Below are 57,671 nucleotides of genomic sequence, written 5' to 3' on the forward strand. Positions count from 1 at the left end.
GCGGCGTCTCGCCCGCCATGTCCAGCAGGCCGGCCGGGATCTCCCAGTCGCGGTGGCGGATCGGGTGCCGGTACTGCTGGATCAGCAGCACCCGGCCCTCATCGTCCACCGCCACGACCGCGGCCGCGCCGGGATGATCCACGTACTGGCGCACGATCCGCCCGTCGCCGTAGGCGACGGTGTCACTGCGCACATCCCACACCCGGCCCTGGTAGACCAGGTCGCTGTCGAGGACCGTGGCGTCGACGGGCTCGTCGGCGAGGAGCGCTTTCGCGGGCACGCCGCGGGGCGGCATCCGTCCCTCCGCCACGTCAGTCGTTCTCGACGTCGAAGAGCTCGCTCGCGCGGTGCCGCTCGAGCGCGGCGCCGACGAGACCGCGGAACAGCGGGTTGGCGTCCGTCGGACGCGAGCGCAGCTCGGGGTGCGCCTGCGTCGCGATGTAGTAGGGGTGCACATCGCGCGGCAGCTCGACGTACTCCACGAGGTTGAGATCGGGGTTGATGCCCGAGAACATCAGGCCCGCCTCCGCGATCTGGTCGCGGTAGCGGTTGTTCACCTCGTAGCGGTGGCGGTGGCGCTCCGACGCGCGGTCCGCGCCGTACACCTCGGCCGCGATGGAGCCCTCCGCGAGGTCCGCGGGGTACAGGCCCAGACGCATCGTGCCGCCCAGGTCGCCGTGGTCGAGGATGTCGACCTGCTCCTCCATGGTGGCGATGACCGGATGCTGCGTGTCGGGGTCGAACTCGCTCGACGAGGCGTCCTCGATCCCGGCGACGTGACGGGCGTACTCGATCACGATGCACTGCAGGCCGAGGCAGATGCCGAGCGTCGGGATGCCCTGCTCGCGCGCGAACTTCAACGCGCCGATCTTGCCCTCGATGCCGCGGATGCCGAAGCCGCCGGGGATCACGATGCCGTCGAGCGGACCCAGCGCCTTCGCGGCCCCCTCCGGCGTCTCGCACTCGTCGGAGGGGATCCAGCGGATGTTGACGTGCGTCTCCTGCGCGAAGCCGCCCGCCTTGAGGGCCTCCGTGACGGAGAGGTACGCGTCGGGCAGATCGATGTACTTGCCGACCAGGCCGATCGTCACCTCGTGCTTCGGGTTGTGCACGGCGTTCAGCACGCGCTGCCAGCGCGACCAGTCGACGTCGGCCGCCTTCGACAGGCCGAGCGCGCGGACGATGTACGCGTCGAGACCCTGCTCGTTGAGCAACGACGGGATGTCGTAGATGCTCGGCACATCGACGGCGTTCACGACCGCGCCCTCGTCGACGTCGCACATGAGCGCGATCTTGCGCTTGTTGGATTCGGTGACGGGGCGGTCGCTGCGCAGCACCAGCGCATCAGGCTGGATGCCGATGGAGCGGAGCGTGGCGACGGAGTGCTGCGTCGGCTTGGTCTTCTGCTCCCCCGAGGCCCCCATGAAGGGCACCAGCGAGACGTGCACGAAGAAGACGTTGTTGCGGCCCAGCTCGTGGCGGATCTGGCGGGCCGACTCGATGAACGGCTGCGACTCGATGTCGCCGACGGTGCCGCCGATCTCGGTGATGATCACGTCGGGCTTCGGCGTCTCGTCCGCCTGCAGGCGCATGCGGCGCTTGATCTCGTCGGTGATGTGCGGGATGACCTGCACCGTGTCGCCGAGGTACTCGCCGCGGCGCTCCTTCGCGATGACCTGCGAATAGATCTGGCCGGTGGTCACGTTCGCGGCCTGGCTGAGCTCGATGTCGAGGAAACGCTCGTAGTGGCCGATGTCGAGATCGGTCTCGGCGCCGTCATCGGTGACGAAGACCTCGCCGTGCTGGAAGGGGTTCATCGTGCCCGGGTCGACGTTCAGATACGGGTCGAGCTTCTGCATGACGACGCGCAGACCGCGGGCGGTGAGGAGGTTTCCGAGGCTGGCCGCGGTGAGACCCTTGCCCAACGAGGAAACGACACCACCGGTCACGAAGATGTGCTTGGTGGTGTCGTTCGAAGTGTCTCCGCGGAAAGAATCAGAAGTCTGCATCACGGGCTTTTATCCTATCAGGCGGTGTTTCGATGAGCTTCGCAGAAGCTGAGGACACGCGGAGGGCCGCGCGGGTGACTCAGTCGACTTCGGTGCGAAGGCTGAGCAACTCGCGTGCGTGCGTGAGCGCCGCATCGGAATCGGGCATGCCCGACAGCAGGCGCGCCATCTCGGCCTCGCGATCGGCACCGTCCAGGCGACGGACGTCGGATGCCGTGACCGAGCCGTCGTTCGCCTTCACCACGGTCAGGTGGTTGGCCGCGAAGGCCGCCACCTGCGCGAGGTGGGTGACGGCGATGACCTGCGACGACTCCGAGAGGCGCGCGAGACGCCGGCCGACCTCGATCGCGGCGGCGCCGCCGATCCCGGCGTCCACCTCGTCGAACACGAACGTCGGCACGGGGTCGACGGCCGCGATCACGACCTCGATCGCGAGCATGACGCGGCTGAGCTCGCCGCCGCTCGCGCCGCGCGACACGGCTCGCGGCTCGGCGCCGGGGTGCGGGGCGAGCAGGATGGCGACGTCGTCGCGTCCCGACGCGGACTCGGTGCCCGCCGTGACGGCGACCTCGAGGCGCGCATCGGGCATCGCGAGCGCCCGCAGCTCGGTGGTCACCGCCGCGCCCAGCCGCGCGGCTGCGTCTGTGCGCGCCGCGGTGAGCGTTCCGGCGGTCTCGTCGAGGACGGATGCTGCGGCATCCCGCTCCGCCGTCAGCCGGTCGATGCGATCGGAGTCGTCGTCGAGTTCGGCGAGCCGAGAGGAACCGGTGTCGAGCAGCTCGATGGCGGCGTCCAGGGTGCCGTGCGCGCGGACCAGGCCTGCGAGCACGGCGCGGCGCTCCTCGACGGCGGCGAGTTCGTGCGGACCGGATTCGTCGAGGTCGGCGAGGTAGCCCGCGAGCGCCGCGGCGATGTCGGCGACGCGGTAACCGACATCGGCGAGCTGACCGGAGAGTTCCGCGAGCACCGGGTCGTGGACCCGCTCGAGGGCGCGACGCGCCTCCGCGAGCAGGGCCCCGGCGTCGGGTTCGTCACCGTCGCCGGACAGTCCATCATGGGCGGTCGCCGCCGCGACGCGGAGCTCCTCGGCGTTCGCCAGGCGCTCGGCGCGAGTCGCGAGCTCGGCGTCCTCGCCGGACTCGGGTGCCGCCTGCTCGATCTCGGCGAGCTGCGCACGCAGGTCGTCGGCCTCGCGCGCCCGCGCGTCGCGATCGTCGGTGAGCTGCGACAGTTCGCGGTCGATCGCACGCCAGTGCTCGAAGGCGCGGCGGTAGGCGTCGCGCGCGGAGTGGACGGTCTCGCCGCCGAAGCGGTCGAGCGCGTCCCGCTGGGCGGCTGCGGAGCGCAACCGGAGCTGGTCGGACTGTCCGTGAACCACGACGAGTTCGTCAGCGAGGTCGGCGAGCACGCCGGCCGGCGCGGCTCGCCCGCCGACCGAGGCGCGCCCGCGGCCCTCACTGGAGATCGAGCGCCCGATGTACAGCTCCGCGCGGCCGCCGCCGATCGGCTCGACGTCGCCACCCGCCTCGCGCACGCGCGCGGCGACGGGTCCGTCCTCGGGAACGATCCACACACCGTCGACGGTCGCCTGAGCGGCGCCGGCGCGCACGGCGCCGGAATCGGCGCGCTGGCCGAGCAGCAGCCCGAGTCCCGTCACGACCATCGTCTTGCCGGCGCCGGTCTCACCGGTGATCGCCGTGAATCCCGCTCCGATCGGCAGCGTCGCCTCGGCGATCACGCCGAGATCCCGCAGGCGCATCTCCTCGATCACGTGGCGACCTCGATACCGACGGCGCTGGACTCGCGATCGGCGGAGGTGGCAGCATCCGTTGCCCGCTTCGCGTGCGTGGGCATGACGCCGGTGATCGCAGCCGGACCGCGCCACCCCTCGACCGGCAGGCGGAACTTGCGCACGAGGCGGTCGGTGAACTGGGCGGGGTGCAGGCGCGCGAGGCGCACCGGGCGGTCGGACCGCCGCACCACCACGCGCGCACCCGGCGGCAGGTCGTGCGAGCGGCGCCCGTCGCACCACAGGATGCCGGTGCCGTTGGTGCGCTCGAGCACCTCGATCGCCACCGAGTGCTCCGGCCCGACGACGAGAGGTTTGGCGAACAGCGCGTGCGCTGACAGCGGCACGACGGCGATCGCCTCGACGGTCGGCCAGATGACGGGTCCGCCGGCGGAGAAGTTGTAAGCGGTCGAGCCTGTGGGCGTCGAGACGACCATGCCGTCGCAGCCGAAGCTCGACAGCGGACGTCCGTCGATCTCGATGACGACCTCGAGGAGACGCTCGCGGCTGGCCTTCTCGACCGTCGCCTCGTTGAGCGCCCACGTCTCGTAGATGACGGAGTCGCCGGTGTCCTTGACCCGCACCTGGAGCGCCATGCGCTCCTCGACCTCGTACTCGCGCGCGATCACGCGACGGACGGCTTCGTCCATGTCGTCGCGCTCGATCTCGGCGAGGAACCCGACGTGGCCCATGTTGATGCCGAGCACCGGGGCGCTGCCGTCACGCACCAGCTCCGCCGCCCGCAGGATCGTCCCGTCGCCGCCGAGGACGATGGCGAGCTCGATGTCGGCCACCGGCACGTCCATGCCGAGCACCGCGACATCGGCCAGCGAAGGACCCGCCTGCACCAGGTCCTCGCCGTCGTCGAGGGCGAGCACGGGGCGCGCGCCGGCGGCGCGCAGCGCGGCGACGACCCGCTCGGCCGCAGCGACGGTCTCGGCGCGATGGGCGTGCGCCACCACCAGGATGCTGCGCTCGGCCTGTGTGTCGACGTCGTTCATCGGCTCCCCGCCAGTCGGTTCACGGTGCTCAACCATTCTGTCGGATTGCTCCCCCGCCCCGGTGCGAGGTGCGCGATGAACTCGGAATTGCCGTGCGTTCCCGCGATCGGGGAGCACACGACACCGCAGGTGCCGAGCCCGGCGTCCCACGCCGACCACAGCACACGCGCAACGGCGTCCGCGCGCAGCACGGGGTTGGTCACGAGGCCGCCCTTCACGGCGGTGCGCCCGACTTCGAACTGCGGCTTGATCAGCAGCACGAGATCGGCATCGGATGCCGCGACCCCGCGCGCCGCGGGCAGCACATGCGTGAGCGAGATGAAGGACAGATCGCCCGTGATCACCGAGGGCGCCTCGGAGACGCCGCTCGCCGCGGCGAGGGTGTCCGGCGTCATGTAGCGGACGTTGAACCCCTCGACGGCGACGACCCCACGATCTTCGGCGACCGATGCTGCGAGCTGCCCGTGACCGACATCCACCGCGATCACCGGCTCGGCGCCGCGCTCGCGCAGCACCTGGGTGAAGCCACCGGTGGACGCGCCCATGTCGAGCGCCGCACGGCCGCGCACGTCGACCTCGAACGCGTCGAGGCCCGCGATGAGCTTGTGCGCAGCACGGCTGACGTAGTGATCGGACGCCGCCACTTCGATCAGGGAATCGTCGCCGACGGGCGTCGAGGCCTTGACCACCGCACGCCCGTCGACCATGACCAGTCCTTCGGCGATGAGAGTCGCGGCGTGGGTGCGCGAGCGCGCGAGGCCCCGGGCGGCGAGAGCGGCGTCGAGGCGGCTCGTCATGACGGGGCGCCGGGGGTCGCCTCGAGGCGACGGGCCAGCGCATCGTGCAGAGTGTCGTACGCCTCGGCGCGCGTCGCCAGCGGCTGCGCCTCGATCACTTCGAGGGTCGACAGCAGGTCGCCGTGCTCGTCCTCATGTCCGCGGGCTCCATCCATGCCCCCAGACTACGGGGGCCGCACGGCGCGCCAGGGTCGCCGCGGCGAGGATCACGGACGGTGGAACGGATCCGCGTACAGCCGCTCGGGCACGCGGAAGCCGAAGATCGCCCGCCCGGTCGACCAGATCGCCGCCGCACCCGCACGCACGAGATCAACCGGATCATCGCCCTCGCTGAGGATGCGGACGTCGGGACCGTCGATCGCGACGCGGGCGCCGCGCACCGTCGCCACGCCGTCCTTCACGTGCACCTCGGGGTACGGCTCGTGGAGTTCACGAAGGTCGCCGAGGATGTACGTCGGCCGCGAGTTCTCGGGCGCGGCCAGCACGTGCTTGGGCCGGTCCACGCCCGTGAGGACGAGCGCGGAGCGGATTCCGGCACGGTTGGCGCCGAGGATGTCGGTATCGAGACGGTCGCCCAGGAACAGCGGATGCCGCGCCTCGAACCGCGCGACGGCCTCCTGGAAGATCGGCACCTCGGGCTTGCCGGCGACGGTCGCGAGCCGACCGACGGCCGTGTGCACCGCGGAGACCAGGGTGCCGTTGCCGGGGGCGATGCCGCGCGACTGCGGGATCGTCCAGTCGGTGTTCGTCGCCACCCACGGGATGCCGCCGTCCTCTTCGGGCGTCTTGAGCGCGAACGCCGCCTCCGCGAGCTGGGTCCAGCCCACCTCCGGCGCGAACCCCTGCACGACCGCCGACGGCGCGTCGTCGGCGCTGCGCGTCACGACGAAGCCGGCCTTCTCCACCTCGACGACGAGACCGTCGCCACCGACGACGAGCACCGTCGATCCGGGCGTGATCCTGTCCGCGAGCAGCCGCATCGCGGCCTGCGGGCTGGTCACGACGTCACGCGGAGTCGTCGCGAGCCCGAGCTCGCTCAGATGCGCCGCGACCGAGGCATCCGTGCGCGCCGCATTGTTCGTGATGTAGGCGAGGGCACGGCCGTCGCGGGCGCGGTTGAGGCTCTCGACCGCGTGCGGCAGAGCGCCGGCACCCGCGTAGACGACCCCGTCGAGGTCGGCCAGCACCACGTCGACACCGTCGAGCGGGGCGGGCGTCGTAGCCCGCCGCCCGAACAGCGCCATCAGCGGTCGGCCTCGTCGTCGCCGGACTCGTCGACTCCCGCCTCCACGAGGATCTCGGAGACCTCGTCGGCGACGGAGATCTCTTCCGGCTCGGTCGCGGCCGGCTCGGGCTCGTCGAGCTCCTCGGGTGCCTCCGTCTCGTCGAGGGTGGCCTCCGCGCCGTCTTCGTCATCGAGGTCCATCTCGACGACCTCCTCGACGAAGACCGTCTCGAGATCGTCAAGACCGGAGGCCGCGTCGATCGCCTCGGCGGCGACCACCGCGCGACGCTGCCACTGCGCGGCCTCGTCGGTACGGCCGAGCTCCTCGAGTACGGCGGCACGGGCGGCGAACAGCGCCGGGCTCCATTCGAACGCACGATCGGGATCGAGCTCGGGGATGTCGAGCTCCTGGAGCGCGCGCTCCGGGTCGCCGAGATCGAGACGGGCGCCCGACATCGCGATCGCCAGTTCGACGCGCACGGGGGTCTCGAGCGTGGAGCGGTCGACGGCACGGCCGACTTCGAGTGCCCGATCGGCTCGCCCGACGCCGCGCTCGCTGTCGACCATCAGCGCGATCTGGTCGTCGCGCCCCGAGATGCGACGGTAGGTGCGCAGCTCCCGCAACGCGAGCGCGAAGTCACCGGTCGCGTACGCGGTGATCGCAAGCGTCTCGCGGACGACGGCGATACGCCCGGCACGACGGGACGCCGACAGCGCGTGCTGGTGCGCGAGCGCCGGGTCCTCGTCGATCAGCTCCGACGCCATCACGAGGTGACGCGCGACCTCCTCGGCGTTCTCCTTGCTCAGGGTCTTCAGCTCGTTGCGCGCAGCCGGAGGCAGATCGCGCCCGGTGACGTCCTCGGGAATGACCGGATCGTCGTGCCGAACACGGACAGCCCGGATCTCGCCCTCGCGGACCGCGCGGTCGGGGCGGTCTGCTCCCCCACGCGTCGGACGTGCAGCGCGCTCGGATGGTCGGCGGTCGCCGTCTCGCTTCGCGTAGGGACGGTCGCCGTCGCGCTTCGCGTAGGGACGGTCGCCGTCACGCTTCGCGTAGGGACGGTCGCCGTCACGCTTCGCATAGGGACGGTCGCCGTCACGCTTCGCATAGGGACGGTCGCCGTCACGCTTCGCATAGGGACGGTCGCCGTCACGCTTCGCATAGGGACGGTCGCCGTCACGCTTCGCATAGGGACGGTCGCCGTCACGCTTCGCATAGGGACGGTCGCCGTCACGCTTCGCATAGGGACGGTCGCCGTCACGCTTCGCATAGGGACGGTCGCCGTCACCCTTGGCATAGGGACGGTCGCCGTCACGCTTCGCATAGGGACGGTCGCCGTCGCGCTTGACGTACGGGCGGTCGCCGTCACGCTTGGCATAGGGACGGTCGCCGTCGCGCTTGACGTACGGCTTGTGGTCGCCGTCGCGCTTGACGTACGGCTTGTGGTCGCCGTCGCGCTTGACGTACGGCTTGTGGTCGCCGTCGCGCTTGACGTACGGCTTGTGGTCGCCGTCGCGCTTGACGTACGGCTTGTGGTCGCCGTCGCGCTTGACGTACGGCTTGTGGTCGCCGTCGCGCTTCGCGTACGGCTTGTGGTCGCCGTCGCGCTTCGCGTACGGCTTGTGGTCGCCGTCGCGCTTCGCGTACGGCTTGTGGTCGCCGTCGCGCTTCGCGTACGGCTTGTGGTCGCCGTCGCGCTTCGCGTACGGCTTGTGGTCGCCGTCGCGCTTCGCGTACGGCTTGTGGTCGCCGTCGCGCTTCGCGTACGGCTTGTGGTCGCCGTCGCGCTTGGCGTACGGCTTGCGGTCGGCACCGGACGACGAGGGCTTTCCGCTGGATCGTTCGCGCGGCGCGCGTCGATCGTCGCGCGGCTCCTGCTCTGACATTCTTCGATCCTCCTGGATGCGGTCCACGTCGGCAATCGACCGTGTTAACGCGGAATGGCCACCCCGTGTGGGGTGGCCATTCCGTGAATGGGTGTCCGGCGGTGTCCTACTCTCCCACAGGGTCCCCCCTGCAGTACCATCGGCGCTGAGAGGCTTAGCTTCCGGGTTCGGAATGGGACCGGGCGTTTCCCTCTCGCTATGGCCGCCGAAACTCTTTCGATGTTTCAGGTCTTCACAACGTGAAAAGTTCTGTGTTTTGTTGTGTTCCCGACCGTACATCGGGAACCACTCAGTGGACGCGAGCACCAGAAGTTGGTGTTATCAAGTCATCGGCTTATTAGTACCAGTCAGCTGCACACGTTGCCGTGCTTCCACATCTGGCCTATCAACCCAGTAGTCTGGCTGGGAGCCTCTCACCCGAAGGTATGGAAGTCTCATCTTGAGGCCGGCTTCCCGCTTAGATGCTTTCAGCGGTTATCCATCCCGAACGTAGCTAACCAGCGGTGCACTTGGCAGTACAACTGGCACACCAGAGGTTCGTCCAACCCGGTCCTCTCGTACTAGGGTCAGATCCTCTCAAACTTCCTACGCGCGCAGCGGATAGGGACCGAACTGTCTCACGACGTTCTAAACCCAGCTCGCGTACCGCTTTAATGGGCGAACAGCCCAACCCTTGGGACCTACTCCAGCCCCAGGATGCGACGAGCCGACATCGAGGTGCCAAACCATGCCGTCGATATGGACTCTTGGGCAAGATCAGCCTGTTATCCCCGAGGTACCTTTTATCCGTTGAGCGACAGCGCTTCCACAAGCCACTGCCGGATCACTAGTCCCGACTTTCGTCCCTGCTCGACCTGTCAGTCTCACAGTCAAGCTCCCTTGTGCACTTACACTCGCCACCTGATTGCCAACCAGGTTGAGGGAACCTTTGGGCGCCTCCGTTACTTTTTGGGAGGCAACCGCCCCAGTTAAACTACCCACCAGGCACTGTCCCTGAACCGGATTACGGTTCGAAGTTAGATATCCAGAGTGACCAGAGTGGTATTTCAACAATGACTCCACGAATACTGGCGTATCCGCTTCACAGTCTCCCACCTATCCTACACAAGCCACACCGAACACCAATACCAAGCTGTAGTAAAGGTCACGGGGTCTTTCCGTCCTGCTGCGCGTAACGAGCATCTTTACTCGTATTGCAATTTCGCCGAGTTCGCGGTTGAGACAGTTGGGAAGTCGTTACGCCATTCGTGCAGGTCGGAACTTACCCGACAAGGAATTTCGCTACCTTAGGATGGTTATAGTTACCACCGCCGTTTACTGGGGCTTAAATTCTGAGCTTCGCCTTGCGGCTAACCCGTCCTCTTAACCTTCCAGCACCGGGCAGGCGTCAGTCCGTATACATCGTCTTGCGACTTGGCACGGACCTGTGTTTTTAGTAAACAGTCGCTACCCACTAGTCTCTGCGGCCACCACGCCCTTTTCCAGGCAAGCTGGTATAAGCGGATGGCCCCCCTTCTCCCGAAGTTACGGGGGCATTTTGCCGAGTTCCTTAACCACGATTCTCTCGATCTCCTTGGTATTCTCTACCTGACCACCTGAGTCGGTTTGGGGTACGGGCGGCTAGAACCTCGCGTCGATGCTTTTCTCGGCAGCATAGGATCACCCACTTTTCATCCGCATCGTGTCTCAGCCTGTATGAGTCACGGATTTGCCTATGACTCGGCCTACGCACTTGCCCCGGGACAACCATCGCCCGGGATGGGCTACCTTCCTGCGTCACACCTGTTAATACGCTAACCGCACCAGAATGGGGTCGTACGCTAGGCCCCAAGCCATCGCCCGAAGGCTCCGGTCATGGGGATTCAGATACTTAGCACTACTGGGTTAGTTTGGGCGGTTCTTCGCCGGTACGGGAATATCAACCCGTTGTCCATCGACTACGCCTGTCGGCCTCGCCTTAGGTCCCGACTTACCCAGGGAAGATTAGCTTGACCCTGGAACCCTTGGTCTTTCGGAGGACGTGTTTCTCACACGTCTTTCGCTACTCATGCCTGCATTCTCACTCGTGTAGCGTCCACGGCTGGGTCACCCCGCCGCTTCACTCGCCACACGACGCTCTCCTACCCATCAACACGGCTGGACCACGAAGGCCTACCAATAATGTCAATGCCACAACTTCGGTGGCGTGCTTGAGCCCCGTTACATTGTCGGCGCGGAATCACTTGACCAGTGAGCTATTACGCACTCTTTCAAGGGTGGCTGCTTCTAAGCCAACCTCCTGGTTGTCTAAGCAACTCCACATCCTTTCCCACTTAGCACGCGCTTAGGGACCTTAGATGGTGGTCTGGGTTGTTTCCCTCTCGACTATGAAGCTTATCCCCCACAGTCTCACTGCTGCGCTCTCACTTACCGGCATTCGGAGTTTGGCTGACGTCAGTAACCTTGTAGGGCCCATCGGCCATCCAGTAGCTCTACCTCCGGCAAGAAACACGCAACGCTGCACCTAAATGCATTTCGGAGAGAACCAGCTATCACGAAGTTTGATTGGCCTTTCACCCCTATCCACAGCTCATCCCCTCAGTTTTCAACCTAAGTGGGTTCGGCCCTCCACGACGTCTTACCGTCGCTTCAGCCTGGCCATGGATAGATCACTTCGCTTCGGGTCTAGGACATGCGACTGAATCGCCCTATTCAGACTCGCTTTCGCTACGGCTACCCCACCCGGGTTAACCTCGCCACATATCGCTAACTCGCAGGCTCATTCTTCAAAAGGCACGCTGTCACACCTACCAGGGGTGCTCCAACGGTTTGTAAGCAAACGGTTTCAGGTACTATTTCACTCCCCTCCCGGGGTACTTTTCACCTTTCCCTCACGGTACTTGTCCGCTATCGGTCATCTGGGAGTATTTAGGCTTATCAGGTGGTCCTGACAGATTCACACGGGATTTCTCGGGCCCCGTGCTACTTGGGATACGCTCCACGCCAGAACACGCATTTCGACTACGGGGCTGGCACCCACTCTGGCCCGCCTTTCAAGACGGTTCGTCTATACGCTTCTGTCACGTCGACCACTCGGCAGAATGATCAGGAACGTCCCGCAACCCCCCACATGCAACGCCTGCCGGCTCTCACACACATGAGGTTTAGCCTGATCCGATTTCGCTCGCCACTACTCACGGAATCACGGTTGTTTTCTCTTCCTGTGGGTACTGAGATGTTTCACTTCCCCACGTTCCCTCTACCCGCCCTATATATTCAGGCGGGAGTCACTAGGTCGGCACGCCGCCCAGCGGGGTTTCCCCATTCGGACACCCTCGGATCAAAACTTGCTTATCAGTTCCCCGAGGCTTATCGCAGATTGCTACGTCCTTCTTCGGCTCCAGATGCCAAGGCATCCACCGTTTGCTCTTAAAGACTTGAAAACATGAGAATCAAAAACTCGGACACACTCCCAAAAGAGTGCGACCAGAAATTGACTAATGATCTTTAAGATCATCAACACAAAACAACCCCGAAGGGTCATCTTGCAAAGATGCTCGCGTCCACTGTGTAGTTCTCAAAGTACGGGCGGCACCCCCCAACCCACCGACAACAGCCGGCAGCCAGGAGGCCCAGAGAGTCACACACCACCCACCCCCCGAAGGAGACATGGCAGCGTCCGGTCCCTCAGGACCCAACAGCGTGCAGGCACCCCGCTCACCAGAACCCACCCTCCAACCCGGACCCCGAAGAATCCTGGCGTACTAGTGGGCACCAGACGCGCTGATGCCATGTCAAATGTTCCACCCATGAGCCCCAACCAGGAACATTCGCCCTGATCTGGGTCCTAGAACCTCCGAAGAGACTCAGGTGCTCCTTAGAAAGGAGGTGATCCAGCCGCACCTTCCGGTACGGCTACCTTGTTACGACTTAGTCCTAATTACCGATCCCACCTTCGACGGCTCCCTCCACAAGGGTTGGGCCACCGGCTTCAGGTGTTACCGACTTTCATGACTTGACGGGCGGTGTGTACAAGACCCGGGAACGTATTCACCGCAGCGTTGCTGATCTGCGATTACTAGCGACTCCGACTTCATGAGGTCGAGTTGCAGACCTCAATCCGAACTGGGACCGGCTTTTTGGGATTCGCTCCACCTCACGGTATTGCAGCCCTTTGTACCGGCCATTGTAGCATGCGTGAAGCCCAAGACATAAGGGGCATGATGATTTGACGTCATCCCCACCTTCCTCCGAGTTGACCCCGGCAGTATCCCATGAGTTCCCACCATTACGTGCTGGCAACATAGAACGAGGGTTGCGCTCGTTGCGGGACTTAACCCAACATCTCACGACACGAGCTGACGACAACCATGCACCACCTGTTCACGAGTGTCCAAAGAGTCCCCTATTTCTAGGGTGTTCTCGTGTATGTCAAGCCTTGGTAAGGTTCTTCGCGTTGCATCGAATTAATCCGCATGCTCCGCCGCTTGTGCGGGTCCCCGTCAATTCCTTTGAGTTTTAGCCTTGCGGCCGTACTCCCCAGGCGGGGAACTTAATGCGTTAGCTGCGTCACGGAATCCGTGGAAAGGACCCCACAACTAGTTCCCAACGTTTACGGGGTGGACTACCAGGGTATCTAAGCCTGTTTGCTCCCCACCCTTTCGCTCCTCAGCGTCAGTTACGGCCCAGAGATCTGCCTTCGCCATCGGTGTTCCTCCTGATATCTGCGCATTCCACCGCTACACCAGGAATTCCAATCTCCCCTACCGCACTCTAGTCTGCCCGTACCCACTGCAGGCCCGAGGTTGAGCCTCGGGATTTCACAGCAGACGCGACAAACCGCCTACGAGCTCTTTACGCCCAATAATTCCGGATAACGCTTGCGCCCTACGTATTACCGCGGCTGCTGGCACGTAGTTAGCCGGCGCTTTTTCTGCAAGTACCGTCACTTTCGCTTCTTCCTTGCTAAAAGAGGTTTACAACCCGAAGGCCGTCATCCCTCACGCGGCGTTGCTGCATCAGGCTTCCGCCCATTGTGCAATATTCCCCACTGCTGCCTCCCGTAGGAGTCTGGGCCGTGTCTCAGTCCCAGTGTGGCCGGTCACCCTCTCAGGCCGGCTACCCGTCGACGCCTTGGTGAGCCATTACCTCACCAACAAGCTGATAGGCCGCGAGCCCATCCCAGACCAAAAAATCTTTCCAACCCCCACCATGCGATAGAGGCTCATATCCAGTATTAGACGCCGTTTCCAGCGCTTATCCCAGAGTCCAGGGCAGGTTGCTCACGTGTTACTCACCCGTTCGCCACTGATCCACCCCGCAAGCGGGGCTTCACCGTTCGACTTGCATGTGTTAAGCACGCCGCCAGCGTTCATCCTGAGCCAGGATCAAACTCTCCATAAAAAATGAATACCACCCGAACCGGGAAAAACGGTCCAAAGCAGCGAGTTCAACCATGACCAAAAACGAATATCAAACTGACATCCATGAATTGATCCAAAAAAGACCCCCACCAACCAGAAAACCTGGTCGACAGAGAAAAAAATTGGCATTTGACAAGTGCACGCTGTTGAGTTCTCAAAGATCGGACGCACCAGCCAGCATCGAATCTCACGATTCGCGCCCCGGCTGGGCAACTTCGCTATCTTATCCCGCCCGATCCGTCTGTCAAACCCGACACGCCGTGATCTTCAGATCATCTGGCTCGTCGGCGACCGCGGTCTCCGAGGCAGGAACCCCATCCTAGACCCGCATGCGGGCACACTCGAAACGAGTGCTGAAGGAAGGGGGTGGTTCTCCGCTTGAGGGGGGTAAGGCTTCCGGCCTCTCCGCTTCCCTGTGGGGCGAACAAGTAATACTTTACGTGCGTCCCGGGGTCTCGTCGAATCGGGGCCGCACCCCGGGCGTGTCGCAGGCTCCGGCCCCGGAATCACGCGGAGTTCGCCTCTCGAGCGAGCGCGGAGGCGAGACGGAGATCGCCGGCCAGTCCCGCGGTCGCCTGCTCCCGCTCGGCAGCGTCGCGAAGTCTCAGGACCGCCGACGGATGGATCGTGACGATCGCCGTGCGTCCTCCGCGATCGAGCGGCGTCCCGCGCTCCTGCCCGATCTTGACGGTTCGGCCCAGGACGGCGCGTGCGGCAGTCGCACCCAGGCACACCACGACCATCGGCTGCACCGCTTCGAACTCCGCCTCCAGCCACGGATGACAGGCGGTGATGTGTCCGACATCCGGCCTGCGGTGGATCCGACGCTTCCCGCGTTCCCCGAATCGGAAGTGCTTCACGGCGTTCGTGAGATACACCTGCTGGCGGTCGATCCCTGCCGCCTCGAGGGCCTGATCCAGGATCCGGCCGGCTGGCCCCACGAACGGCTCGCCCGCCAGGTCCTCCTTGTCACCCGGCTGCTCCCCCACGAGCATGATCGGCGCCACAGGTGCGCCATCGCCGAACACGGCCTGCGTGGCGTCACGCCAGAGCTCGCACCCGCGGCATCTTTGCGCGGCTTCGCGCATGCGGGCGAGATCTGCGCCGGGCGGCACCCACTCCGCGGCACCGGGACGCTCTTCGTCCATGGGAACAACATACGCACGAGCGGTCTCGCATCAGAGACCCTGGCCCCACGCGACGCGCAGGCGTATCGTCCGTCTCCCCGGCGCGGACGTCAGTCGGGGGCCGAGGCGGGGCGTTCCGCGAGCGACTTCCGTCTGAGGTCCTGGACCACGATGCACAGGACGATCGTGGCCGCTCCCCACACCGCACAGGCAGGCGGCAGCACCCGGTAGCCGAGGTGCGAGGCGGTGAAGTCCCCATCGAGGGGACCGAAGACGCTGAGCCCCCAGGCCCAGGCGATGACCAGCACGAGCGGCAGCGCCAGCCACCACGTCCATCGCACCGGAGCCGGCAGAACACGATCCACGGATGCCGCGGGCTCACGGCGCCACAGCCACATCAGCATCCAGGTCCCGATGATGGCGAGCCCGATGGCTCTCGAGCCGTGCTGCAGCCACCGGAAACCCGGGAGGCGGCCCCACTCGGATCCGAGTGCCGGGATCACCGTCGTCCCCCACCGGCCCTCATGGGTGAACAGGTCCCACACGATGTGGCTCACGACGCCGATCGCGAGGGAGAGGACGAGCAGCAGCATCCGGCTCCACGACGCGCGCACGGGCGATCCCGAGATCGCGAGCGTCTCGCGAAGGGCGCGGCCGGCGCCGGCGTCCCACTCCCCCGGCAGCCGCACCGCCAGCCATCGCGGCGAGAGCTCACGGACCGCAGGTCGCAGCAGCAGCCGCCACACCAGGAGCAGCGCGAACGCCAGCGCGATCGTGGCAGGCAACCAGGCGAACGCGTGAGTCACGCCGTAGTGCAGCGGCAGCCCGCGGACGAAGAGCGGCAGGTCCGGCGCCATGGCGCCGATCGCTATCGCCGCAGGCACCAGCGGCGTCCGGACGAACGGCAGTGCGACGACGGCGTGGCTGGGGGTGAAGGGCATTCGTCAGCCGTCCACCCGCCCAGCCACGCCGGTCTTCACCGGGCGTCAGCCGACGAACACGCCCGCGAGCGTCTTCTTGCCGCGCCGCAGCACTGAGACTCCGCCGGGGAGCGCGCCCGACACGGTCGCCGATTCGTCCTCGACCTTCGCGCCGTCGAGCGAGACACCGCCCTGCGCGATCGCACGGCGGCCCTCCGAGAGACTCGAGACGAGCCCCGTGTCGACGAGCGCCTGCACGACATTGGTGCCGGTCGCGACCGTCGCGTTGGGCAGCTCCTCGAGCGCATGGCGCAGCGTCGTCGCGTCGAGCGCCGCGAGGTCGCCCTGGCCGAAGAGAGCCTCGGAGGCGGCGATCACGGCGGTGGCAGCATCCGTGCCGTGCACGAAAGCCGTGACCTCGAGAGCCAGGCGCTTCTGAGCGGCGCGACGGAACGGCTCGTCGGCGACGAGGCGCTCGTACTCCTCGATCTCGGCGCGCGTCAGGAACGTGAAGATCTTCAGGCGCTGGATCACGTCGGCGTCGTCCGTGTTGAGCCAGAACTGGTACATCCGGTACGGGCTGCACATCGCGGCATCCAGCCAGATCGCATTGCCCTCGCTCTTGCCGAACTTCGTGCCGTCGCTGTTCGTGATCAGCGGCGTGCCGATCGCATGCACCGAGACGCCCTCGACGCGGTGGATGAGATCGGTTCCGCTGGTGAGGTTGCCCCACTGGTCGCTGCCGCCGGTCTGCAGCACGCAGCCGTACTGGCGGTAGAGCTCGAGGTAGTCCATCCCCTGCAGGATCTGGTAGCTGAACTCGGTGTAGCTGATACCGGCCTCGGAGTTGAGGCGCGCAGCGACTGCGTCCTTCTTGAGCATCGTGCCCACGCGGTAGTGCTTGCCGATCTCGCGGAGGAAGTCGATCGCGCTCAGCGGCGCGGTCCAGTCGAGGTTGTTGACGATGCGCGCGGCGTTGTCGCCCTCGAAGCTCAGGAACCGCTCGACCTGCGAGCGCAGGTAGCCGACCCATTCGGCGACCGTCTCGCGCGTGTTGAGCGTGCGCTCCGCAGAAGGACGCGGGTCGCCGACGAGGCCGGTCGAGCCGCCGACGAGGCCGAGGGGTTTGTGGCCGGCCAACTGCAGGCGGCGCATGGTCAGCAGCTGCACGAGATTGCCGAGGTGCAGGCTCGGGGCGGTCGGATCGAAGCCGCAGTAATACGTGATCGGGTCTCCGGCGAGAAGGGCGCGCAGCGCCTCCTGATCGGTGGACACATGTACGAGCCCACGCCACACGATCTCGTCCCACACGTTCTCGAACGCAGGGTCGATCGCGGGCGCGGTCGCGCTCACGACGGTTTCAGACACGCCCGCCAGGCTATCAGCGACGGATGCCTCGTCCCGCCTGCGCCGGGCCTGCTCGCTCCCCCGACGGCAGGGGGCAGGCGCAACAAAACCCTGTTTAAGCCCTAGGCCTTAATAATGCTCATCTTAAGTGTGCAAGCTTGTCCGACTGAAGTGTTCAGCCTAAACTAAGGCCCACTTGAGTTGTCACACATAAGGATCGCCCATGTTCGTGATCACCAGCGACCAGCGAGACAGCCGCAGCAGCGCCGACCTGGTGCCTGCCGCCGTGGCCTCCGTCCACGCGTACGGGACTCACGGGATCGCGCTGGCGCCCGAGCGCACCGCGGGCGACGAGGTGCAGGTCGCGGTCGCCGACGCGGAGGCCTTGCTCGCGATCGTTCTCGACTTGACCCGTTCGGGCCAGTGGAGCGTGGGCGTCGGCGTCGGCGAGGTCGAGTCGCCCCTGCCCGACAGCGTCCGGGCCGCGCGGGGCGAGGCCTTCGTGAACGCGCGCGACGCCGTCGACCGTGCGAAGAAGGCCGCCACTCGCATCGCGATCACGGCGCCGGACGGCGGGGCCGACGCCGAGGCCCTCGTGCGTCTGCTGGTGGAACTGCGCGATCGGCGCACCGCCGAAGGATGGGAGGTCTACGACCTGCTCGCCGAAGGGATCACGCAGCGCGAGGCCGCCGCACGCCTCGGCATCTCGGAGGGCGCCGTGAGCCTCCGAGTGAAGTCGGCGGGCCTGCGCACCGAGGAGGCCGCCCTGCCGGCGCTCGCCCGCGTGCTCGCCCGGCTGAGTCCGCGGCCCGTGCCAGACTGACGCCATGGTCTCCCCGGACGTGATCCTCGTCGCCGCGCTCACGATCTTCCTGATCCTCGCACTCTGCGGGGCGCTCGTGCTGGTGGTGACCAGTCTTCGCAAGCCGACGACCATCCCCCTCATCGTCGCGGCCGTGCTGGTCGTCCTGTGCCTGCTCGCCGTGACGGTGTCGCCCGTGAACGTGCCGCTCCTGCTCGGCCTGGGCATCGCCATGCTCGGTACGGCCCTCGGCGTGCTCGGCGGCAACCCGATCACGCGGCGCATCCTCGAGATCGCGAGCCACGGGCGCGTCGAGGAGGGCGACAACGGCGGCATCCTCCTGCGCGCTCCCGCACTCCCGGGAGCCGTCGCCGGCGAGGGCGCGGTGCGCGAGGTGATGCGCGGCGGAACCACGATCGGCTACCTCGAGCGCGTGGCGGTGACGCTCGGCATCGTCGCGGGGTTCCCCGAGGCGATCGCCGTGGTCGTGGCGGTCAAGGGCATCGGCCGGTTCTCGGAACTCGCGACCGCCGAGGCGCGCGAGCGCTTCATCATCGGCACGCTCGCGAGCCTCGTGTGGGCGTGCGTCGTCGCGGCCCTGGTGCGTCTCGCGATCTGGTGATCGCGAGGCTTCTTCGCGACCGAGACTAGAGACCGAGGGCGTGCGCCGCGTCCTGCACGCGCTGGACCAGTTCCGCCCGCTGCTCGGCGACCCGGACGGGAGCGGTACCGCCGGCGCCGGTGCGGCTCGCGACCGAGCCCTCCACGCTCAGCACCTCGCGGACGTCGGGCGTGAGGTGCCCCGAGACGCCCGCCAATTGAGCGTCTGAGACCTCGTGCAGCTCGAGGCCGTTCTCCTCGCACACCCGGACCAGGTGGCCCGAGATCTCGTGCGCGTCGCGGAACGGGACGCCCCGCTTCACGAGCCACTCGGCGACGTCGGTCGCGAGCGAGAAGCCCTGCGGCGCGAGCGCCGCCATCCGCTCGGTGTGGAAGCGCATGGTCGCGACCATGCCTGCGAACGCAGGCAGCACGGTCTCGAGAGTGCGCACCGAGTCGAACACCGGCTCCTTGTCCTCCTGCAGGTCGCGGTTGTACGCGAGCGGGAGCGCCTTGAGGGTCGCGAGCAGTCCGCTGAGGTTGCCGATGAGCCGCCCCGCCTTGCCGCGCGCGAGCTCGGCGATGTCGGGGTTCTTCTTCTGCGGCATGATGCTCGAACCCGTCGAGTAGCCGTCGTCGAGCGTCACGAAGCCGAACTCGCGCGTGTTCCAGAGGATGACCTCCTCCGCGAAGCGCGAGACGTCGACGCCGATCATGGCCGTGACGAAGGCGAACTCGGCGACAACGTCGCGCGAGGACGTTCCGTCGAGCGAGTTCTCGGCGGGACGATCGAGTCCGAGCTCGCGCGCGACGAGCTGCGGATCGAGCCCGAGGGTCGAGCCGGCGAGCGCGCCGCCGCCGTACGGCGACACCGCCGCGCGTGCGGACCAGTCGCGCAGGCGCTCCAGGTCGCGCACGAGCGGCCACGCGTGGGCCTGCAGGTGGTGCGCGAGGAGCACGGGCTGCGCATGCTGCAGGTGGGTGCGGCCCGGCATGATCGCTTCGGGGTGCGCGTCGGCCTGCGCCACGAGCGCATCGACGAGGCGGAGGATCTCGCGGGCGATCGTCCGCGAATGGTCGAGCAGGTACATGCGCACCAGCGTCGCGATCTGGTCGTTCCGGCTGCGGCCGGCGCGCAGCTTGCCGCCGAGTTCAGCGCCGACGACGCCGATCAGCGCCTGCTCGAGTGCGCCGTGGACGTCTTCATCCGATGCCGCGGGCCGAAGCGTCCCCTCGGTCACGCCCCGTGCGAGCTCATCGAGACCCTCGTGCATGGCGCGCTCTTCGTCGACGGTGAGATACCCTGCCGCGGCGAGCGCCTTGGCGTGCGCGTGCGAACCGGCGATGTCATACAGCGCGAGATCCCAGTCGAAATGGGTCGATCGGCTCAGTTCTGCCAGCTCCGGGGACGGTCCCGTTGCGAAACGGGCTCCCCACAGTGCGCCTTCGTTGGTGCCGTCGCCCTTCGATTCACTCACTCGACCAGCCTACCGACGCGTCACCGACCACGACGCCGCCGTGTCATCGCCGTCGATCGGCGGGGACGGCGAAGCGCGAGGCGGTGTCGAGCAGCGTCTCGAGCGGGCCGCGGCCGACGAGGAGAGCCCAGGCGGTGCACAGCGCTGCGGTGCCGATGGTGAGCGGCCAGAACGGCTCGAGAGCGCGGAATCCGGCGAGGTCGCCGACCCGCTCGAGCACCGCCGCGGCGACGAGGGCCCACACGACGAGCTGCAGCGTGTAGGCGGTGAGCGGCATCGCGCCGACCGCCCGCAGGGGCAGTGCGACCCACACGAGCACGGTCCGGCAGGCGAGAAGGCACAGCCCCAGCACGGCGAGCGCGAAGCCGCCGGAGCCGATCACCTCCAGCAGGCCGGTCGAGTGCGGCCGCACGGTCCAGAGCGCCCCGAGGTACGAGGCGGCCTCGGCGTCGGGATCCGAGCCGCTCGCCGCGCCGAGCCCGTACCCGACTGCCGCAAGCAGGACGCCGGCGACCACGAGCCACACCTGCACCCGCAGCCCGGTGACGCCGGCACGGGCGACCCCGAGGCCGGCGAGGACGAAGGCGATCCAGGTCGTGAACGGGTAGTGCCAGCCCAGGGCGAGAGACACCGGCTCTCCGAGCGGGGAGCTCCAGAACGGGAGGGCGTCGAGGACGACCTGCACGAACGGCAGGAAGAGGGCCAGCGCTCCCGCGAGCGGCAGAAGAACGCGCGCCGGGAGCGACGTCAGCGGCAGCGCCAGCAGGAACATGAGGGCGTACGCCGGAAGGATCACGAACACCGGCACGTCCGTGGCGATGAGCAGGATGCCGAGTACCCAGAGCAGTCCCGCCCGGACCGCGAGCCTGCCCCGCGCGGTGTTCATCGCGTCGCCGGAGAGCGGGGAGCGCGCGCCGGTCACGAGCCCGATCGAGACGCCCGCGAGCGTCGCGAACAGGATCGAGGAACGGCCCGACACGACAGCGACCCACGTGCCGGAGTCGAGCACGTCGAAGGGCTCGGTGATCCAGAGCAGGTGGGCGGCGAACATGCCGAGCACTGCCAGCCCGCGGGCGAGATCGACGCCGCCGATGCGGGCGGGGCCGTTCAGACGCTCCCAGCGCGTGGTGAGCCAGCCGTCGGCGGGCGGCGTGATGCGCTGTGTACCGCTCGCCCCTCGCGCGCTCACCGACCGGGTGCTCTCAGTCCTGGCGGAGGAGCCAGACGAGCAGGGCCTTCTGGGCGTGGAGGCGGTTCTCCGCCTCGTCCCACACCACGCTCTGCGGACCGTCGATCACCTCGGCGTCGACCTCGTAGCCGCGGTCGGCGGGGAGGCAGTGGATGAAGATCGCGTCGTTCTTCGCGAGCCCCATCAGCTCCTGGGTCACCTTGTACCCGCCGAGGTCGCGCAGGCGCTCGAGCTTCTCCTCCTCCTTGCCCATCGACACCCATGTGTCCGTCACGATGACGTCGGCACCGGCCGCCGCCTCGTTCGCGTCGGTGTAGAGAGCGACCGATCCGCCCGTCTCCGCCGCGCGGTGGTCCGCGTCGGCGATCACGTCGTCGCGCGGCGCGTAGGCCTCGGGTGACGCGACGCGCACGTGCATCCCGGCGGTCACGCCGGCGAGCACGTACGAGTGAGCCATGTTCGACTTGCCGTCCCCGAAGAACGCGAGCGTCAGGCCGGCCAGGTCGCCCTTGTGCTCCTTGATGGTGAGCAGGTCGGCGAGCAGCTGGCACGGGTGGAAGTCGTCGCTCAGCGCGTTGACGACGGGCACCCGCGTGCCCTCCGCCATCTGCTCGAGCCCCGCCTGTGCGTACGTGCGCCAGACGATGGCCGCCACCTGGCGCTCCAGCACGCGGGCCGTGTCGGCCGGCGTCTCCTTGCCGCCCAGCTGGCTGTTCGCCGTCGAGATGATGAGCGGCGAACCGCCCAGGTCGGCGATGCCGACCGCGAACGACACGCGCGTGCGAGTGGATGACTTGTCGAAGATGACGGCGACCGTCTGCGGACCCTCGAGAGGCTTGAGCTTCCAGCGGTCCTTCTTGAGCGAGACCGCCAGATCGAGGATCTCGTCCTGCTCGGCCTGCGTCAGATCATCATCGCGCAGCAGGTGGCGGGTCATGCGGGAACCTCCGTCGCAACGTCGAGCACGAGTGCGTCTTCGACCGTGCGCAGCGACGCCGTGAACAGCTCGACGAACTCGTCGATCTCGACGTCGCCGATCGTCAGGGCCGGGACGAGACGGATCGTCTCGTCGTTCGGGGCGTTGATCACGAGGCCGTGCTCCTGTGCGGCGGCCACGAGGGCCTTCGAGACAGGATGCTTCAGCCCGATGCCGATCAGCAGGCCCGCGCCGCGGCATCCGTCGATCAGATCCGAATCGATGCCCTCGATCGCCGCGCGCAGCTGGGCGCCGCGCTCCGCGGCGTTGCGCACCAGCTCTGCCCGCTCGATCTCGCCGAGCACGGCGCCCGCGACGGCGGTGCCCAGCGCGTTGCCGCCGAACGTCGAACCGTGCGTGCCCGGGTAGAACAGCTCGCTCGCGGCGCCGAAGGTGATGAGGGCGCCGATCGGGAACCCGCCGCCGATGCCCTTGGCGACCGTGATCGCGTCGGGGGTGATGCCCTCGTGCTGGAAGGCGAACCACTCCCCCGTCCGGCCGGCGCCGGTCTGGATCTCGTCGATGATGAGCAGCGCGCCGTGGCGCTCGGTGATCTCGCGCGCTGCGGCGAGGTACCCCTCGGGCAGCGGCAGCACACCTGCCTCGCCCTTGACGGGCTCGACGAAGAGGGCTGCCACCCGGTCGTCGATCGCCGCCTCGAGCGCATCGACCGTGGAGTCGATGAACTCGACGCCGGGCGTCATCGGAAGGAAGGGCTCCTGCATGTACGGCTTGCCGGTGAGAGCCAGCGTGCCCATCGTGCGGCCGTGGAAGGCGTCGGTCAGCGCGAGGATGCGCGGCCGCTCGGTTCCGCCGTGGAGGCGGGCGAGCTTGAACGCCGCCTCGTTCGCCTCGGCGCCCGAGTTCCCGAAGTACACGCGGCCGGAGTCGCCGGTGCCGGCGAGTCGCTTCAGCGTCGCGGCGAGCGCGAGCTGCGGCGGCGTGGCGAAGTAGTTCGACACGTGCGCGAGCGTCGCGGCCTGCGTCGCGATCGCGTCGACGAACACCGGGTGCGCGTGGCCGAGCGAGTCGACCGCGATCCCTGCGAGGAAATCCAGGTAGCGCTTGCCGTCGGCGTCCCACAGGTAGGATCCCTCACCCCGCACGAACATCTGCATTCGAGCGCCGAAGCTCTTCACGAGGTCGCGCCCCGCATCGTCCTGCCACGTCATCCGAGCACCACCTCTGTTCCGATTCCCTTGCTGGTGAAGATCTCCACGAGCACCGAATGCGGCACCCGCCCGTCGATGATGGCCGCGGTCTCGACGCCGCCTTCGACGGCCTCCAGGCACGCCGCCATCTTCGGGATCATGCCCGACTCGAGCGTCGGCAGCATCGCCTTCAGCTCCGTCGAGGTCAGGTGCGATACCAGTGAGTCGCGGTTGGGCCAGTCGGCATACAGCCCCGCGACGTCGGTGAGCACCACGAGCTTCGCCGCACCGAGTGCGACGGCGAGAGCGGATGCTGCGGCATCCGCGTTCACGTTCAGGGAATGTCCCGGGTGGTCGAGGTCGGGGGCGATGCTCGAGACCACGGGGATGCGGCCCGCGTCGATCTGATCGAGCACCGGCTGGGGGTCGACCTCGACGACGTCGCCGACGCGGCCCAGGTCGTGCTCGACGCCCTCGATCACCACTCCGCGCCGACGGCCGCCGAACAGCCCGGCGTCCTCACCGCTGAGGCCGGTCGCGACCGGACCATGCGCGTTGATCTTGGACACCAGCTGCGGGTTGATCTGACCGGTGAGCACCATGCGGACGACCGAGATCGCCTCGGTCGAGGTGACACGGTAGCCGCCCTTGAACTCGCTGGGGATCGCGAGGCGGTCGAGCATGGACGAGATCTGCGGGCCGCCGCCGTGCACGACGACGGGCTTCACCCCGACGTAGCGGAGGTAGGCGATGTCGGCGGCGAAGGCGTCCTGGAGCTCCTCGCTCACCATGGCGTTGCCGCCGTACTTGACGACCACGATCTGGTCGCGGAAGCGCTTGAGCCAGGGCAGCGACTCGATGAGGGTCACGGCCCGGGCGCTGGCCTCGCCGGGATCGGTGTCTTGCAGATCAGTCATGAGGCCTGCTTGTTCATGAGGAGTACGCGCTGTTCTCGTGGACGTAGTCGTGGGTGAGGTCGTTGGTGAGGATCGTCGCCGTCGCCGCGCCGACCTTGAGGTCGATCACGAGGCGGGTCGCGCGCGGCGCGAGGTCGACCGCTTCTCGCGGGGCGTCGGGGCCTCCGGCACTGCACACGCGCACGCCGTTCATCCACACGTCGACGTCGTACGGGTCGAACGCGGCCCCGGTCGTGCCGATCGCGGCGAGCACGCGGCCCCAGTTCGGGTCGTTGCCGAAGATGGCGGCCTTGAAGAGATTGTTGCGGGCGACCGACCGGCCGACCTCCACCGCGTCGTCCTCCGAGGCGGCGTTGATGACCTCGATCGTGATGTCGTGGCTCGCGCCCTCGGCGTCGCCCTGCAGCTGCCGGGCGAGGTCCTGGCAGACCTCGGCGAGCGCGGCGGCGAACGCCTCGGGGTCGGGGGTGACGCCCGATGCTCCGCTGACCATGAGGGTGACCTGGTCGTTCGTCGACATGCAGCCGTCCGAGTCCAGTCGATCGAACGTGCGACCCGTGGCGGCGCGCAACGCGGCGTCGGCCTGCGCCGCGTCGAGGACGGCGTCCGTCGTGATGACCACGAGCATCGTCGCGAGGCCCGGCGCCAGCATCCCGGCGCCCTTCGCCATGCCGCCGATCGACCAGCCGTCGCCCGTCACGACGGAGCGCTTCGGCTTCGAATCCGTGGTCATGATGGCGAGGGATGCTGCTTCCCCGCCGTCCGCGGAGAGCTCGGCGATGCCCTGCTCGGTGCCCGCGAGCACCTTCGCACGGAACGCCTCGTCACCGGTGCCGATCAGCCCCGTCGAGCACACCAGGACGTCGCCCGCGCTCACGGCCAGGAGCTCGGCGGCCTTCTCGGCCGTCTGGTGGGTGGTCTGGAAGCCGAAGGATCCGGTGAAGCAGTTGGCGCCGCCCGAGTTGAGGACGACCGCCTCCACCACGCCGTCGCGGACGACCTCCTGCGACCACAGGATCGGGTTCGCCTTCGCGCGGTTGCTGGTGAACACCGCGGCGCCGACCTTGAGCGGTCCGCGGTTGACGACCACGGCCACATCGGGCTTGCCGGTCGACTTGAGTCCGACGGCGACACCGGCCGCCTCGAATCCCTGGGGCGCGGTGACGCTCACGGCGCGACACTCCTTTGATTTCCGATGTCGAGATGCCTGCGGAGAGGAGTCATGGCGCGACTCCATTCACAGACAGCGCGGTGCCCTCGGCGAGCCCCAGCGCGATGTTCATGGACTGCACGGCGGCTCCGGCCGTGCCCTTGACGAGGTTGTCGACCGCCGTCACGACGGTCACGCGGTTCGCCGCGCGATCGATCGCGAGGCCCATCAGCGCGGTGTTCGCGCCGAGCACATCGGCGGTGCGCGGGAACTGGCCGGCGGGCAGCAGCTGCACGAAGGCCTCGTCGCCGTACGCCGACTCCCACGCGCCCCGGATCTCGTCGTCGGTCGCGCCCGGCACGATCGGCGCCGTGGAGGTCGCGAGGATGCCCCGCGACATCGGCACCAGCACCGGGGTGAACGAGATGCGGATGCCCTCGTCGGCGGTGGTGCTCTGCTCGGCGTCCGACGCGCGCGCGGCGGCGAGCGCTTGGCGGATCTCGGGGATGTGCCGGTGCGAGCCACCTACGGCGTAGGGGTTGGCGGACCCGAGGATCTCAGCAGCCAGCAGGTTCGTCTTGAGGCTCTTGCCGGCGCCCGAAGGCCCGACCGCCAGCACCGTCACGATGTCGGAGGGGTCGATCACGCCCGCGGCGACACCCGGCGCGAGCGACAGGGAGACGGTGGAGGCGTTGCAGCCGGGGGCCGCGATGCGGGACGCCCCGACCAGTCGTTGACGCTGCTTCGCACCCGCAACCGGAAGCTCGGGGACGCCGTAGACCCACGGCTCGTGGAAGTCGCCGCCGTAGAAGCGATCCCAGTCGGCCACCGACTCGAGCCGGTGGTCGGCGCCTGCGTCGATCACGAGGGGCGTGTCGCCGAGAGCGTCGGTGTACTGCCCGGACTGGCCGTGCGGCAGCGCCAGGAAGACGATGTCGTGACCGGCGAGCACCTCGGGCGAGGTCTCGGCGAGGGTCAGGTGCGCGAGGGAGCGCAGGTGGGGCTGGTGCTGGATGAGCGGCTGTCCCGCGTTGGAGTGCGCGGTCACGGTGCGGATCTCGACGTCGGGATGCGCGGCGAGGATCCGCAGGATCTCGCCGCCCGCATAGCCGGATGCGCCGGAGACGGCGACCGAATATGTCATGGATTCCACCTTAGAGTCTGGGGCTGAGGGCCGGAGACGGCGACGCCCACTCGCGACGGTCCATGACAGGACGGCGTGCGGGGTCGCCTAGAGTCGGCTCTCGCCCAGACGGCGTCGGCGCGCGGGAGCGGCGCTCGGAACGAGCGTCGAGAGTCCCTGGGTCGCCGAAGGCATGCGCCGACGATAGCGGCCGGGCCGCGGCATCCGCAAATCGCCCGTCACGGTCGACGTCGCGGGCGCGACCGCGAGCCGCGCACCCCATGACACGTGTGCTGTGAATGGCGGGGGCTCAGCCGCGGAGTTCGCGGACCAGCTCCAGCTCGTCGGCGCGGGTGAGCCCGGCGCGGCGTTCGCGGTCGAGTCCGCGTTCCCGCTCGTCGGCGAGGGTGCGCTCGAGGGTGTCGCGCAGCGGGCGCAGATGGCCGCCGAGCAGCCGGTAGGCGGCGTTCGAGCGCGTCCAGAAGCCGATCATGTCGCGCGGGAGCCACAGCGGCAGCGACCGCGGGCCCATCCAGTACGCCACCTCGTGCTGCTGCAGCCAGTCGTCGTCGGCCGGCACCGTTGCGCCCGTGTGACCGGCGACGTCCCGCGCGTCGGCGAGCAGCCTGTCGAGAGCGACGGTGTCCCCCACCGCGTTCGCGACCCCGGTCCACCTCTCCTGCCCGATCGACTGCACGAACGCCGCGAGGTCGTCGACGTCGATCACCTGGGCACCGCGGCCGTCGCTGTCGGGCACGAGGACGTCCTCGGAGCCCGCGAGGGCGAACCGGCCCACCCAGTACCCGAACCGGTCGGTCGGGTCACCGGGCCCCACGATGAGTCCCGGACGCACGACCGCCGCGCGGAAGCCGAGCCTGGAGCGCACGGATGCCTTGGCCCGCGCCTTCGCGCGACCGTAGTCCTCGTCTTCGTCGGGGCCGGCAGTCGTCAGCAGTTCGGCGGTCTCATCGGCGCCCGGCACGTCGTGGGCGGCGTACACGGACACCGTCGAGATGTACGTCCAATGCCGCGTGCGCTCCCCCAGCGCCGCGATGGCCGCGGCGACGTGGTCGGGGTTCGACGACACGTCGACGATCTCGTCCCATTCGCGGCGCCCGACCTCCTCGTACGCGTCCGGTTCTTCGCGATCGCCGATCGCCAGGGTCGTGCCGTACGGTGCGGCGCGTCCACCGCGGGCGAGGCACGTGACGCCGGCTCCGGCATCCGCCCACCGCTCGGCGATGCGCCCGCTCAGCCAGCCCGTTCCGCCCAGCACCAGTACGTCGGTCATGGCCCCACCCAACCAGACGCGCCGGGTCGAGGCATCCGTCTCCGCCGACGGCAGAGCGTCAGACGCGGCTGCGGAGGAACTCCGTCACGCGTGCCCAGGCGTCGGCCGCATCGGCCGGGTTGTAGCGGCGGCCGGTGTCATTGAAGAACGCGTGCGCCGAATCGGGGTACACGACGGCCTCGAAGTCGACGCCGGCCTGGACCATGGCCTCGGTCACCGCCGGCAGCGCGTCGATGAGCGCGGGGTCGTGCTGGCCGTAGATCGCCAGCACCGGCGCCGCGATGTCGGCGATGCGGTCCGCCGGCGGCGCCGTGCCGTAGAACGGCGCGACGGCGCGGACGCGGTCGTCCTGAGCGGCGAGCAGGAACGCGTAGGTGCCGCCGAAGCAGAAGCCCGTCGCGGCGATCCGGTCGTCGATCCCCGGCTGCACGATGAGCCAGTCGACCGTCGCGCGGAGCGCGGCGATCGCCCAGTCCGCGTACTCCGGCGCCCGCATGCCCGCCATCGCCTCGCGCATGCGCGGCTGCGCGGCGGCGCGGGCCTCCTCGTCGTCGCTGTTCATCACCGCGAAGAGCTCCGCGCCCAGCGCCGGAGCGACGCCGCCATGACTCAGGATGTCGGGCGCCGCGACCAGCCAGCCCTCGGAGGCGAACCGGGCGGCCACGTCAGTGATGTGGCCGACCAGACCCCAGATCTCGTGGATGAGGACGAGTCCGCCGATCGGCTCGCCCGCCGGACGGGCGACGTAGACGTCGAGGACCTCGCCTTCGGCGAGCGCAACCGTGATCATCTCGGACATGGTGCCCTCCGATACGGATGCTACTCGCGCAGCGTCGCACCGAAACGCTCGGTCGCGACGGCCACACCCGCGAGCTTCGCCTCGGTCGCCTCGGCGGCCGTGAGCGTGCGGTCGGGGGCGCGGAAGCGCAGCGCGAACGTCAGGCTCTTCTCACCCTCGGGCACGCCCTGTCCGCGATAGTCGTCGACCAGCCGGACGGACTCGAGCAGCTCCCCCGCGCCCGCGACGAGCGCGGCGCTCACCTCGGCTGCCGGGACGTCGACGCCGAGCACGAGCGACACGTCCTGCGTCGCGGCCGGGAAGCCCGACAGCGACGCTGCGACGACCTTCTCGCCCGCGAGCGAAAGGACGAGGTCGAGGTCGAGCTCGGCGACGATGACGCGACCCGGGAGATCGGATGCCTCGGCCACCGCCGGGAGCAGCTCACCGACGTAGCCGACCTCGCTGCCGTCCACGGACAGCACGCCGGTGCGGCCAGGGTGCAGCGCGGCGCGCTCACCCTGCGCGACGTCGATCGTGACGCCCGCGGCCGCCGCGATCGTGCGGACCGCGTCGAGGGCGTCGGCGAGCTCCGCCGTCACCGGCGCGACACCGGGCTGCTTCGCGACGAGGCTGCCCGTGAGCAGCACGGCGACGTGGCGGTGCTGGGGCGGGATCGAGGCGTCGAGCTCCGCCAGGGTCGCAGCATCCGGTCGCACGGCCAACGGCGGCACGAACGGCGTGCCGTACTGCGCACCCGGCTTCGGAAGGAATACCACGCCGGTCTCGAAGAGGGAGAGATCCGTGAAGCCACGAGCCACGTTGCGATGCGCGACCTGCAGCAGACCGGGCACGAGCGAACGACGCAGGAACGGCGCCTGCCCGTCGAGCGGGTTGGCGAGCTTGACGCTCGGGAGGTGCTCGCCCGACGCCGAGCCGTGGAGGTCGTTCTGCTCCTCGGTGGTGAAGCCGAACGACGGCGTCTCGACGAACCCGGCCGCGGCGAGCGCGTTCGCCACGCGACGGCGGCCCTGCTGCGCGGCGGTGAGGCCACGACCCGACGGCGGTGTGGGCAGCACCGAGGGGATGCGGTCGTAGCCCTCGATGCGGGCGACCTCCTCGGCCAGCGTCCACTTGTCGGTGAGGTCGGGACGCCAGGACGGCGGAATGACTTGCCAGCCGGCGGCGTCGTCCTCGGCCTCCACGACCTCGCAGCCGATGAGCCGCAGTGCGGCCTCGATCTGGTTCGGCGTGTAGTCGACGCCGATGAGGTGCTGCACGAACGTCGGCGGCAGATCGATGCCGGGGATGAACACCTCGGCGAACAGCGCCGCGCCGTACTCGTCATCGCTCGTGCCGCCGGCATATTCGACCATGAGGTCGGCCACGCGACGCGCGGCCACGAAGGGGACGAGCGGGTCGACGCCGCGCTCGAAGCGACGGGATGCCTCGCTCGGCAGCTTGTGCCGGCGGGCCGTGCGCGCGATCGACACGGTGTCGAAGGTGGCCGCTTCGATGAGCACGTTGCGGGTCGCGTCGCCCATCTCGGTGGTGCCGCCGCCCATGACGCCGGCGAGGCCGATCGGCCCTGACTCGTCGGTGATGAGGAGGTCCTCGACATCGAGGGTGCGGACCTTGCCGTCGAGCGTCTCGAGCTTCTCACCGCGGGTCGCTCGGCGCACCGTGATGCCGCCCTGCAGCTTGTCGAGGTCGTAGCCGTGGATCGGCTGGCCGAGTTCGAGCATCACGTAGTTGGTGATGTCGATGAGGATGCCGAGCGAGCGGATGCCGGCGAGCGAGAGGCGCGCGATCATCCAGGCGGGTGTGGGCTTCGTGGGATCGACGTCGCGCACCACGCGCGCGACGAACTCCGTCACGCCGGCTCGGCCGCGGATCGGCGCGAGGTCGTCGGCGCTCACCGGGAACCCGGAGCCGGGAGCCAGCTCCTCCCACGCGCGATCGGCGGGGTCACGGAACGCCGCACCGGTCGAGTGCGAGTACTCTCGCGCGACACCGCGGATCGACAGCGCATAGCCGCGGTCGGGGGTCACGTTGATCTCGACGGCGACGTCGTCGAGACCGAGCAGGGCGATCGCATCGGTGCCGACCGGCGCGTCGATGCCGAGCTCCACGAGGCGCAGGATGCCGTTGTGCTCGTCGCCGAGGCCCAGCTCGCGGGCCGACGCGATCATGCCGTCCGATACGTGGCCGTATGTCTTGCGCGCGGCGATCGGGAACGGGCCGGGGAGCACCGCTCCGGGCAGGGTCACCACGACCTTGTCGCCGACGAAGAAGTTGCGCGCACCGCACACGACGCCGTGCACGGCGTCGCCGCCGTCCGCGGCGGTCTCGCCGTCGGGCGCGACACGCACCTGGACCCATCGGATCGTCTTGCCGTTGGACTGCGGCTCCTCGACGAACTCGAGCACCTCGCCCACGACGATCGGCCCCTGCAGCTCGAAGCGGTGCACGTCCTCCTCTTCGAAGCCGACGCGCACGAGCGCCGCGAGGACGTCCTCGGGCGCAGCATCCGCAGGGACGTCGACGTACTCACGAAGCCATGAGAGCGGGACGCGCATCAGACCACCATTCCGAACTGCTCGCTGAAGCGGACATCGCCCTCGGCCATGTCGCGCATGTCCTGGACGTCGCTGCGGAACATGAGCGTCCGCTCGATGCCCATGCCGAACGCGAAGCCCGAGTACTCCTCCGGGTCGATCCCCGCCGCCCGCAGCACGTTCGGGTTGATCATTCCGCAGCCGCCCCACTCGATCCATCGGGCGCCGCCCTTGAACGTGGGGTGCCACAGGTCGAGCTCTGCCGACGGCTCGGTGAAGGGGAAGAAGTTCGCGCGGAACCGCGTCTTGGCCTCCGCGCCGAACAGCACCTTGGCGGCGTGGTCGAGCGTTCCCTTGAGGTGGGCCATCGTGATGCCCTTGTCGACGACGATGCCCTCGAACTGGGTGAAGACGGGCAGGTGCGTCGCGTCGAACTCGTCGGTGCGGTACACGCGACCCGGGCACAGGACGTACAGCGGCAGATCGCGCTCGAGCATGGAGCGCACCTGGACCGGGCTGGTGTGGGTGCGCATCACGAGGTGGCGCTCCACCGGGTCGACGAAGAACGTGTCCTGCATCTGGCGCGCGGGGTGGTCGACGTCGAAGTTCAGGGCGTCGAAATTGAACCACTCGTGCTCGAGCTCGGGGCCTTCTGCGATCTCCCAGCCCATGCCCACGAAGATGTCGGCGATCTGCTCCTGAAGGAGGGAGATCGGATGCCGCGCCCCGACGCGCGCGCGGGCGGCGAGGGCCGTGATGTCGACGCGCTCCGCCTCGAGCTTCGCGGCGGTCTCGGCCGCGGCGAGCTCCTGCTCGCGGGCGGCGAACGCCTGGTTCACGCGGCCGCGGGCCTGACCGACGAGCTTGCCGGACTCGGCCTTCCTGTCGCTCGGCACGTCGCGCAGCCGTGCGTTGAGCTTCGCCAGCGGCGAGACTTCGGCGGAGTGCGCGGAGCGGGCCGCCTTCAGCGCTGCGGTGTCGCCTGCAGCCGCGATGGCCTCGAGAGCGGCGTCGACGGCGGCGTTCACCGCCTCAGGCGTGATCTCGGTGGTTTCGGGAGCGTCGGACACGAGAGACGAGTCTACCGACGGCGGACGATCCGCTCCGCCGCCGGCCGGAGGGCCCGCGGCGGGTGAGGGGACGGACGCGGATCAGACGCTCGTGCCGTCGTGCCGGCCGAGGCCCCTGTTCGCCGCGGCGAGATCGGCCTTCGCCTCGGCCTCGAGAAGCGCCGCGGGGTTGGTCGGGTCCATGGGCGCGCCGCGGCGTGCCCTTCCGCTCGCGGTGCGTCGTGCCAGCCACCGCGCGAACCACGACAGCGTGAGGTTGATGGCGAGATAGATGACCAGCGTGACGACGAAGAGCGAGAACAGGTACCGGTTGCCGTAGAACGACCCGAGGTTGTTGATGTTCGTGCGGATGATCTCGTTGTACCCGACGATGAAGCCGAGCGACGTGTCCTTCAGCAGCACGACGAGCTGCGCGACGATGATCGGCAACATCTGGCGAAACGCCTGCGGGAACTCGACCAGCATCTTCGACTGGAACTCGCGCATGCCGACAGAGAGTGCCGCCTCGCGCTGCCCGCCCGGAAGCGAGGCGAGACCGGCGCGCAGGATCTCGCCGATGAGGGCGCCGTTGTAGAGCACCAGAGCGATGACGACGGCCCAGAACGCCCCCGTGGAGGCGACGAGCAGGATGAACAGCATCATGAGCAGCACGGGCATGCCGCGGAGGAACTCCAGCAGCCACGCCGTGGGCACGCGAATCCACGCGATGAGCGAGCTGCGGAGCAGGGAGAAGACGATTCCGAGAACGATCGCCCCGACGGCCGCCACAGCAGCCGCCTGGAGTGTGGCTACGACGCCGCGCCCGATCGCACCCCAGACCTCGGGATCAGTGAAGATGCTCCACCGGGTCGGATCGAACATGCCGGGCAGCGTGATCCCGCCGGACTCCCGCGGTGCGGCGAGGGTCAGGATCACCCAGGTCGCGCCCGCCAGGATCAGCACAGCCGCGACGATGGAGACGGTCAGCGATAGCCTTCGCGCCCGCGGGCCGGGAGCGTCGAACAGGACGGTGGGGGCGCTCATCGCTTCACCACATACTTCTTCTCGAGGGCCCCGGCGACCATTCCGAGCGGCACGGTGACCACGAGGTACAGCGCGGCTGCGGTCAGGAGGATCGGGATCACCATGTTGCCGTTGTCGTTCGCCAGCTGACGTGTCACCCCGAACAGCTCGAGGACGAAGAATCCACCGGCGACGGACGTGTTCTTCGTCAGGGCGATGAAGACGTTGATGAGCGGCGGGATCGTCATGCGGAAGGCCTGTGGCAGCACGACGAGCGACACCGTCTGGCCGAACCCGAGGCCGACGGAACGCGCCGCCTCTGCCTGGCCGACCGGTACGCCGTTGATCCCGGACCTCAGCGCCTCAGCTACGAAGGGCGAGGTGTAGTACGTCAGCGCGATGAAGGCGAGGATGATGAACGGCATGCGGACGCCCAGCATCGGCATGACGAACGTCGTGAAGATGAAGACGAGCGTCAGCGGGGTGTTGCGCGCGATCTCTGTCCAGAACGCCGCGAACGCGCGGAGGGCGCCGACCGGAGAGATCCGCATCGCCGCGATGACCGTGCCCAGCACAAGCGCCAGCACGCCTGAGACGGCCAGCAGCAGCAACGTCACCCGGAAGCCTTCCAGGAACGTCGGCCACAACGACAGGTACTGCTCCACGAAGCCTCCTCACTCACCCACGGGCGTGGTGCCCGGATCCGGCGTCACCGGATCCGGGCATTCCCTGCATCAATATCGGTCGGGCGTCGGCGGCTCGACGAACGGCAGCACCGTGCCTGCCGTCGAGTTCCATGCCTCTTCGTAGCGTCCGTCCTCGTACGACTTCTCGAGGACATCGTTGATCCACATGCGGAAATCGGTGTCTTCGAGCGCGAGTCCGATGCCGTAGGGCTCCTCGGTGAACGGCTCGCCGACGACCTTGAACTCGCCCTCGTTCTGGGCGGCGAGGCCCGCGAGGATGACGTTGTCGGTCGACACAGCCACGACCGCGCCGCTGCGCAGCGGCTCGAGGCAGTTCGAGTAGGTGTCGGTGAGGACCGGCTCGGCGCCGATCTCGGCGAGCTTGGCCGCCGGGGTCGAGCCCGTGACCGAGCAGACAGGCTGCCCGACGAGATCGTCTTCGCTCTCGATGTCTTCGTTGTCGGCGAGCACGAGGATCGACTGGCCGGCCATGTAGTACGGACCCGCGAAGGAGACGACCTCCTTGCGCTTGTCATTGATCGTGTACGTGGCGATGACGATGTCGACCTCGCCGTTCTGGATGAACGGCTCGCGGTTGGCCGACACGGCCTCCTTCCACTCGATGTCTTCCTCGGCGATGCCGAGCTCGGACGCGATGATCTTGCCGATCTCGACGTCGAATCCCTCGGGCACGCCCGACGGTCCCATGAGACCGAACAGCGGCTGATCGAACTTGGTGCCGATCGTGATGGTGCCCGCCTCGTTGAGCTCCGCCATCGTGGTGCCGGCCTCGAACGTGGGCTCGGGCTCTGGCGTCGCCGTGTCTTCGGCGCCCGGCGTTCCGCCGCCCGCGCACGCCGACAGCGCGAGCGCCCCTGCCGCCGCGAGAGCGATCAAAGGAAGTCGCATTCGCTTCATGTCTTCGTCCTTTGCTGTGTGCGGACCGTTCGTGACGGTCCTCTCGGATCCCGGCCGTTCAAGGACGGCGGGAGTCTGTGTCAGTGCTCGAGGATCTTGGAGAGGAAGTCCTTGGCCCGGTCGCTCTGCGGGTTCGTGAAGAACTGGTCGGGCGTCGCCTCTTCGACGATCGCGCCGTCTGCCATGAACAGCACGCGGTCGGCCGCCTTACGGGCGAAGCCCATCTCGTGGGTGACGACGATCATCGTCATGCCCTCCTGCGCGAGGCCGATCATCACGTCGAGGACCTCGTTGATCATCTCGGGGTCCAGGGCGCTGGTCGGCTCGTCCATGAGGATGAGCTTCGGGTTCATGGCGAGCGACCGCGCGATCGCCACGCGCTGCTGCTGCCCGCCGGAGAGCTGGTTCGGCATCTTCTTGGCCTGGTTGGCCACGCCGACGCGGTCGAGAAGCTGCATGGCCTTCTCGTCGGCGGCCTTCTTCTTCAGTCCTCGCACCCGAATCGGGCCGAGGGTGACGTTCTCGAGCACCGTCTTGTGCGCGAAGAGATTGAAGGACTGGAAGACCATGCCGACATCGGCGCGGAGGTGCGCGAGCGCTCTGCCCTCTTCGGGAAGAGGCACGCCGTCGATCGTGATCTTGCCGGAGTCGATCGTCTCGAGACGGTTGATCGCGCGACAGAGCGTCGATTTGCCCGAGCCCGACGGACCGATCACGACCACGACTTCGCCGCGGTTCACCACGGTGTTGATGTCCCTCAGGACATGGAGGTCGCCGAAGTGCTTGTCGACGTGGTCGACGACCACGAGCGGCTCGCCGCGACGGACATTGATATTCGAAGTGCGCGGCGCCGCTGCCGGTGCATCAGGTGTCGCCATGCCCTTCACACTAGGGGTGAGCGTCGACACTCGGCCAGTGCGGCGCGGCGTCCTTTACCGATCCGTAACAGGGTGGGAACCAAGGGGTTTCAGCGGGACGCGCGCTGGGCGAAAGCGGTCTCGTACAGACAGACGCTGGCGGCCGTGGCGAGGTTGAGTGATTCGGCGGCACCGTAGATCGGCAGCCGCAGCGACAGGTCGGCCAGCGCGAGCGCCTCCTCGTCGAGACCGCGCGCCTCGTTGCCGAAGAGCCACGCCGTGGGCTCGGCGAGCACGTCGCGCGAGGCGAGGAAGTCCCCTCCCCCGACATCGGCGGCGACGACCCGGACGCCGGCGGCGTGCGCCTTCTCGACGGCGGTGGCGAGATCGACTCCGACCGCGACCGGCACGTGGAAGAGCGACCCGGTCGTCGCACGAACGACCTTGGGGTTGTACGGGTCCACGGTGCGCCCCGTGAGCACGACGGCGTCCGCCCCAGCGGCATCGGCCGCGCGGATGATGGTGCCGAGGTTGCCCGGGTCGCGCACCTCCTCGCAGATCGCGACGAGGCGCGGCGAGGCGGCGAACACGTCGCGCAGGGATGTGGGCGACTGGCGGGCGACCGCGACGATGCCCTGCGGCGTCACGGTGTCGGCCATCGCGTCCAGGACCGCCTCGGTCGTGTAGACGACCTCGAGTCCGGCGGCCCTCGCGGCGTCGCGCACATCGGTGTGCTTCTCGAGCGCGCTCGGTGTGGCGAAGATCTCGACGAGCGTGTCGGGCCGGTACGCGAGCGCCTCGCGCGCGGCCTGCGGACCCTCCAGCAGGAACAGGCCGGTCTCCTGACGGGCGCTGCGCTTCGTCAGCTTCGCGACGGCGCGGACACGCGGAGAGCGAGGGTTCTCGAGCACGGCTCTCAGTCTAGAGTCGCGGCATCCTGTCTCCGGAATGCGTTTCTCGCCGTGTGCCGCTCGGCGAACATGCGAAAGGGACGCCCTCGCGAGGAGGGCGTCCCTTTCGAGACGACGGATGCCGCGGGTCAGGCGCTCTTCGGAGCGTTGACGTTCTCGGGCAGTGCCTTCTTGGCGGTCTGGACGAGCGACGCGAACGTCTTGGGCTCGTTCACCGCGAGCTCGGCGAGCATGCGGCGGTCCACCTGCACACCCGCGAGGCCGAGGCCCTGGATGAAGCGGTTGTACGTGATGCCGTTCTGACGGGCAGCGGCGTTGATGCGCTGGATCCACAGGCGACGGAAGTCGCCCTTGCGCTTGCGACGGTCGCGGTACGCGTAGACGAGCGAGTGGGTGACCTGCTCCTTCGCCTTGCGGTACAGGCGCGAACGCTGGCCACGGTAACCCGAGGCGCGCTCGAGGATGACGCGACGCTTCTTGTGGGCGTTGACGGCCCGCTTGACTCTAGCCATTTCTTGATGTTCCTAACTTGCGTCGGCGCGCGTCAGCGGCCGAGGAGCTTCTTCGCGACCTTGGCGTCGCCCGGGGCGAGGACCTGCTCCTGCGACAGGCGGCGGGTGCGGCGGCTGGGCTTGCCCTCGAAGTTGTGGCGAAGGTTCGCCTGCTGCTTCATGAGCTTCCCGCTGCCGGTGACCTTGAAGCGCTTCTTGGCGCCCGAGTGGGTCTTCTGCTTCGGCATCTCTTCTTCCTTCGTTTCACTTCCCGCCCAGGCGGGAGTCGGTATCCCGCGGTGCGGGAGTCTGTGGGGGCCTTACTCGGCCGGGGCTGCCTCGGGGGCGGCGGCCGGGGCGTCGGCCGCGGGGGCCTCTGCCGCTGCAGCCGGAGCGTCGGCTTGCGACGCGCCGCCGCTGCGAGCGGAGCGGGCAGCTTCCTTGTTCGCGGCGCGCTGAGCGTTCTGCTCGGTCTTCACCTCGGACTTGTTCTTGTGCGGTGCGACCACCATCACCATGTTGCGGCCGTCGATCGTGGGGTTCGATTCGACCGTGCCGAACTCGGCGACGTCCTCCGCGAACTTGCGGAGCAGACGCACACCCTGCTCCGGACGCGACTGCTCGCGACCGCGGAACAGGATCATCGCCTTGACCTTGTCGCCGGACTGGAGGAAGCCCTCGGCGCGCTTGAGCTTGGTGATGTAGTCGTGGGCCTCGATCTTCAGACGGAACCGGACCTCCTTGAGGACGGTGTTCGCCTGATTGCGACGCGCTTCCTTGGCCTTCTGCGCAGCCTCGTACTTGAACTTGCCGTAGTCCATGATCTTGACCACGGGCGGCTTCGAGTTCGGGGCCACCTCGACGAGATCGAGGTCGGCCTCCTGGGCCAGGCGCAGCGCCACCTCGATGCGGACGACGCCGACCTGCTCTCCGTTCGGGCCGACGAGGCGGACCTCGGGCACCCGGATGCGGTCGTTGGTGCGGGGATCGCTGATGCGGAACTCCTTGGGTATATGGGCTGGACCACCGCGACACACAGTCGTATCGCGGGCGGAGGAAGATCCACTCCACCCGTCAGACGCTTCGAGCGCCGACTTCCTGCACCCTCTCCGGTGACGGAGTTCCCGCCCGGTCGCCCCGGCGGCTACCCCGGCCGCGGAACGGTCGGGGCGGAGTGCATGACCCGGTAGCCTGGAACGGCAAGCGCGGGTGGGATGTGATCCACTTTCCGATCCGGTGCAGAACGCACCGGAGACCGCAGCAGTCTATCAGAGAGAACGGCGTGGACACGATTCGAGACCAGGACGGCCATCCGACGAGCACGGCGGCAGTGGATGCCGAGCGTCAGGCGCGCTGGGAGGAGCAGGAGCGAGCGGCCGCTTCCGCCTCGCGCGACATCGCCGATGTGCCGGCCGTCGAGGTCATCACCACGGCCGCCGTGCACCTGATGAGCGCCGCCGCCGTCAAGGTCGGACTGGCCGACGACCCCGCGACGCAGACCGACCTCGACGAGGCGCGCAAGCTCATCAACGCCCTGGCCGGACTCATCACCGCCGGCGCGCCCGAGATCAGCGACATGCACGCCCGCTCGCTCCGCGACGGACTGCGCTCGGTTCAGCTCGCGTTCCGCGAGGCATCCGTCATCCCCGACCCGATCGGCAAGGGTCCCGGCGAGAAGTGGACCGGCCCGGTCACCTGACCCTGGGGCGGCGCGTCCCGCCGCCTCGCCGTCATGTCCCGATTCTGCGGCGAACGAGACCTTCCAGCGATCGAGATCGGGACATGTTTCGACTGGCGCCCGCCTGAACGGTGATGGGCACGCCTCACCTCCCGATGCCGAGCTCGGCAGCGCCGCGCGCCACGGCGTCGACCGTGCGGCGGACGGCCTCAGCGTCGGTGCCGCGATTGCTCACGGAGAAGCGCACCACCGTTCGTCCGTGCCACGTCGAGGACGATGCCCACGCCGTCCCCTCGGCGCGCAGCCACTCTCCCAGCGCCGCGGTCGACGCGTCGTCCCGCGCCGCGAGGCACACCTGGGTGAACGGCACGTCGTTCAGCACCTCGAGCCCGGGAACCGTCCGGAATCCGGCGGCGAGGGCGGTGGCAGCATCCGTCAGCGCGTCGATCAGCCGGACGACGCCCTGACGGCCGAGAGAGCGCAGGGCCGCCCACACCGGGACTCCGCGCGCACGGCGCGACATCTCCGGGGTGTGGTCGTACGGATCCGCGACTCCGGTCATCGCGGGAAGGTACGCGGCGTGGGCGCCCAGCGCCGCCGTCATCGCCGCCTCGTCGCGGACGATCGCGACCCCGCAGTCGTACGGCACGTTCAGGGTCTTGTGGGCGTCGGTGGCCCAGGAGTCCGCCTGGGCGAGACCGTCCACCAGGTGGGCGAACCGGGGGCTGGCCGCCGCCCACAGGCCGAACGCGCCGTCGACGTGCACCCAGGCGCCGGCGCGATGCGCGACGGCGATGGCCGCGACGAAGTCGTCGAAAGCGCCGGAGTGCACGTCGCCCGCCTGCAGGGCGACGATCGCCGGGCCGGTCCCCTCCCTGAGCGCGCGCTCCAGGCCCGTCACGTCGATGCGTCCCTGATCGTCGGCGCCGACGGTCGCCGGAGCGCCGAGGCCGGCGAGACGGCCGGCCAGGACCATCGAGGTGTGTACGGCGTCGCCTGCGAGGAAGCGGATCGCGGGGGCGGCCTGGATCCCGGCAGCGGGATCGGCACCGGCACGGCGGAGCACGGCGTCGCGCGCCGTCACGAGACACGCGAAGTTCGCCATCGTCCCGCCCGTCACGAACCCCACCCCGCTGCCGGGGGGAAGCCCGAGGAGGTCCAGGAGCCACGCCGCGGCCACCTCCTCGACGGCGGCTGCCGCCGGAGTGAGCTGGCGTGCGCCGGCATTCTGATCCCACGCCGACACCAGCCAATCGGCGGCGAGTGCCGCCGGATAGGTGCCGCCGATGACCAGTCCGAAGAACCGTGGAGATCCCAGCGCGATGAGACCGGGAGCGGATGCCTCGGCCAGCTCCTCGACCACGGCCACGGGATCGATCCCCTCCTCGGGCAATTCTCGTGGAAGGCGTGCGTGGGTCGCGTCGACGTCCAGGTCGGGGCGGATCGCCCGCTCGTCGACCGAGTCGAGCCACGCCATCGCGTGGCGGTGCGCGACATGAAGGACAGTGCCGTATTGTCCGTGCGGGCCGTGGTTCATCGGGCTACCTCCGACGCCCGATCCTCCGCCCCCGCACCGGGAGCCGCAAGAGGCCGGATGGCGCTCGGTCATCGCGTTACGGGCGATGCCTCGTTGTCAGCGGCCGCGGACGAGCTTGACAGTCAGAGAGTCGACGAGAACGGCGATGCGGTCGTCGGCGGCCCAGCGCTTGGCGAGGCGCGCGAGCACGGCGTCGAGCTCGGCCTTCTCGAGGCCGTCGATGAGCTGCAGACGCACGACGAGCTCGGGGCCGCGCAGGCGCGCGTCCGGGTCGCCCGCCTCCACGGCCAGGTCGATGACCGACAGCTCGCCGCCGATGCTCGCCTGAAGACCCGCGTACACCTCGGGCGAGAGGAAACTCGGCTCCCAGGGCTGGCCCTGGCCGATAGCCCATACGGCGGGGCGGCGGATGACGAACTCGGTCTCCGACGCCGGGTCGACCACGATGAGGTCGGTGTCGTCGGCCGCCGCGGACAGGGCGGTGCGGACGCCGTCCGCCGGAACCGGCCGGGCCGCGGCATCCCATCGCCTCATCGTGTCGACCGACGTGAACACCGGCAGCACGCGGCGGCCGTCGGGGGCGGCGACCGTGACGATCGAGAGCTCCTGCGTCTTGTCGACCTCGAGGCCGTGCGCCCCGATGCCGTGGTCGCCCTTCTCGGCGACGAGAGGGATCAGCAGGCGCGCCGCACGGTAGGCGTCGACGACCTCGCGCTGGCCGCCGGTGCCCGCGCGGAACGCGGTGAGCGCGGCGAGCAGCGCCGGGTCGGCGGAGCCGTCGTCGGCGGCGTGCGGATTCGCCTGGAAGCTGCGCCCCTCCCACGGCACGCCCGCGGAGTCGCCGCCATGCCCAGGGCCGTGCTGGGCGGCGTGCGGGTCAGTGTCCGGCGACATCCAGCGCCTCGGCGAGCGTGAACGCGCCGGCGTAGAGCGCCTTGCCCACGATCGCGCCCTCGACGCCGAGCGGGACCAGGTCGCGCAGCGCCGCGATGTCGTCGAGGCTCGACACGCCCCCCGAGGCGACGATCGGCTTCGGGGTGCGGGTGGTCAGCTCGCGCAGCAGGTCCAGGTTCGGGCCCTTGAGGGTGCCGTCCTTGGTGACGTCCGTGACGACATAGCGGCTGCAGCCGGCCGACTCGAGACGGTCCAGCACCGTCCACAGGTCGCCGCCCTCGCGCGTCCAGCCGCGCGCGGCGAGCGTCGTGCCGCGCACGTCGAGCCCGACGGCGATCGCGTCGCCATAGCGGCCGATGACGTCGGCCGCCCACTCGGGATTCTCGAGAGCGGCCGTGCCGAGGTTGATGCGCGAGGCACCGCTCTCGAGCGCGGCCTCGAGCGTGCGGTCGTCGCGGATGCCGCCCGAGAGCTCCACCTGAACGCCGCGGACCTGCTTGATGACCTTGCGCAGCACGCCGGCGTTGCTGCCGCGACCGAACGCGGCGTCGAGATCGACGAGGTGGATCCACTCTGCGCCCTGACGAGCGAAGTCCAGTGCGGCATCGACGGGGTCGCCGTAGCTGGTCTCGGTGCCGGCCTCGCCCTGCGTCAGACGGACGGCCTTGCCGTCGGCCACATCGACGGCGGGCAGGAGGACGAGCTTGGGTGTGGATGCGAAATCGTTCATGGATCCTGACTCAGACGTGGGGAAGCTGTGGGGCGGATCACGGGAACACGCGCTCCCGCGGACGGCACGGTCTCAGAGGGTAGCCCCGCCGAGCCCGTCGATCCAATTCGTGAGGAGACGGATGCCGGCATCCCCCGACTTCTCCGGGTGGAACTGCGTGGCCGACAGCGGCCCGTTCTCGACCGCTGCAAGGAACGGCGTGCCGTACTCGCACCACGTCAGGACGGGCTCGGGGAAGGGAGGCTGCACGTCGAGCAGCCACTTCTGCGCGCCGAACGAATGGACGAAGTAGAAGCGCTCGTGCTCGATGCCGCGGAACAGGCGAGAGCCCTCGCCGGGCTCGACCGTGTTCCAGCCCATGTGGGGCAGCACGGGGGCGTCGAGCTCCGTCACGACACCGGGCCACTCGCCCATTCCCTCGGTGTCGACGCCGCGCTCGACGCCGCGCTCGAAGAAGATCTGCATGCCGACGCACACACCGAGCACCGGACGCCCGCCCGCGAGCCGACGCTCGATGAGCTCGTCGCCGCGGCTCGCGCGCAACGCCTCGGCCACGGCGCGGAACGCGCCGACGCCGGGCACGAAGAGCCCGTCCGCGTCCATGATGAGGCCGCGATCGGAGGTCAGTCGCGCGTCGGCGCCGGCCGCGACGAGTGCCTTGACCGCCGAGTGCACGTTGCCCGACCCGTAGTCGAGGACGGCGACGAGCGGCTTCTCCCGTTCAGCAGGAGCGCTTGCGGTCACAGGGCGCCCTTCGTGCTCGGGATGCCGTCGATGAGCGGGTCGAGCGCCTTCGCCTGGCGGAACGCGCGGGCGAAGGCCTTGTACTCCGCCTCGGCGATGTGGTGCGGGTCGCGCCCCGACAGCACGCGCACGTGAACCGTCAGCGCCGCGTTGAATGCGATCGCCTCGAACGTGTGGCGCACGAGCGAGCCGGTGAAGTGGCCGCCGATGAGGTGGTGCTCGAAGCCGGCGGGCTCGCCGGTGTGCACCAGGTAAGGACGGCCGCTGATGTCGACCACCGCCTGTGCGAGCGCCTCGTCGAGCGGGACGAGCGCGTCGCCATAGCGTGAGATGCCCGACTTGTCGCCGAGCGCCTCTCGGATCGCCTGGCCGAGCACGATCGAGATGTCTTCCACGGTGTGGTGGGCGTCGATGTCGGTGTCGCCCGACGCGCGGACCGTGAGGTCGGTGAGCGAGTGCTTCGCGAACGCCGTCAGCAGGTGGTCGAAGAACGGCACCGTGGTGTCGATGCGGCTGCGGCCGGTGCCGTCGAGATCGAGTTCGAGCTCGACGGTCGACTCGCTCGTCGCCCGGCGCAGCGAGGCGGTACGTGGTGCGGCGCTCATGCCGCCGATCCTACCGAGGCGAGGGCGTCGAGGAACGCGGTGGTCTCGTCCTCGGTGCCCGCGGTGACCCGCAGGTGCGACGGGATGCCGACGTCGCGGATGAGCACGCCCTCGTCGTAGAGCGCCTTCCAGGTCGCGGCCGGGTCGGCCACGCCGCCGAACAGCACGAAGTTCGTCCACGATTCGTGCGGCGTGTACCCGAGCGCCTCGACCGTGGCCGAGATGCGGTCGCGCTGGGCGACGATCTCGTCGACCATGCCCAGCATGACGGGGGCGTGGCGCAGCGCCGCGGACGCTGCCGCCTGGGTCAGCGCGCTGAGGTGGTACGGCAGGCGCACGAGACGCAGCGCGTCGATGAGAGCGGGGTCCGCGGCGAGGTAGCCGACGCGGGCGCCGGCGAATGCGAACGCCTTGCTCATGGTGCGCGAGACGACGAGGCGCTCGCGCCCGGGCAGCAATGTCAGCGCCGAGCGCTCCTCGTGCGGGGCGAACTCGAAGTACGCCTCGTCGACGATGACGACGCCGTCGGTGGCCTCGTACACGGCTTCCACGACGTCGAGCCCGAGCGGAGTGCCGGTCGGGTTGTTCGGAGAGCACAGGAAGATCACATCGGGCGAGGCGTCGGAGATCTGGGATGCCGCGTCTTCCGCGTCGATCGCATAGTCGGCCGATCGGGTGCCCGAGATCCACTCCGCACCGGTGCCGCGCGTGAGCAGCGGGTACATGGAGTAGGTGGGCGTGAAGCCGAATGCAGTGCGCCCCGGCCCCGCGAAGGCCTGCAGGATGTGCTGCAGCACCTCGTTGGAGCCGTTCGCGGCCCAGATCTGATCGCGGGTGAGACCGTGGCCGAGATAGTCGGCGAAGCCTTCCCGCAATGCGGTGAACTCGCGGTCGGGGTAGCGGTTGACGTCGCGCAGTGCGAGGGCGATCGAGTCGAGGATGTCGTCGGCGACCTCAGCAGGAACGGGATGCGTGTTCTCGTTGACGTTGAGGGCGACCGGGAGCGGTGCCTGCGGGGCGCCGTAGGGCTTCTGCCCTCGGAGATCGACGCGTAGGGGGAGGTCTTCGAGACGTGCACTCACCCATCCCATGGTAGGCCCGACCGTCACGACCCCCTCGCCGCGTGACGCCGCGCGACGCACCGCGCGATCAGCGGCCGTACGCTGCCGGGATCGCCAGGCGCTGCCCCGCCTGGACGAGGACCGTGTCGAGGGCGTTCAGTCGCACGAGCTCGTCGACGACGTCGCGCGGATCGCGGTCGGGCGCGACCTCTTCCGCGATCGTCCACAGTGATTCGCCGGGCGCCACGGTGACCGTGATGAACGAGCCCGCAGGTGCGCCCGCGTCTCGCGACGCGAGGGCCGAGCCGCCGCCGAGCACCGCCACGCTCAGTGCGATGACCGCGGGAAGGGAGGCCAGCACAGCGAGTACGCGACGACCCCGCACGGTCAGGCGGAGACGCGTGGATCGCCCGGCCACGGCGCGCGTGGCGCGCTGGGCTGCGGCACCGGCGGCGCGGGCCGGCGACGGGACGGACGTCGTGAAGTCGATCGCGGTCATGCTCGTCTCCTCCTGATGGGGAGAGATTCGCATTCTCCACTCGGCCGGGAGTGAAGAATGCGAACCTCTCTTCCGAAGCTATCTTCGAGTCTGTACGATGTCAATACCGGGTTCGGGCGTCGATCCCTCGAACGCGACACGCGGTGAGGTTGCCACCTCATCCCGTGGGATCCGGATACGGTTTCGATACGAGAACCCCACCACGGGCCTCCGACATTCGAAGAAACAGCGCTCGGCGGCCGAGCGCAGGACGGAGCCGGAAGATGAGCGACGCGGCCGGGCGAGAGAAGCCCCAGACCCGCCGGCGCAAGAGCCTGAGCGACAAGCAGCTCGCGATCCTCGAAGTGATCCAGCGCTCGATCGCCCGTCACGGCTACCCGCCCAGCATGCGGGAGATCGGCGATGCCGTCGGCCTCAAGTCGCTGTCGAGCGTCACGCACCAGCTCAACCAGCTCGAGCTGAGCGGGTATCTGCGGCGCGACGCCGGCAAGACGCGCGCGATGGAAGTGCTCATCGACCTGCCCGGCACTGCCACCGAGAGCCCCGCCGACGCCGCGCCGTCGGTCGGCGACGCCGCGCTCGTCCCGCTGGTCGGCCGCATCGCCGCGGGCGTCCCGATCACGGCCGAGCAGCAGGTGGAGGAGATCTTCCCCCTCCCCCGCCAGCTGGTCGGCAAGGGCGACCTGTTCATGCTGAAGGTCTCCGGCGAGTCGATGATCGACGCCGCGATCTGCGACGGCGACTGGGTCGTGGTGCGATCGCAGGCCACGGCCGACAACGGCGACATCGTCGCGGCGATGCTCGACGGCGAGGCGACCGTCAAGACGTTCCGCCAGCGTGACGGCCACACCTGGCTCCTCCCCCGCAACTCCGCGTTCGAGCCGATCCTGGGCGACGATGCCACCGTGCTCGGCAAGGTCGTCGCGGTGCTGCGCGCAGTCTGACCCGGCTCATCCGGGCGCGTGATCGCCCTCTGCGCAGGCGACTGTTGAGGCGCGGTTCGACGCCAACCGGTGCGGTGGGTGGCGGTGGTCACGAGCAGGCGCTATAAGGGGGGAATGACCGCCGCAACGCCCGCGCCAGACGTTCCCGACCTCCAGGCTCGGCTGGACGCGCTCGAGGCCGAGAACGCCCTCCTCAAAGCGGGGGCCGCTCCTGCTCCGACCACCGGCAGGACGACGAGCCGTCCCGCGGGCAGCGGATGGCGGGCGTTCTTCTCGGCGCTGTGCATCGTGATCGCATCGATCCTCGTCCCGATCTCGATCGTGACGGCGTGGGCGCGGCTGGAGCTCGTGGACGAGTCGGCGTTCGTGCAGACTCTCGCTCCGCTCGCCGACGATCCCGCCGTCCAGCAGATGATCATCGATGAGACGGTCGAGGCCGTCCAGGCGCAGGTCGACTTCGAACAGCTCACGGCGAACGTGTTCGAAGGGATCGACCAGCTCGGGCTGCCGCCGCGGGCCTCGCAGGCGCTCCAGCTGCTCCAGGCACCGGCGGCGCAGGGCCTCGAGAACCTCCTCACGCAGACCGTGACGCGCGTCGTCGAGTCGGACGCCTTCGCCGACACCTGGACGGCCACAACGCGTGCGGCCCACCGCGCCCTCACCGCCGCGGCGACCTCCGACGGCGGCGGCATCGTCGTCATGAGCGACGAGGGTCTCGGCATCCAGCTCGGCGCGATCGTCGAGCGCGTCAAGCAGAACCTCATCGACCGCGGTGTGGGCCTCGCCCAGCTGATCCCGGCCGTCGACAAGGTGGTCGTCATCGGCACCGGCGACACCCTCGTGACGATCCGCACGACGTACGCGCTGGCCGCGGCGCTCGGCTGGTGGCTGCCGATCATCACGATCGGCCTCTTCGTGCTGGGCATCCTCATCGCGCGCCGCCGCAGCACCGCCGTTCTCGGTTCGGGCATCGGCTTCGCGCTCGGTGGCGGCGCCCTGGCGCTCGCGTTCGCGGTCGGCTACCCCGTCGTCGGCCAGACGGCCGTCCAGCTCGGGCTCTCCGCCACGGCTCTCGACGTGGTCTACCAGAGTCTTGTCGGCGCGATGCAGCAGACCGCCGCCATCGCGGTGCTTCTCGGGCTCGTGATCGCCGCGCTGGGCTGGTTCGCGGGCCGCTGGTCGCCGGCCGCACGGTCTCGGCAGGCGATCGGCAGCCTCAACTCGTCGGCGCGCCGTCAGCTCGCCAGCCACGGCTTCCGCACCGGGCGCTTCGGTATCTGGCTCTCCCGCTACCGCACGCTGGTCCGCACGCTGGTCATCGTCCTCGCCGTCATCTGGCTGTTCGCGCTGCGACCGCTGTCGGCGGGCGACATCTTCCTCGTGCTCATCGTCGCGCTGGTCGTGACGTGGATCCTCGAGCTGCTGCAGGTCCGTCCCGACGAGGCGGTGGTGACCGACGAGCCGGTGCTCGAAGACGCCGACCCCTACGGCACCGCCGACACCCTCGTGATCGACGCCGACACGGTCGTCGTCGACGACGCGAACGACACCGAGGTCATCCTCGAGACGACGGATGCCTCGGCCGACGCGTCCGCGCCGGCCGAGGCATCCGCGAAGAAGCCCCGCTCTTAGAGGCCCGCCTCCACGCGCTCGCGCACGAGTCCGGTCGCCTCGACGAGGTTCTTCAGAGAGGCGACCGTCTCGTCGTACCCACGTGTCTTGAGCCCGCAGTCGGGATTGACCCAGACGCGTCGCACCGCCAGCTCGGCGACCGTGCGGTCGAGGAGGTCGGTGATCTCGTCGACCGACGGCACCCGGGGCGAGTGGATGTCGTAGACGCCGGGGCCGATGCCGGCCGCGAAGCCCGACGTCGCGATGTCGCCGATCACCTCGCCGCGGCTGCGGGCGGCCTCGATCGAGGTCACGTCGGCGTCGAGCGCCGCGATCGCGTCGATGACCACATCGAACTCCGAGTAGCACAGGTGCGTGTGCACCTGCGTCGCCGGTGCGGCCCCCGCGGTCGCGAGGCGGAACGAGCCGACCGACCACTCGAGGTAGGCGGGCTGGTCGGCTCCCTTGAGCGGGAGCAGCTCCCGCAACGCCGGCTCGTCGACCTGGATGACGCGGATGCCGGCGGCCTCGAGGTCGGCGATCTCGTCGCGCAGCGCCAGGGCCACCTGGTTGGCGGTCTCACCGAGGGGCTGGTCGTCACGCACGAACGACCACGCCAGGATCGTCACGGGCCCGGTCAGCATCCCCTTCATGGGCTTGTCGGTGAGCGACTGCGCGAACGTCGACCACGCGACGGTGATCGGCGCCGGGCGTGACACGTCGCCCCACAGGATCGACGGGCGCGTGGCGCGCGAGCCGTAGGACTGCACCCAGCCGTTCTCGGTCACCGCGAACCCGTCGAGGTTCTCGGCGAAGTACTGCACCATGTCGTTGCGCTCTGCCTCGCCGTGCACGAGGACGTCGAGGCCGATGTCCTCCTGCAGCGTCACGACACGCGCGATCTCGTCGCGCAGGAACCGCTCGTACTCGTCGACGCCGAGTTCGCCGCGGCCGTGCCGCGCTCGGGCACGCCGGATGGCGCCGGTCTGGGGGAACGAGCCGATGGTGGTCGTCGGCAGCACGGGCAGCGCGAGCTCGGCGTCCTGCGCCGCGACGCGCGCGTCGTAGTCTCCGCGCTCGAAGTCGCCGGCGCTCAGCACCGCGGCGCGCTCACGCACCACGCCGTCGCGGACGCCGGGTGCGCTCTGCCGATCGGCCAGAGCGGCGGATGCTGCGGCCAGCTCGCCGGCGATGGCCGCTCGCCCGTCGACCAGACCGGTCGCGAGCGTCACCACCTGCCCGACCTTCTGGTCGGCGAAGGCGAGCCACGACGCGAGCCGCGGGTCGAGGGCGGACTCGTCCCCGATGTCGTGCGGCACGTGCTGGAGCGAGGTCGACGTGCCCGCGCTGATCTCCGACGCCCCGAGGACGCTCAGCGCCTGCAGTCGCTCCCACGCGGCGTCGAGATCACCGCGCCACACGTTCCGGCCGTCGAGGACGCCGCCCACGAGGGTCTTACGGTTCAAGCCCGGCACCGCCTCGGGCACCGCGCCGCGGGTCAAGTCGATGGCGATGGCCTCGATCGGGGCCGCGGCGAGCGCCGTCCACGCCTCGGGCGACAGCTGCGCGTAGCCGGCGGCGACGAGGATCGCCGGCCGGTCCCCGCGAACCCCCAGTGCGGCATAGGCGCGCGCCGCGGCATCCGCCAGGGCCGCCGGGTCGGCCGGCAGGCTCTCGCTCACGAGCGCGGGCTCGTCCAGCTGGACCCACTCGGCGCCCGCGGCGCGGAGGGTGGAGAGCAGCTCGGCATACACCGGCAGCAGGTCATCCAGACGGCTGAGCGGGTCGAAGCCCTGGGGCGCAGCATCCGTCGCCTTCGCGAGAGCGAGAAGCGTCACCGGACCCACGACCACGGGGCGGACGGTGAATCCGTCGGCCTTCGCCTCGGCCACCTGGCGCGCGAACCGGTCGCTCGCGAGCGCGAAGGCCATCTCCGGGCCGATCTCGGGCACGAGGTAGTGGTAATTCGTGTCGAACCACTTGGTCATCTCGAGGGGTGCGTCCTCGCCCGCACCGCGCGCCGCGGCGAAGTACGCGTCCAGGCCGATGGTGCCGTCGGCCTCGCGCAGCGCGGCGAACCGCTCGGGCAGCGCACCGACCGTGACGGCCGCGTCGTGAACCTGGTCGTAGAACGAGAAGGACTCGGGGATCGACGAGTCGTCGCGGCCGAGGCCGAGCGCGGCGAGGCGCTCGCGCGTGGCGCGTCGGAGGCCCGCCGCAGTCTGCTCCAGGGTCTGGGCGTCCGTCTCGCCGGACCAGAACGCCTCGACGGCGCGCTTCAGCTCGCGGCGGCGTCCGATCCGGGGGTAGCCGAGGATCGTGCCGTGTGGGAAGGTGGCGCGGGGTTCGGTCATCGTGCTCTCTCTTTCGCTTCGTTCATCTCGGAGTGGGGTTTTCGGGGTCGCTGAAGAGACCCGTCGGGCATCCGACGGATCGCGGCGTCCGGGTCAGCGGACGGCGTCGGGCATTCGCGTCGCCGGGTCCAGCACCCCGGCTTCACGCAGCACGTCGAGAACCGTGTCGTGGTTGTTGAACGCGTACAGGTGGACTCCGGGGGCGCCGCCGTCCACGACCTCGCGGGCGAGGCGCGCGGCGTGCGCGACGCCGACCACCCGCTGCCCCTCCGCGGTCGGCTCAATGTCGAGTGCGATCGCGAGGTCTGCCGGCAGCTGCTCCCCGGTCAGCTCGAGCACGCGCCGCAGTCGTGTGGGCGAGGTGATCGGCATGATGCCGGGGAGGATGGGGATCGTGACGCCGGCCTCGCGCGATCGCTGCACGAAGGCGAGGTAGTCGTCCGCGTGGAAGAAGAGCTGCGTGATCGCGAGCGTGGCACCGGCCGCCTGCTTCGCGAGCAGCGCGTCGATGTCTTCGAACGGATGCCGCGAGCGCGGGTGGCCGTTGGGGAACGCGGCCACGGCGATGTCGACCCGAGGCCGCTCCGCCAGTCGCACTGCACCCGGCACGCCGGGGATCGGCGCCTCGCTGTAGGGCGCCCGCTCCGCCTGCACGCGGTCGATGAGCTGCACGAGCTGCGCCGCGCTGTCGAGGTCGCCGAGGAAGACGTCGTCTTCCGACACGCCCGCGGGCGGATCGCCGCGGAGGGCGAGGAAGCTCGTGATCCCGGCATCCAGGAACTCCCGGATGAGGGCGTTCGCGCCGGCGTAGGTGTTCCCGACGCACGTGAGGTGCGCGAGCGGCTCGACATGGGTCTCGCGCAGGATGTGGGTCAGGAGCTCGAGCGACCGTCCGCCGGTCGAGCCGCCGGCGCCGTAGGTCACCGAGATGAACCTCGGATCGACCGATGCCAGGTGGCGGATCGTCTCGTGGAGGGCGGCGACGCCCGCGTCGGAGCGCGGCGGGTACACCTCGAAGGAGATCGGCACGGGAGGAGTGCTCAGGTCGATCGACATGGCCTGCTTCTCAGGGATCGGCGGACAGGGCTGAGCCGAACGGGAGGGCCCGGGCGGCCGCGGCACCTCACCTCCACCCGAGGGCGGAGGGGGTGTCAATGCGGGCGGGTGCCGGGCTCGGCTGTCGCTCCTGCCCGGTGCCCCGAGGTTCGGGGTGTCCGTGAAGACGACCGGGCGACGATGGCTCCACGGTAGCGGAGCCGGGCGCCCATGCGCGGCCTGTGACGTTCTGTGTCATCGCGCCGCCGGCGGGCTTCGTCGTAGCGTGGGGTGCGTGACGACACCGGACGTGCTCCCCTACGGCAGCTGGCCATCCCCGATCTCCGCCGAGGACGTATCCGCGGCCTCGCCGCGTCTCGAGGGCGCGCGCTTCGTCGGCGCGGACCACCCGGAGGCGTGGTGGGGCGAGTCGGTGCCCGAGGAGGGCGGGCGCTCCGCAGTGCGCCGGAGGGCAGCATCCGGAGCCGTCGTCGATGTGCTCGCCGCACCATGGAGCGCGCGATCACGCGTGCACGAGTACGGCGGCGGCTCGTGGACGGCCGACGACGACGGCGTGCTGTACTTCGTCGAGAAGTCGGACCAGCGCGTGTGGCGGCTCGACCCGGGCAGCCGGCCGCGCCCGCTCACGCCCGACGCCGGCGACGTCCGGTTCGGCGGCCTGACGCTGCAGCAGGGCCGTCTGCTCGCCGTGCGCGAGGACCACACCCGCGGCACCGCCGTGCCGGCTCGCGACATCGTGCGGATCCCCCTGGACGGCACGGGAACGGATGCTGCGCACCTGACCTCTCTCGCCGGCGGCAGCGACTTCGTCGCCCACCCTGCGCTGTCGCCCGACGGCACGCGTCTCGCGTGGATCGCATGGGATCACCCGCACATGGCCTGGGATCGCGCGGAGCTCCGCATCGGCCGGCTCGAGGGCGGCGACGGCCCGGAGTGGACCACCGTCGCGGGCGGCGGCTCTTCGCCGCTGCAGCCCGCGTGGATCGATGATGACGACCTCGTCTACGCCGACGATCCCGCCGGTCGCTGGAACCTGTGGCGGCTGCGGCTCACGGCCGACCTCCGACACGAGCCGGTCGCTGCGGCGGACGCCGACACCGGCGGGCCGCTGTGGGTGCTCGGCACACGATGGTTCACCCTGCTCGGCGACGGGCGCATCGTCGCGGTGCAGACGAACGGATCAGACGAGCTCGTGGTGCTCGACACCGCCGGTGGGCGCCGCACGCTGCCGGTCGACGCGGTGACGCGCCTGTCGATCGAGGACGCCCGCGGCACGCGCGTGCTGGTCTCGGGCGCCGGCTCCGGCGGCGCCGGACTGTGGGAGATCGATGTCGACGACACGGCGGCGACGCGGCTCCTCGTCGGCGGCGCGTCACCGTGGGGACCCGAGTGGATGCCGCGTTCCCGCGCGGTCACGGTGCCCGGCCCCCACGGACCCGTGCACGCCTTCGACTACCCGCCGACGAACCCCGGCGTCGTCGGCCCCGAGGGCGAGAAGCCCCCGTACGTCGTGTTCGTCCACGGCGGGCCGACCGATCACGTCGGTGGCGCAGCATCCGGGAAGATCGCCTACCTGACCAGCCGCGGCATCGGCGTTCTCGACGTCAACTACGGAGGCTCGACCGGCTACGGGCGCGCCTACCGCGAGCGCCTGCTCGGACAGTGGGGAGTCGTCGACGTCGACGACGTCGTCGCCGCCGCGCGCGGGCTGGCGGCGGCGGGCGCGGCCGACGGCCGCCGGCTCGCGATTGCGGGCGGCTCGGCGGGCGGCTGGACGGTGCTGCGCGCGCTGACCAACTCCGACGCGTTCAGCGCGGGCATCAGCCGCTACGGTGTCGCGGATCTCCGGAAGCTCGCCGAGGACACGCACGACTTCGAGGCCCGCTACCTCGACGGCATGGTGGGGCCGCTCCCCGAGGCGGAGGCGCTGTACGTCGAGCGGTCGCCGCTGACCCACCTCGATCGGCTCCGGACGCCGCTGCTCATCGAACAGGGGCTCGACGACCTCGTCGTGCCGCCGTCGCAGTCCGAGGCGGTGCGCGACGCCCTCGCGGCGAACGGCGTCGCGCACGCCTACCTCGCGTTCGAGGGCGAAGGGCACGGGTTCCGGAGCGCGACCACACTCGTCCGGACGCTGGAGGCCGAGCTCGCGTTCCTCGGCCAGGTGTTCGGCTTCGAGACGCCGGGAGTGCCGCCACTCGAGCTCGACTAGCGGCTCGAGCGGCGGATCACGGTCTCACACCGTGAAGGGTGCGAGGCGTGCGGCGAGGTGCTCGCCCACGCGGGCGTGCACGGCGGTGCCGCCCTCCTCATGCTCCTGCGCGAGGATCATCCCCTGCTCGTGGATCGCCGAGACCAGGTCGCCGCGGTCGTAGGGCACGAGCGCCCGCACCTCGACAGCCGGCAGCGGCAGCGTCTCCTCGATGAGCGCCCGGAGTTCGTCGATCCCCTCGCCCGTGCGGGACGACGCGAAGACGGCCTTCGGCTCGAGTCCACGCAGCAGCAGGCGGGCATCGTCATCGATCAGGTCGGCCTTGTTGAAGACGATGATCTCGGGGATGTCCCGCGCCCCCACGTCACCGATTACGTCGCGCACCGTCGCCAGCTGGGCCGCCGGGTCGGGATGCGAGCCGTCGACGACGTGCACGATGACGTCGGCGTCGCCGACTTCTTCGAGCGTCGAGCGGAAGGCCTCCACCAGCTGGTGCGGAAGGTTCCGCACGAACCCGACGGTGTCGGTGAGCGTGTAGATGCGGCCGTCACCGGTCTCGGTGCGCCGTACGGTGGCGTCCAGCGTCGCGAACAGCGCGTTCTCGACGAGCACGCCCGCACTGGTGAGGCGGTTGAGCAGCGACGACTTGCCGGCGTTCGTGTACCCCGCGATCGCGACCGACGGGATCGTGTTGCGCTTGCGCTCGGCGCGCTTGGCGTCGCGCGCGGGCGCGAAGTCGCGGATCTGCTTGCGCAGCTGCGCCATGCGCGTGCGGATGCGGCGGCGATCGAGCTCGATCTTCGTCTCACCGGGACCACGCGAACCCATGCCGGCGCCGCCCGCACCCACCTGGCCACCGGCCTGGCGGCTCATCGAGTCACCCCAGCCGCGCAGGCGCGGGAGCAGGTACTCGAGCTGTGCGAGCTCGACCTGGGCCTTGCCCTCGCGGCTCTTCGCGTGCTGACTGAAGATGTCGAGGATCACCGTCGTGCGGTCGATCACCTTGACCTTGACGACGTCCTCGAGCGCGCGTCGCTGGCTGGGCGCGAGCTCGGTGTCGGCGATCACGGTGTCGGCTCCGACCGAGGCGACGATGTCGCGCAGCTCCTCCGCCTTGCCACGGCCCACGTAGGTCGCGGGGTCGGGGTGCGGGCGCCGCTGGAGGACGCCGTCGAGCACGACGGCACCGGCGGTCTCGGCCAAAGCCGAGAGCTCGCGCAGGGAGTTCTCGGCGTCCTCGGTCTCGCCCTGCGCGTGAACGCCGACGAGGACGACGTTCTCGAGGCGCAGCTGCCGGTACTCGACCTCTGTGACGTCCTCGAGCTCGGTGGAGAGCCCGGGGACGCGGCGCAGTGCGGCACGCTCCTCGCGGTCCCACTGCTCGCCGTCGGTGTCGGCACGCCCGATCGTCGCCTCGTCCTGGAGCGCCTGGGCGGCTCCGAAGACGTGCACCCCCGAGCGCGCTTCGGCGCGCGCCAGCACGCGATCCACCGGGTCCACCGGCGTCTCGTCGGTGCTCTGGGGTGTCGTGGTATCCGTCATGTGTTCCTTCGCTTGTTGCCGGGGATGCCGTTTTCCGCCGTTCATCGGCCGGTTCGCGGCATCCGTGAATTCTAGCTTCCCGCCATGCGGGGCGCCTCCGCTAGGCTCATCGGTCATGGGGAGTGACCACTATTTCAGTGCGACGCCCGCCAGCCCCGAGAATCTGCGCCGCATCCGGATCACACTCGCCGGTCGCGATCTCGAGGTCACGACCGCCGGGGGCGTCTTCAGCCCCGACCACGTGGACTCGGGAACCGCGGTGCTGTTGTCGAACACTCCCCCGCCTCCGGCGAGCGGGAACTTCCTCGACCTCGGGTGCGGATGGGGGCCGATCGCACTCAGCCTTGCGCTCGATGCGCCTCACGCGACGGTGTGGGCCGTCGACGTGAACGAACGAGCTCTCGACCTGGTGCGTCGGAACGCCTCGGCACTCGGTCTCGACAACGTCAACGCCTCGCTGCCCGACGATGTTCCCGACGACATCGTGTTCCGCACGATCCGGTCGAATCCGCCGATCCGCGTGGGCAAGAACGAGCTGCACGGCCTGCTCGAACGCTGGCTTCCCCGGCTCGACGAGCGGGCGGACGCGTGGCTCGTGGTGCAGCGCAATCTCGGGTCCGACTCGCTGCAGCGGTGGCTCGCCGCGACGCTCGACCGGCGCTTCAGCGTGCACCGTGCGGCGACCGCTCGCGGCTTCCGCGTGCTCAAGGTTCGCCGTCACGGCTCACCGCCGAGCGAGCCGATCGACTTGCCCGCGCTCTGACATGCCCGCTACGCGAGCGTGACCTCGCCCGTGTAGACGAGGGTCGCGGGCCCCGACAGCAGCACGTGCCGCTCACCGTCGACCTCGGGCATCCGCACGCCCAGCGTGCCGCCCGGCACCTCGACGACCCAGTGGTCGGGCGCGGCGGGGCCGGCCCAGTGACGCACGGCGAGCGCCGCAGCGGCGACGCCGGTGCCGCAGCTGAGCGTCTCGCCGACACCGCGCTCGAACACGCGCATGCGGATCGAGCCGACGCCCTCGTGAACGAGCGGGTCGCTCGGCACCACGAACTCGACGTTGGCGCCGTGGGGCGGCTCGGGCTGGAGCAGCGGCTGCGCGGCGAGGTCGAGCCCCTCGAGCTCCGCGTCGTCGGGCAGCGCCACGACGACGTGCGGGTTGCCCACGTCGATTCCGACCCCCGGCCGCGGTGCGCCTCCGCCGCGCGTGCGGACGAGCACACCGGAGTCGTCGACGACGAACGGGCCGAGGTCGACCTCGTACCCGCGGTCGCTCCGCGTGACCGTCTTGACGCCCGCGCGCGTGCCGACGTGGAGGGGCGTGCCGTCGACCTCGGCCCAGCCGACGTCGACGAGGTAGCGCACGAAGACCCGCACGCCGTTGCCGCACATCTCCGCCTTCGAACCGTCGGCGTTGCGGTAGTCCATGAACCATTCCACGGTGCCCGATGAAGGCGTGGATGCTGCCAGCAGCTCTCTGCCCTCGTCGATCGCGCTCGCACGCACCACACGCAGGATGCCGTCGCCGCCGATGCCGAAGCGCCGGTCGCACAGCACTGCGACCTGGTCGTCGCTGAGGTCGAGCGTTCCATCGGGGTCGGGGACGATCACGAAGTCGTTGCCGGTGCCGTGGCCCTTGGTGAACGCGATCGTCTGCGGCATCGCACCAGTCTACGGGCGCGATCGGAGGCGCCGGCCAGGCCCGACACCGTCGGCGACGCGGCGCTGTCACACTCCGCCACCTGCCGGTGTCATATGTGTGAGAGCGACAGGAGGAGGCGGCGTGCACGGCAGCGGGATCGAGACGGATCCGCACCACGCGGGGAGAGGTCGGCGGCGCTCAGCGATCGACCGGCTGGCCGACCGGGTCGCGCGAACCACCGTGTTCGGCCATCGCATCGATGATGTCTGGGCCGGGCTGCGGCAGCGTCGTGCGGCAGCCCACTGGACGAGCCTCTTCGGGGTGGTGTCCGCCGCGGCGCTCGTCGTGGTGACGGTGACGGGCGTGCTGCTCATGTTCTTCTACACGCCCTCGGGCGCGTCCACCACGTACGTCGGCTCCTATGCGCCGCTCCACGGCACCGAGGTCTCCCACGCGTTCGCATCGACGATGCACGTGACGTTCGACGTGCCCGGCGGGCAGGTGCTCCGGCAGTCGCACCACTGGGCGGGGCTCCTGCTTCCCGCGTCCATCGTCCTGCAGCTGGTCACGACCTTCTTCACCGGCGGATTCCGCCGGCCGCGCCGCGGCATGTGGGTGCTGCTGCTGCTCGCGTTCATCGCCGCGCTCGCGACGGGGTGGAGCGGCTACGCCCTCCCCGACGACATGCTCTCGGGAACCGGCCTGCGCATCGTCGAGGGCATCATGCTCGGGATCCCGGTCGTCGGCACCATGCTAAAGACGGTGCTCTTCGGCGGGTCGTTCCCGGGACGCATCATCGAGAACCTCTATCCGCTCCATACCGTGGTCCTCCCCGGGGCGCTGCTGCTGTTCCTCGCCCTGCGGGCCGTCGCGGCGTGGCGGCACGGCGCTCCGCGGTTCCCGGGCGCTCACGGTGCGGCGCGCGACGGAGTGCCGCTCATCCCCACCGCAGCCGCCCGCGCAGGAGGACTGTTCCTCGTCGTGACCGCTCTGCTCGTGCTCATCGCGGCCACCGTGACCGTGAGCCCGATCTGGCTCTACGGTCCCGCGGATCCGGGCAATGCCGGCGCCGGCAGCCAGCCAGACTGGTACACCGGCTTCCTCGACGGC

49 protein-coding genes and 3 rRNA genes (2 of these 52 running past the window's edge) are annotated in these 57,671 nt (G+C 69.3%); 8 read left to right on the forward strand and 44 right to left on the reverse strand.

From position 1 onward, the window contains the following. The 14 genes from MRBLWH7_RS06480 to tyrS form a co-directional block, all read right to left on the reverse strand. Positions 1–295, reverse strand: partial view of an NUDIX hydrolase gene (locus MRBLWH7_RS06480; protein WP_342000375.1) — the 5' end (the start) only. The gene continues 311 nt to the left of window position 1, outside the view; the window shows 295 of its 606 coding nt (coding positions 1–295); the start codon lies at positions 293–295; the stop codon falls past the left edge of the window. 16 nt (positions 296–311) lie between these two features. After that, complete coding sequence (locus MRBLWH7_RS06485; RefSeq protein ID WP_342001942.1) at positions 312–2,009, reverse strand: CTP synthase; 1,698 nt, start codon at positions 2,007–2,009, stop codon at positions 312–314. A gap of 79 nt (positions 2,010–2,088) precedes the next feature. After that, positions 2,089–3,780, reverse strand: a complete 1,692-nt coding sequence (gene recN / locus MRBLWH7_RS06490) for a DNA repair protein RecN (protein ID WP_342000378.1) — start codon at positions 3,778–3,780, stop codon at positions 2,089–2,091. Next, positions 3,777–4,799 (reverse strand): NAD kinase, encoded by a 1,023-nt coding sequence (locus tag MRBLWH7_RS06495; RefSeq protein ID WP_342000380.1) that lies wholly within the window; start codon positions 4,797–4,799, stop codon positions 3,777–3,779. The genes recN and MRBLWH7_RS06495 overlap by 4 nt, the downstream gene beginning before the upstream one ends. Further along, entirely contained in the window at positions 4,796–5,596 is an 801-nt protein-coding gene (locus tag MRBLWH7_RS06500; protein WP_342000381.1) for a TlyA family RNA methyltransferase, read from the reverse strand. The genes MRBLWH7_RS06495 and MRBLWH7_RS06500 overlap by 4 nt, the downstream gene beginning before the upstream one ends. Further along, positions 5,593–5,751, reverse strand: coding sequence for a hypothetical protein (locus MRBLWH7_RS06505; RefSeq protein ID WP_342000383.1), 159 nt, complete (start codon positions 5,749–5,751; stop codon positions 5,593–5,595). Before MRBLWH7_RS06505 ends, MRBLWH7_RS06500 begins: the two co-directional genes overlap by 4 nt. Positions 5,752–5,802: 51 nt before the next feature. Further along, a complete protein-coding gene (locus tag MRBLWH7_RS06510; RefSeq protein ID WP_342000385.1) occupies positions 5,803–6,840 on the reverse strand; it encodes an HAD-IIA family hydrolase in 1,038 nt (345 codons plus the stop codon). Then, positions 6,840–8,708, reverse strand: a complete 1,869-nt coding sequence (locus tag MRBLWH7_RS06515) for a primosomal protein (protein ID WP_342000387.1) — start codon at positions 8,706–8,708, stop codon at positions 6,840–6,842. The genes MRBLWH7_RS06510 and MRBLWH7_RS06515 overlap by 1 nt, the downstream gene beginning before the upstream one ends. A gap of 93 nt (positions 8,709–8,801) precedes the next feature. Beyond that, positions 8,802–8,918, reverse strand: a 5S ribosomal RNA gene (rrf, locus tag MRBLWH7_RS06520). A 107-nt stretch (positions 8,919–9,025) separates the two neighbouring features. Beyond that, positions 9,026–12,130: ribosomal RNA gene (locus MRBLWH7_RS06525) — 23S ribosomal RNA — on the reverse strand. A gap of 438 nt (positions 12,131–12,568) precedes the next feature. Then, positions 12,569–14,090 (reverse strand): 16S ribosomal RNA (locus MRBLWH7_RS06530). Together the 16S, 23S and 5S rRNA genes form the textbook arrangement of a ribosomal RNA operon. Before the next feature lie 526 nt (positions 14,091–14,616). After that, positions 14,617–15,258 (reverse strand): UdgX family uracil-DNA binding protein, encoded by a 642-nt coding sequence (locus MRBLWH7_RS06535; protein ID WP_342000390.1) that lies wholly within the window; start codon positions 15,256–15,258, stop codon positions 14,617–14,619. 89 nt (positions 15,259–15,347) lie between these two features. Then, a complete protein-coding gene (locus MRBLWH7_RS06540) occupies positions 15,348–16,178 on the reverse strand; it encodes a DUF4184 family protein (protein WP_342000392.1) in 831 nt (276 codons plus the stop codon). A gap of 45 nt (positions 16,179–16,223) precedes the next feature. Then, positions 16,224–17,525 carry a tyrosine--tRNA ligase gene (gene tyrS, locus MRBLWH7_RS06545; protein WP_342000394.1) on the reverse strand — a complete coding sequence of 434 codons (1,302 nt, stop codon included), beginning with the start codon at positions 17,523–17,525 and terminating at the stop codon, positions 16,224–16,226. 202 nt (positions 17,526–17,727) lie between these two features. Between tyrS and MRBLWH7_RS06550 the strand changes: the two genes are divergently transcribed. Together MRBLWH7_RS06550 and MRBLWH7_RS06555 are read left to right on the forward strand one after the other, a co-directional pair. Further along, positions 17,728–18,327, forward strand: a complete 600-nt coding sequence (locus tag MRBLWH7_RS06550; protein WP_342000396.1) for a DNA-binding protein — start codon at positions 17,728–17,730, stop codon at positions 18,325–18,327. Positions 18,328–18,331: 4 nt separating this feature from the next. Then, positions 18,332–18,928: a hypothetical protein gene (locus tag MRBLWH7_RS06555; protein WP_342000398.1), complete on the forward strand. Its 597-nt coding sequence runs from the start codon at positions 18,332–18,334 to the stop codon at positions 18,926–18,928. A gap of 25 nt (positions 18,929–18,953) precedes the next feature. Here the strand turns inward: MRBLWH7_RS06555 and argH are convergent, their stop codons facing one another. From argH to infC, 19 genes are all read right to left on the reverse strand, one after another. Next, positions 18,954–20,384, reverse strand: coding sequence for an argininosuccinate lyase (gene argH / locus MRBLWH7_RS06560; RefSeq protein ID WP_342000400.1), 1,431 nt, complete (start codon positions 20,382–20,384; stop codon positions 18,954–18,956). Between the two features lie 43 nt (positions 20,385–20,427). Further along, the gene (locus MRBLWH7_RS06565) at positions 20,428–21,573 is read right to left on the reverse strand and encodes a heparan-alpha-glucosaminide N-acetyltransferase domain-containing protein (RefSeq protein ID WP_342000402.1); all 1,146 of its coding nucleotides are present in this window, start codon (positions 21,571–21,573) and stop codon (positions 20,428–20,430) included. Positions 21,574–21,586: 13 nt separating this feature from the next. Continuing rightward, the gene (gene argF / locus MRBLWH7_RS06570; RefSeq protein ID WP_342000404.1) at positions 21,587–22,510 is read right to left on the reverse strand and encodes an ornithine carbamoyltransferase; all 924 of its coding nucleotides are present in this window, start codon (positions 22,508–22,510) and stop codon (positions 21,587–21,589) included. Next, positions 22,507–23,721 carry an acetylornithine transaminase gene (locus MRBLWH7_RS06575; protein WP_342000406.1) on the reverse strand — a complete coding sequence of 405 codons (1,215 nt, stop codon included), beginning with the start codon at positions 23,719–23,721 and terminating at the stop codon, positions 22,507–22,509. The genes argF and MRBLWH7_RS06575 overlap by 4 nt, the downstream gene beginning before the upstream one ends. Then, positions 23,718–24,617: an acetylglutamate kinase gene (gene argB, locus MRBLWH7_RS06580; protein ID WP_342000408.1), complete on the reverse strand. Its 900-nt coding sequence runs from the start codon at positions 24,615–24,617 to the stop codon at positions 23,718–23,720. The genes MRBLWH7_RS06575 and argB overlap by 4 nt, the downstream gene beginning before the upstream one ends. Before the next feature lie 13 nt (positions 24,618–24,630). Further along, complete coding sequence (argJ, locus tag MRBLWH7_RS06585; RefSeq protein WP_342000410.1) at positions 24,631–25,788, reverse strand: bifunctional glutamate N-acetyltransferase/amino-acid acetyltransferase ArgJ; 1,158 nt, start codon at positions 25,786–25,788, stop codon at positions 24,631–24,633. A gap of 49 nt (positions 25,789–25,837) precedes the next feature. Continuing rightward, a complete protein-coding gene (gene argC, locus MRBLWH7_RS06590) occupies positions 25,838–26,911 on the reverse strand; it encodes an N-acetyl-gamma-glutamyl-phosphate reductase (protein ID WP_342001944.1) in 1,074 nt (357 codons plus the stop codon). A gap of 289 nt (positions 26,912–27,200) precedes the next feature. Then, complete coding sequence (locus MRBLWH7_RS06595; protein ID WP_342000412.1) at positions 27,201–28,181, reverse strand: NAD-dependent epimerase/dehydratase family protein; 981 nt, start codon at positions 28,179–28,181, stop codon at positions 27,201–27,203. 58 nt (positions 28,182–28,239) lie between these two features. Continuing rightward, the gene (locus tag MRBLWH7_RS06600; protein ID WP_342000414.1) at positions 28,240–28,980 is read right to left on the reverse strand and encodes a dienelactone hydrolase family protein; all 741 of its coding nucleotides are present in this window, start codon (positions 28,978–28,980) and stop codon (positions 28,240–28,242) included. A 20-nt stretch (positions 28,981–29,000) separates the two neighbouring features. Then, complete coding sequence (gene pheT, locus MRBLWH7_RS06605) at positions 29,001–31,538, reverse strand: phenylalanine--tRNA ligase subunit beta (RefSeq protein ID WP_342000416.1); 2,538 nt, start codon at positions 31,536–31,538, stop codon at positions 29,001–29,003. Then, positions 31,538–32,587: a phenylalanine--tRNA ligase subunit alpha gene (pheS, locus tag MRBLWH7_RS06610; protein ID WP_342000418.1), complete on the reverse strand. Its 1,050-nt coding sequence runs from the start codon at positions 32,585–32,587 to the stop codon at positions 31,538–31,540. The genes pheT and pheS overlap by 1 nt, the downstream gene beginning before the upstream one ends. 81 nt (positions 32,588–32,668) lie before the next feature. Beyond that, a complete protein-coding gene (locus MRBLWH7_RS06615) occupies positions 32,669–33,610 on the reverse strand; it encodes an ABC transporter permease subunit (protein WP_342000420.1) in 942 nt (313 codons plus the stop codon). Further along, on the reverse strand, positions 33,607–34,254 hold the full coding sequence (locus MRBLWH7_RS06620) for an amino acid ABC transporter permease (protein WP_342000422.1): 648 nt from the start codon (positions 34,252–34,254) through the stop codon (positions 33,607–33,609). Before MRBLWH7_RS06620 ends, MRBLWH7_RS06615 begins: the two co-directional genes overlap by 4 nt. Positions 34,255–34,323: 69 nt before the next feature. Continuing rightward, positions 34,324–35,193 carry a glutamate ABC transporter substrate-binding protein gene (locus MRBLWH7_RS06625; protein WP_342000424.1) on the reverse strand — a complete coding sequence of 290 codons (870 nt, stop codon included), beginning with the start codon at positions 35,191–35,193 and terminating at the stop codon, positions 34,324–34,326. 80 nt (positions 35,194–35,273) lie between these two features. Further along, positions 35,274–36,071 (reverse strand): amino acid ABC transporter ATP-binding protein, encoded by a 798-nt coding sequence (locus MRBLWH7_RS06630; protein ID WP_342001946.1) that lies wholly within the window; start codon positions 36,069–36,071, stop codon positions 35,274–35,276. Between the two features lie 89 nt (positions 36,072–36,160). Further along, complete coding sequence (locus MRBLWH7_RS06635; protein WP_342000426.1) at positions 36,161–36,961, reverse strand: RNA methyltransferase; 801 nt, start codon at positions 36,959–36,961, stop codon at positions 36,161–36,163. Positions 36,962–37,089: 128 nt separating this feature from the next. Continuing rightward, positions 37,090–37,473, reverse strand: a complete 384-nt coding sequence (gene rplT, locus MRBLWH7_RS06640; protein WP_045297244.1) for a 50S ribosomal protein L20 — start codon at positions 37,471–37,473, stop codon at positions 37,090–37,092. Positions 37,474–37,505: 32 nt separating this feature from the next. Beyond that, entirely contained in the window at positions 37,506–37,700 is a 195-nt protein-coding gene (rpmI, locus tag MRBLWH7_RS06645) for a 50S ribosomal protein L35 (protein WP_045297246.1), read from the reverse strand. Positions 37,701–37,772: 72 nt separating this feature from the next. Beyond that, positions 37,773–38,414, reverse strand: a complete 642-nt coding sequence (infC, locus tag MRBLWH7_RS06650; RefSeq protein WP_342000430.1) for a translation initiation factor IF-3 — start codon at positions 38,412–38,414, stop codon at positions 37,773–37,775. A 368-nt stretch (positions 38,415–38,782) separates the two neighbouring features. Here infC and MRBLWH7_RS06655 point away from each other — a divergent pair, with 368 nt between their 5' ends. After that, on the forward strand, positions 38,783–39,151 hold the full coding sequence (locus MRBLWH7_RS06655; protein ID WP_116196754.1) for a DUF1844 domain-containing protein: 369 nt from the start codon (positions 38,783–38,785) through the stop codon (positions 39,149–39,151). Positions 39,152–39,275: 124 nt separating this feature from the next. Here MRBLWH7_RS06655 and MRBLWH7_RS06660 read toward each other — a convergent pair whose 3' ends face one another. From MRBLWH7_RS06660 to MRBLWH7_RS06690, 7 genes are all read right to left on the reverse strand, one after another. Beyond that, positions 39,276–40,607, reverse strand: coding sequence for an aminotransferase class V-fold PLP-dependent enzyme (locus MRBLWH7_RS06660; RefSeq protein ID WP_342000432.1), 1,332 nt, complete (start codon positions 40,605–40,607; stop codon positions 39,276–39,278). Positions 40,608–40,763: 156 nt separating this feature from the next. Further along, positions 40,764–41,561, reverse strand: coding sequence for an SseB family protein (locus MRBLWH7_RS06665; RefSeq protein WP_342000434.1), 798 nt, complete (start codon positions 41,559–41,561; stop codon positions 40,764–40,766). Beyond that, positions 41,545–42,291, reverse strand: a complete 747-nt coding sequence (priA, locus tag MRBLWH7_RS06670) for a bifunctional 1-(5-phosphoribosyl)-5-((5-phosphoribosylamino)methylideneamino)imidazole-4-carboxamide isomerase/phosphoribosylanthranilate isomerase PriA (RefSeq protein ID WP_342000436.1) — start codon at positions 42,289–42,291, stop codon at positions 41,545–41,547. Before priA ends, MRBLWH7_RS06665 begins: the two co-directional genes overlap by 17 nt. 72 nt (positions 42,292–42,363) lie before the next feature. Beyond that, on the reverse strand, positions 42,364–43,035 hold the full coding sequence (gene hisH, locus MRBLWH7_RS06675; RefSeq protein WP_056370054.1) for an imidazole glycerol phosphate synthase subunit HisH: 672 nt from the start codon (positions 43,033–43,035) through the stop codon (positions 42,364–42,366). Further along, positions 43,032–43,640, reverse strand: coding sequence for an imidazoleglycerol-phosphate dehydratase HisB (gene hisB, locus MRBLWH7_RS06680; protein ID WP_342000442.1), 609 nt, complete (start codon positions 43,638–43,640; stop codon positions 43,032–43,034). The genes hisH and hisB overlap by 4 nt, the downstream gene beginning before the upstream one ends. Then, positions 43,637–44,731, reverse strand: a complete 1,095-nt coding sequence (locus tag MRBLWH7_RS06685) for a histidinol-phosphate transaminase (RefSeq protein ID WP_342001949.1) — start codon at positions 44,729–44,731, stop codon at positions 43,637–43,639. Before MRBLWH7_RS06685 ends, hisB begins: the two co-directional genes overlap by 4 nt. A 58-nt stretch (positions 44,732–44,789) precedes the next feature. Then, the gene (locus tag MRBLWH7_RS06690) at positions 44,790–45,200 is read right to left on the reverse strand and encodes a LysM peptidoglycan-binding domain-containing protein (RefSeq protein ID WP_342000444.1); all 411 of its coding nucleotides are present in this window, start codon (positions 45,198–45,200) and stop codon (positions 44,790–44,792) included. Positions 45,201–45,463: 263 nt separating this feature from the next. Between MRBLWH7_RS06690 and lexA the strand changes: the two genes are divergently transcribed. Both lexA and MRBLWH7_RS06700 read left to right on the forward strand, forming a co-directional pair. Further along, a complete protein-coding gene (lexA, locus tag MRBLWH7_RS06695) occupies positions 45,464–46,144 on the forward strand; it encodes a transcriptional repressor LexA (protein ID WP_045297256.1) in 681 nt (226 codons plus the stop codon). 114 nt (positions 46,145–46,258) lie between these two features. Continuing rightward, positions 46,259–47,776, forward strand: a complete 1,518-nt coding sequence (locus tag MRBLWH7_RS06700) for a hypothetical protein (RefSeq protein WP_342000447.1) — start codon at positions 46,259–46,261, stop codon at positions 47,774–47,776. Here the strand turns inward: MRBLWH7_RS06700 and metE are convergent. Both metE and MRBLWH7_RS06710 read right to left on the reverse strand, forming a co-directional pair. After that, on the reverse strand, positions 47,773–50,109 hold the full coding sequence (gene metE / locus MRBLWH7_RS06705) for a 5-methyltetrahydropteroyltriglutamate--homocysteine S-methyltransferase (protein ID WP_342000448.1): 2,337 nt from the start codon (positions 50,107–50,109) through the stop codon (positions 47,773–47,775). The genes MRBLWH7_RS06700 and metE overlap by 4 nt on opposite strands. Positions 50,110–50,202: 93 nt before the next feature. Next, the gene (locus tag MRBLWH7_RS06710; RefSeq protein WP_342000449.1) at positions 50,203–51,165 is read right to left on the reverse strand and encodes a methylenetetrahydrofolate reductase; all 963 of its coding nucleotides are present in this window, start codon (positions 51,163–51,165) and stop codon (positions 50,203–50,205) included. 274 nt (positions 51,166–51,439) lie between these two features. Between MRBLWH7_RS06710 and MRBLWH7_RS06715 the strand changes: the two genes are divergently transcribed. Then, positions 51,440–53,377, forward strand: coding sequence for a prolyl oligopeptidase family serine peptidase (locus tag MRBLWH7_RS06715; protein WP_342000451.1), 1,938 nt, complete (start codon positions 51,440–51,442; stop codon positions 53,375–53,377). A 24-nt stretch (positions 53,378–53,401) separates the two neighbouring features. Here the strand turns inward: MRBLWH7_RS06715 and hflX are convergent, their stop codons facing one another. After that, positions 53,402–54,919, reverse strand: a complete 1,518-nt coding sequence (gene hflX / locus MRBLWH7_RS06720; protein ID WP_342000452.1) for a GTPase HflX — start codon at positions 54,917–54,919, stop codon at positions 53,402–53,404. A 115-nt stretch (positions 54,920–55,034) separates the two neighbouring features. On the opposite strand from hflX, the gene MRBLWH7_RS06725 reads away from it, so the two are divergent. Continuing rightward, on the forward strand, positions 55,035–55,682 hold the full coding sequence (locus MRBLWH7_RS06725) for a methyltransferase (RefSeq protein WP_342000453.1): 648 nt from the start codon (positions 55,035–55,037) through the stop codon (positions 55,680–55,682). Between the two features lie 8 nt (positions 55,683–55,690). Here MRBLWH7_RS06725 and dapF read toward each other — a convergent pair whose 3' ends face one another. Next, entirely contained in the window at positions 55,691–56,581 is an 891-nt protein-coding gene (gene dapF, locus MRBLWH7_RS06730) for a diaminopimelate epimerase (RefSeq protein WP_342000454.1), read from the reverse strand. Between the two features lie 121 nt (positions 56,582–56,702). On the opposite strand from dapF, the gene MRBLWH7_RS06735 reads away from it, so the two are divergent. Next, positions 56,703–57,671 carry the 5' portion of a cytochrome b N-terminal domain-containing protein gene (locus MRBLWH7_RS06735; RefSeq protein WP_342000455.1) on the forward strand. It continues 663 nt past the right edge of the window, so only the first 969 of its 1,632 coding nucleotides appear in the window; its start codon is at positions 56,703–56,705; its stop codon lies beyond the right edge, outside the window.

The sequence above is a fragment of the Microbacterium sp. LWH7-1.2 genome (genome assembly GCF_038397755.1).
GTDB lineage: Bacteria > Actinomycetota > Actinomycetes > Actinomycetales > Microbacteriaceae > Microbacterium.

Excerpts from the sequence above, each read along its gene's own strand:
- MRBLWH7_RS06600 (WP_342000414.1), bottom strand. The coding sequence starts at position 28,980 with ATGTCCGAGATGATCACGGTTGCGCTCGCCGAAGGCGAGGTCCTCGAC.
- MRBLWH7_RS06505 (WP_342000383.1), bottom strand. The coding sequence starts at position 5,751 with ATGGATGGAGCCCGCGGACATGAGGACGAGCACGGCGACCTGCTGTCG.
- MRBLWH7_RS06550 (WP_342000396.1), top strand. The coding sequence starts at position 17,728 with ATGTTCGTGATCACCAGCGACCAGCGAGACAGCCGCAGCAGCGCCGAC.
- metE (WP_342000448.1), bottom strand. The coding sequence starts at position 50,109 with ATGACCGAACCCCGCGCCACCTTCCCACACGGCACGATCCTCGGCTAC.
- MRBLWH7_RS06690 (WP_342000444.1), bottom strand. The coding sequence starts at position 45,200 with ATGACCGCGATCGACTTCACGACGTCCGTCCCGTCGCCGGCCCGCGCC.
- MRBLWH7_RS06500 (WP_342000381.1), bottom strand. The coding sequence starts at position 5,596 with ATGACGAGCCGCCTCGACGCCGCTCTCGCCGCCCGGGGCCTCGCGCGC.
- MRBLWH7_RS06630 (WP_342001946.1), bottom strand. The coding sequence starts at position 36,071 with ATGGCGACACCTGATGCACCGGCAGCGGCGCCGCGCACTTCGAATATC.
- MRBLWH7_RS06685 (WP_342001949.1), bottom strand. The coding sequence starts at position 44,731 with ATGGGATGGGTGAGTGCACGTCTCGAAGACCTCCCCCTACGCGTCGAT.
- MRBLWH7_RS06575 (WP_342000406.1), bottom strand. The coding sequence starts at position 23,721 with ATGACGTGGCAGGACGATGCGGGGCGCGACCTCGTGAAGAGCTTCGGC.
- argB (WP_342000408.1), bottom strand. The coding sequence starts at position 24,617 with ATGACTGATCTGCAAGACACCGATCCCGGCGAGGCCAGCGCCCGGGCC.
- MRBLWH7_RS06700 (WP_342000447.1), top strand. The coding sequence starts at position 46,259 with ATGACCGCCGCAACGCCCGCGCCAGACGTTCCCGACCTCCAGGCTCGG.
- pheT (WP_342000416.1), bottom strand. The coding sequence starts at position 31,538 with ATGCGCGTCCCGCTCTCATGGCTTCGTGAGTACGTCGACGTCCCTGCG.
- MRBLWH7_RS06510 (WP_342000385.1), bottom strand. The coding sequence starts at position 6,840 with ATGGCGCTGTTCGGGCGGCGGGCTACGACGCCCGCCCCGCTCGACGGT.
- priA (WP_342000436.1), bottom strand. The coding sequence starts at position 42,291 with ATGAACGATTTCGCATCCACACCCAAGCTCGTCCTCCTGCCCGCCGTC.
- MRBLWH7_RS06535 (WP_342000390.1), bottom strand. The coding sequence starts at position 15,258 with ATGGACGAAGAGCGTCCCGGTGCCGCGGAGTGGGTGCCGCCCGGCGCA.
- MRBLWH7_RS06540 (WP_342000392.1), bottom strand. The coding sequence starts at position 16,178 with ATGCCCTTCACCCCCAGCCACGCCGTCGTCGCACTGCCGTTCGTCCGG.
- hisB (WP_342000442.1), bottom strand. The coding sequence starts at position 43,640 with ATGAGCGCCGCACCACGTACCGCCTCGCTGCGCCGGGCGACGAGCGAG.
- rplT (WP_045297244.1), bottom strand. The coding sequence starts at position 37,473 with ATGGCTAGAGTCAAGCGGGCCGTCAACGCCCACAAGAAGCGTCGCGTC.
- MRBLWH7_RS06625 (WP_342000424.1), bottom strand. The coding sequence starts at position 35,193 with ATGAAGCGAATGCGACTTCCTTTGATCGCTCTCGCGGCGGCAGGGGCG.
- hflX (WP_342000452.1), bottom strand. The coding sequence starts at position 54,919 with ATGACGGATACCACGACACCCCAGAGCACCGACGAGACGCCGGTGGAC.
- argF (WP_342000404.1), bottom strand. The coding sequence starts at position 22,510 with ATGACCCGCCACCTGCTGCGCGATGATGATCTGACGCAGGCCGAGCAG.
- lexA (WP_045297256.1), top strand. The coding sequence starts at position 45,464 with ATGAGCGACGCGGCCGGGCGAGAGAAGCCCCAGACCCGCCGGCGCAAG.
- MRBLWH7_RS06495 (WP_342000380.1), bottom strand. The coding sequence starts at position 4,799 with ATGAACGACGTCGACACACAGGCCGAGCGCAGCATCCTGGTGGTGGCG.
- MRBLWH7_RS06710 (WP_342000449.1), bottom strand. The coding sequence starts at position 51,165 with ATGTCGATCGACCTGAGCACTCCTCCCGTGCCGATCTCCTTCGAGGTG.
- MRBLWH7_RS06725 (WP_342000453.1), top strand. The coding sequence starts at position 55,035 with ATGGGGAGTGACCACTATTTCAGTGCGACGCCCGCCAGCCCCGAGAAT.
- argC (WP_342001944.1), bottom strand. The coding sequence starts at position 26,911 with ATGACATATTCGGTCGCCGTCTCCGGCGCATCCGGCTATGCGGGCGGC.
- dapF (WP_342000454.1), bottom strand. The coding sequence starts at position 56,581 with ATGCCGCAGACGATCGCGTTCACCAAGGGCCACGGCACCGGCAACGAC.
- rpmI (WP_045297246.1), bottom strand. The coding sequence starts at position 37,700 with ATGCCGAAGCAGAAGACCCACTCGGGCGCCAAGAAGCGCTTCAAGGTC.
- MRBLWH7_RS06555 (WP_342000398.1), top strand. The coding sequence starts at position 18,332 with ATGGTCTCCCCGGACGTGATCCTCGTCGCCGCGCTCACGATCTTCCTG.
- MRBLWH7_RS06660 (WP_342000432.1), bottom strand. The coding sequence starts at position 40,607 with ATGGCGTGGCTCGACTCGGTCGACGAGCGGGCGATCCGCCCCGACCTG.
- MRBLWH7_RS06665 (WP_342000434.1), bottom strand. The coding sequence starts at position 41,561 with ATGTCGCCGGACACTGACCCGCACGCCGCCCAGCACGGCCCTGGGCAT.
- MRBLWH7_RS06515 (WP_342000387.1), bottom strand. The coding sequence starts at position 8,708 with ATGTCAGAGCAGGAGCCGCGCGACGATCGACGCGCGCCGCGCGAACGA.
- MRBLWH7_RS06595 (WP_342000412.1), bottom strand. The coding sequence starts at position 28,181 with ATGACCGACGTACTGGTGCTGGGCGGAACGGGCTGGCTGAGCGGGCGC.
- MRBLWH7_RS06615 (WP_342000420.1), bottom strand. The coding sequence starts at position 33,610 with ATGAGCGCCCCCACCGTCCTGTTCGACGCTCCCGGCCCGCGGGCGCGA.
- MRBLWH7_RS06485 (WP_342001942.1), bottom strand. The coding sequence starts at position 2,009 with ATGCAGACTTCTGATTCTTTCCGCGGAGACACTTCGAACGACACCACC.